We start from the raw sequence: 51487 nt of genomic DNA, 5'->3' as shown, positions 1-51487 counted from the left end.
ACGAATTAAACGAAATCTTGCACTCTTCTTCTTTATGAAGAAAGCGCATCGAGAAAGGGAAGCTTAGGCTTCCCTTTTTTATATCTAAATTATATTTGGTTATAAGTGTTCGTAGGAAATACGTTAATTTTTTAATTTAAAAACAGAATATTACCGGCTCTATTTTTCAACACCTTTGGTCGTAACACCTAACTCTCTGATCTTTGACTACTGTCACCAAATCTATATAACAAAATATTCTGAACAGGCCTATCAATGCGACTGGTAACAAGAATTATTCTTGTTTATATTGGTTGCCACAGGTTAATTTAATAGGTTTTTGAGTATGTACGTTTGTCTTTGCCATGGGGTCTCCGACAAGAAAATTAGGAAGTTGGCGATAGATGAAGGCGTAACGGATATTAAAGGAATCAAAAAATGCACAGCATTGGGTAGCCAATGTGGTAAGTGCATCAGACAGGCCAAGGATATTTTAGCGGAAACCAGTTACACGGTATTCAAACAAGCTAGCTAATTACTGTGAGCATGCAGTAATTAAGTAATTATTTACCTAGCGTTTTGACACCTTCTCATTTGCTTCTACATTTAAATGAAGCCAAAGAGGAGGTTTTTGTCATGAAAGGCGATCCAATCATCATCCAACATCTCAATAAAGTGCTCGGAAATGAGCTCATCGCTATTAATCAGTATTTTCTTCATGCTCGAATGTATAAGGACTGGGGGTTAAAGCACCTAGCAGATAAGGAATATCACGAATCTATCGATGAGATGAAACATGCCGATCATCTGATTGAGCGTATTTTGTTTCTTGAGGGCTTACCTAATCTACAAGATTTAGGCAAGTTGATGATAGGTGAAGACACTAAAGAAATGCTCGAGTGTGACTTAAAGCTTGAAATGGCCGCCATTCCAGATTTAAAAGATGCGATTGCCTATGCTGAAGACATTCGAGACTATGTGTCTCGCGATCTGTTTCAAGATATTCTTGAAGATGAAGAAGAGCATGTTGACTGGCTAGAGACGCAACTTGGCTTGATTGAAATGTCTGGCATTGAGAACTACCTCCAAGCGCAATACGTAGACGAAGAGTAATAGCGTCCAGGATTTTGCGTACTTCAATTGTAAGAAGAAAAGAGTACCTGACTCGAAAATCAGGTGCTTATCCCCGCTATCTGGTCTAATCTCTTTTATTATCGGCTTTTTAAGGATATTGCTCGCAATCTTGCCTATGAAGTTTGATTTCTATCCGATAGAATTTATGCCCCCTTACCTAAAAATAAAAAAGAGAAACGTCCATGTCTGAAGACAATCGCCAAGCAGCCACTCCAGAAGAAGAACATCGCCAAAAAGCATTGGATTACCATGCTTATCCAACCCCAGGGAAGATTGCTGTCGAATTGACAAAGCCTGCGGAAACGGCGGGTGATCTTGCCCTTGCTTACAGCCCTGGTGTTGCAGAACCAGTGCGTGAAATCGCACAAAACCCTGATAACGTGTACAAGTACACAGCGAAAGGCAACATGGTTGCTGTTATTTCTAACGGTACCGCTATTTTAGGTCTAGGTAACCTAGGTCCACTTGCATCTAAGCCAGTAATGGAAGGTAAAGCGTTACTGTTTAAGCGTTTTGCAGGTCTTGATTCTATTGATATTGAAGTTAAGCACCGCACGATCGATGAATTTGTTGATACTGTCGCAAGCATTGCAGACACCTTTGGTGGTATCAACCTTGAAGATATTAAAGCACCAGATTGCTTTGAGATTGAAAAGCGTTTAATTGAGCGTTGTGATGTACCAGTATTCCACGATGATCAGCACGGTACTGCGATTGTAACGGCGGCAGGCATGCTGAACGCGATCGAACTTCAAGGTAAGAAGCTTGAAGACTCAACGATCGTTTGTCTTGGCGCTGGCGCTGCAGCTGTTGCGTGTATGGAGCTGCTGATTAAATGTGGTGCAATGCGCGAAAAAATTTACATGCTGGATCGTAAAGGTGTGATCCACACTCGTCGTGATGATCTTAATGAATACAAGCAGCTATTCGCAAACAACACGGACAAACGCACATTAGAAGATGTAATTGAAGGCGCGGATCTGTTCCTAGGTGTATCTGGTCCAAACCTATTGCCAGCGGAAGCGTTGAAGCTGATGGCAGATAAGCCAATCGTATTTGCATGTTCGAATCCAGATCCTGAAATTAAGCCGGAACTTGCCCACGCTGTTCGTGATGATTTGATCATGGGTACTGGCCGTAGTGATTACCCGAACCAAGTAAACAACGTATTATGTTTCCCATTCATCTTCCGTGGTGCTCTTGATGTGCGCGCAAGTGAAATCAATGATGAAATGAAACTTGCAGCCGTTGAGGCGATTCGTGAGCTAGCAAAAGAGCCTGTACCTGAAACTGTATTGAAGGCCGCAGGCGTCGATAAGCTTGAGTTTGGTGCAGACTACATCATTCCAAAACCAATGGATTCACGTTTACTACCACGTGTTGCAAAAGCTGTGGCTCAGGCGGCAGTTGATTCAGGTGTTGCTCGTATCGAGATGCCTGAAAACTACATGGCAGAGTAATATATATATTAGATGTGATGTACAAAAAATGGGACGCAATCGCGTCCCATTTTTTATATCATTCTTTTGGCTCGAGATAAGAATTGCTATCTGAAGCCTCCAGTCTCGCTTTTTACTCTTCGTCAAACGACTCAAATTCGATGCCCATTTCGGTCATCAGTGCTTTTACTTCTGTGGGAATATCATCTGGACGGTCTTTACGAAGGTCTTCATCTGTTGGAAGTGGCTGACCTGTATACGCGTGCAAAAATGCTTCGCATAGTAATTCACTATTGGTTGCATGGCGTAAGTTATTGATCTGACGGCGAGTACGCTCATCAGTTAGCACTTTTAAAACTTTTAGCGGGATAGAGACGGTAATTTTTTTTACTTGTTCGCTTTTTTTGCCGTGCTCTGCATATGGGCTAATGTATTCGCCATTCCAGTCAGCCATTGCACACCTTCATTTATGTAATCGGTTAAAAATAATTTAGGTGCTGATTTTAGCTGCATTTACCGCCATAAGCAAAGACATATAGACGTCTAGAAGTGTTGACGTCTCATTTTTTGACGAGTAAAGTGAACAGAACAGCAAAGGAAGCGTGTTGATCACTTTATTTTACTCATTAGATATAGCGCATTCCTATTTAGAAGTCATTACCCGTGAAAGGATACACCCATGAGCTCTCGCAAACCTGCGACCATTGCAGTACGCACTGGTATTGAATCAGACAGCCAATATCACGCTGTCGTTCCACCTATTTATCTTTCCACTAACTATGGTTTTCCTGCTTTTGGTGAAGTACCTAAGTATGATTACACGAGATCTGGAAATCCAAACCGCGGACTGTTGGAAAGTGCGTTATCTGAACTCGAGTCTGGAAAAGGAGCGGTTGTCACGAACTGCGGTACGTCGGCATTAAATTTATGGGTGTCCGCTTTTCTTGGCCCTGATGATCTCATTATTGCTCCTCACGATTGTTATGGCGGCACCTATCGTCTTTTTAATACCCGAGCCAACAAAGGCGATTTTAAGGTTCAGTTTGTCGATCAATCAGACGAGCAAGCTTTGGATGCAGCATTAGCACAAAAACCAAAACTCATTTTGCTAGAAACCCCATCAAACCCTCTGGTTCGTGTGGTGGATATTGCTGAGACTTGTGAAAAAGCGAAGCGAGTTGGGGCATTGGTCGCGGTTGACAATACCTTTTTGACACCCGTGTACCAAAAGCCTTTGGACTTGGGCGCAGATTTCGTCATTCACTCCACAACGAAGTATATCAACGGTCATTCAGACGTGATTGGTGGCGTGATCATCACCAAAACAGAAGCGCATGCAGAAGAGCTTGCATGGTGGGGCAATTGTATTGGCGCAACGGGCACACCTTTCGATAGTTACATGACACTGCGAGGTATTCGTACGCTTGGTGCTCGTATGCGAGTGCATGAAGAGAGTTCACAGCAGGTACTGGCTTATCTCCAGAAGCAAGCGTTAGTTAAAACCATTTATCATCCAAGCCTGCCGGAGCACCCAGGTCATGACATCGCTAAAAAGCAGCAAACTGGTTTTGGCTCTATGCTGAGCTTTGAGTTTGCCGGTTCGTTTGAGCAGATAAAAGTGTTCGTTAAAGAGCTCCAACTGTTTTCATTGGCTGAGTCATTAGGTGGAGTAGAAAGCTTGATTTGTCATCCGGCATCCATGACGCATCGCGCTATGGGAGAGGAAGCACTGGCAGAAGCGGGGGTGTCACATCAACTATTGCGTTTGTCTGTCGGCTTGGAAGATGCACAAGATCTCATCACGGATTTAGAGCAAGCATTCGCTAAAGCTGCCCAACAATAGGAGACGAGAATAATGACTTTACAACGTCAGCTGCATAAGTTTGGTGGCAGTAGCTTAGCAAACCCAGAATGCTATTTACGCGTTGTGGATATTCTTAAGGAGTATTCGACGGAAAATGATCTCGTGGTCGTTTCGGCGGCAGGAAAAACCACTAACCGCTTGATTGAGTTCCTGGAAGGGTTAGAGAAAGATGGCCGAATCGCACATGAAGCACTTCAAAGCCTAAGGCAGTTCCAAACGGAGCTAATAGAAAATTTGTTGGAAAATGAAGTACAAGAAGAGCTATTAGCGTTACTGCATGATGAGTTCAGTACCTTATCTGAGCTGACAGCACCACTCACTGGCGCGCAAAAAGCCGCGGTACTAGGACATGGAGAAGTTTGGTCTGCTCGCCTATTGGCCGCGTTATTATCTCAACGTTCTATCCCCGCTGTCGCACAAGATGCACGAGCGTTTTTACGTGCGGAAGCCGGGACTCAACCTGAAGTTGATCGCGCTCGTTCATATCCTTTGATAAAAGAAGTTCTCGCGCAACACAATCATAAACGTGTGGTAATTACTGGCTTTATGGCTCAGAACGAGACGGGCGAAACCATTTTACTTGGTCGTAATGGCTCTGACTATTCTGCAACTGTCATTGGTGCTCTGGCTGAAGTGAGCACGGTCACCATTTGGAGTGACGTTGCCGGTGTCTATAGTGCCGATCCGCGTTTGGTGGCAGACGCGTGTCTGTTACCATTACTTCGATTGGATGAAGCCAGCGAACTCGCCCGTTTAGCCGCCCCAGTCCTACACAGTCGTACGCTTCAGCCTGTGGCGCAAAGTACTATGGATCTCAACCTCAAGTGTAGCTATCTGCCGGAATCGGGCTCTACTCGTATTGAGCGTGTCTTGGCGTCTGGCCGTGGCGCTAAAATTATTACCTCGCTGGATGATGTTTTATTGGTGCAGCTGTCTTTCATGCATGGGCACGACTTCGAAAAAACACAGAATGATGTATTACAAGCGTTGCAGCGAGCGCAATTGGAGCCATTGGCATTTGAGGCACAGCCCGATCAACACACGTTGCGCTTGGCGTATACCGCAGAAATTGCTGGTGGCGCACTGAAACATTTGCAAGAGCTTGCGGTTGAAGCGGAGATTAAGCTCAAGGAAGGCTACTCGCTCTTAGCGGCGGTAGGCGCTGGCGTTACGAAAAACGCCAACCATTGTTTTGGTTTTTATCAGAAGTTAAAACACTCTCCGGTTGAATTTATTTCTGAAACTGAGTCAGGGCTGAGTTTAGTCGCCGTTTTGCGTCGTACTGATACCGAAGTGTTGGTTCAAACGATTCATAGCCAGTTGTTCCAAGCACAAAAGCGCGTGGCGGTGGCTTTATGTGGCAAGGGCAACATTGGTTCTAGTTGGTTAAATTTATTTGCAACTCAAAAAGGTGAGCTCGAAAAACGTCATGGCATGAGCTTCGACCTTGTCGCGGTCGTGGATAGTCAAACCTACTGGTTCGATGAGCAAGGTATTGATGCAGCAAGTGTTGCTGAACGATTTGATGATGAAAGCCTAGCAAACGATGGGTCTTGGTTGACTCATTTAGGAGCGCTAAAAAATTACGATGAAGCCGTAGTGCTTGATGTGACAGCGAGCAAAGACTTAGCTCAGCGCTATGTAGAAATTGCGCAGCAGGGCATTCATTTGATTTCCGCTAACAAAGTGGCGGGTTCGGCTGATAGCCAGTATTACCATCAGGTTCAAGATGCATTCGCTAAAATTGGTCGTTATTGGCTGTACAACGCGACGGTTGGTGCGGGGTTACCAATAAACCATACCGTGCGAGATCTACGTGAAAGTGGGGATGAGATCGTTGCTCTATCGGGTATTTTCTCAGGGACGTTATCATGGTTATTCCAACAATTTGACGGCTCAGTACCATTTAATGATTTAGTCGACCTCGCTTGGCAGCAAGGTTTAACAGAGCCTGATCCTCGTTCTGATTTAGATGGTTCAGATGTGATGCGTAAGCTGGTTATCTTAGCTCGAGAGTCTGGTCTCGATATTGAGCCGGGCAGCGTTAAGGTTGAATCTCTGGTACCAGAAGAATTAACAGAACTTAGCATCGATGACTTCTTCGATAACGGAGGACTGTTGAGTGAAATACTGCAAGAGCGTCTGACAAAAGCACAGAGAAACGATCAAGTGCTTCGCTACGTTGCTCGTTTAGAAAAAAATGGTAAAGCGACGGTGGGAGTAGAAGCGTTATCTCGTGAACATGCGCTCGCCAACCTACTGCCGTGCGACAACATTTTTGCCATTGAAAGTAAGTGGTACAAAGATAACCCACTCGTTATTCGAGGGCCTGGCGCAGGAAGAGAAGTGACAGCTGGCGCGATTCAATCTGACCTCAACCGATTAGCCGGTTTATTCTAAAGTTGCGAGATACCTAAAACCCTGGAACCCGACCAGGGTTTTTTATTTTTCCTTCAGTGCCATACTGAAGTATCGGCTTGTGATAAGTGGTGAAATAATGTTCAAGTAATAACTTGAACTATCCTCATTATTAACTTGAGAAAAATTCATAATTACAAGGTTGACATTAAATCGTATTCAATACATTCTGTAGACATATAGACGTCTAAACGTCGATTTAAGGAATTTGTTTTCGTGGCGGAGTGCCACAGGGAGAGTAAGATGGGATACACGCACGCAGGCCATATTGACGCCTTGAACCAGAATATTGCTGAGTTGTCAGACAACATCAATGTATCATTTGAGTTTTTTCCACCAAGCAGCGCTAAGATGGAAGAGACACTCTGGAATTCAGTGCACCGTCTTAAAACGCTCCAACCTAAATTTGTTTCTGTGACTTACGGCGCTAACTCTGGCGAGCGTGACAGAACGCACTCCATCATTAAAGAAATCAAAGCAACAACCGGATTGGTTGCCGCTCCTCACCTCACTTGTATTGATGCGACTCGCGAAGAGTTGATTAATATTGCCGATGATTACTGGAATAATGGCATTGAAAATATCGTTGCTCTGCGTGGTGATATTCCTCCTGGTGGCGGTGCGCCTGACATGTATGCCTCGGATCTGGTTGAGCTGCTGAAATCACGTCACGATTTTGATATCTCAGTAGCCGCATTTCCTGAGGTTCACCCTGAAGCTAAAAGTGCGCAGTCTGACTTATTGAACCTAAAACGTAAGGTAGATGCAGGTGCAAACCGTGCAATTACTCAGTTCTTTTTTGATGTTGAGTCTTACCTTCGTTTCCGCGATCGCTGTGTGGCGGCAGGAATTGATGTGGAAATTGTTCCTGGTATTTTGCCAGTGTCGAACTTTAAGCAAGCCTCTCGCTTTGCTGCGCAGAACAATGTGAAAGTACCAGGTTGGATGAGTAAACAGTTCGAAGGCTTGGATGATGATCCGGTGACTCGTCAGCTTGTGGGAGCAAGCCAAGCTATTGATATGGTGCGCGTACTTAGTCGTGAAGGCGTTAAGGATTTCCACTTCTACACCCTAAACCGTGCAGAAATGACTTACGCTTTATGTCATACGCTAGGCGTTCGTCCTCGCGCTGCAGTAGGTGCATAAATCGGGTTTCAAAAAGACAAAAGGCTTGCCAAGTGGCAAGCCTTTTTCGTTGTATCAAAGTAAAAGGAAATTAACCAATCACTTCAAGTTCTGTTAGGACTTCTTCAGCCCACGTGATCCACGTTTCACGTAACAGTAGGTTACGACGAAGCGTTAAACGCTCTAGGCGAGCTTGTTTGTCTAAAGTTGACGGCGTTGCGTAGTAAGCCGCTTCAATTTCTTTGTAGTGAGAAACCAGTTTGCGAGACTCTTCAACCAGTTCGGCGAGTTGATCACGGAAAGGTGTTGATGGTTGAACGGCACATGCCATCAATTTCGCTGAAAATTCATCACGAACAGTCGGGTGTGCAGTTGGTTGATCAAACCATTCTCCTAAAGCGCTGCGACCAGCATCTGTGATGGAGTAAACCTTACGGTCTGGTTTGCCTTCTTGGGGTTCTAATACGCAAGTAACCAGCTCTTTCTCGGCCATTTTATTGAGTTCACGGTACACTTGTTGGTGGCTTGCTTTCCAGAAGTAACCGATGCTAGCAGAGAATTCTTTAGTGATATCGTAACCGGTTGCGTCGCGAGTGCTAAGAACAGTTAAGATTACGTGTGGTAATGACATGTCTTCAATCCAAATGGTCAATAAACTTGTAAACAAGCTACTTATACTTTCAGCTGTGCTCTTTCTGGCACTTGAGTTTTTTAATGTATAAGTAGCACCAACAATGTTGGTCCTGTCACCTTAAAGCCGTTTATCACCTAGAGAGATGGGGAGTCCCATCATGGCTGGAGCAGGTATGATTGGATTTATGAGCTCTCAGCAGGCAAGTAGTATATAAATAATAAGCATGAAGTGGAATAGTAGGACAAAATTACCCTAAAAAACTAACATAATAATCAATAGTGTTAACTTGTGGTTTTTTATTCTTTTTGTGTGGTAATTTTTGGGTTTTTTATAGTTTATTAAACTGCCTTTTGGTTGCGCAATTATCCAGCGCCAAAAAAAAGCTGAGCACTTGCTCAGCTTTTTTATTACAAATGAAGCGATTAGCCTGTGTTGCGCATGCCAGCTGCAATACCAGCAATTGTCACCATTAGCGCTTCTTCTAGGTTTGCAGATGCTTCTTCGGTTTGGCGTGTACGGTATAGCAACTCGGCTTGTAGCATGTTCAATGGCTCAACGTAGATGTTGCGCAAGCGAATCGATTCGAGTCCCCAAGGGTCATGCTGCATCAAGTTTTCGTTGTTCTCTACATTCAGTACTGCTTTGATATCTTCTTGAAGCTGAGCGCGAAGCTTTTCACCGAGTGGACGGAGTGATTCATCCACCAATCGCTCATCGTAATAGCGAGAAATATCGATATTACACTTCGAGTACACCATTTCTAGCATGCCAAGGCGAGTCGAGAAGAACGGCCATTCACGACACATCTCTTCGAGCAGCGCTTGGTGACCTTTATCGATCGAGTATTGAATCGCTTCACCCGCACCTAACCATGCTGGAAGTACCAAACGATTTTGGCTCCACGAGAAGATCCACGGGATTGCACGTAAGCTTTCCACTCCGCCCTTCGGGTTACGTTTTGCAGGACGAGAGCCAAGTGGCAACTTACCGAGCTCGAGCTCTGGTGTCGCTTGACGGAAGTAAGGCACAAAGTCAGGCTCGCCGCGAACTACGTTGCGATAAGACTCGCAGCTAACTTCTGATAGCACTTCCATTAAGTCGCGCCATTCTTGTTTTGGCTCTGGTGGTGGCAATAGGTTGGCTTCTAGAATCGCGCTCGCGTAAAGGTTAAAACTGTTTACGGCGACATCTGGAAGGCCCAGTTTAAAGCGGATCATCTCGCCCTGTTCTGTTACGCGCAAACCACCTTTCAAGCTTTTTGGTGGTTGAGACAGAAGTGCTGCGTGTGCTGGTGCGCCGCCGCGGCCTACTGTACCGCCACGACCGTGGAATAGAGTCAGTTCAACACCTTCTTCTTCCGCCACTTTTACTAACGATTCCATCGCATGGTACTGAGCCCAGCCTGCAGACATGACACCCGCATCTTTCGCTGAGTCAGAGTAACCAATCATGACCATTTGGTGGTTTTGGATAAAGCCACGGTATAGGTCGATACCCATCAGCTGTTTGATGACCGATTCTGCATTGTTCAAGTCGTCTAGTGTCTCGAATAATGGGCAAACATCCATACGATATGGGCAGCCAGCTTCTTGCAGAAGTAGGTGGACTGCTAACACATCCGATGCAGTGCGTGCCATAGAAATTACGTAGGCACCGAATGCTTCACGCGGTTGTGCTGCAATAATCTTACAGGTGTCCAAAACCTCTTTGACAGGTTCTGATGGTTCCCAATCACGAGGCAGAAGAGGACGCTTAGATGCGAGTTCGTTGGTTAGGAAAGCAATCTTATCTTGCTCGCTCCATTGTTCGTAATCACCAATGCCTAAGTAGCGGGTTAATTCAGACAATACGTCTGAATGACGCGTGCTCTCTTGGCGGATATCAAGGCGAACAAGATGAATACCAAATGCTTTTACGCGGCGCAATGTATCTAGTAGAGAGCCATTTGCGATCACACCCATGCCACATTCATTTAGCGACTGGTAACAGGCATACAGAGGTTCCCAAAGTTGCTCGACTTTTTGCAACGGAGCTTTAACGGCCAGTTTTTGACCATGGATCTTAGCATCGAGAATATCTTTGGTTTCATTCAACAGGGTGCGAAGTTGTTTCAGGATTGCACGATATGGTTCGTGCTGATCTTCGCCAGCAAGTTCACGAACTTGATCGTTTGAAACCGTCATAGACAGTTCACTGATCAACTCGTTGATGTCATTGAGATAAAGATCTGCGGCTTTCCAACGAGACAGAAGCAATACTTCACGTGTCACGCTATGAGTGACAAACGGGTTACCGTCGCGGTCGCCCCCCATCCAAGAAGAGAAGTGCACAGGGCGCGCATCAATTGGTAAACCTTCACCCAAGTAAGACTTCAGACGATCATTCATTTCACGTAAGAAGTCTGGCACCGCTTCCCATAGTGAGTTTTCAACGACTGCAAAACCCCATTTTGCTTCATCCAGCGGAGTAGGGCGCTGTTGTCGAATTACGTCTGAATGCCAGCTTTGCGCGATCAGTTGCTCTAAACGACGCTCGGTTTTCTTGCGCTCTTTAGAAGAAAGATCACTCAGTTCCAACTTTGATAAGCACTCGTTGATCTTGACCAACTTGTTGATCATCGTGCGACGCGTGATTTCCGTTGGGTGAGCCGTCAATACCAATTCAATATTCAGATCACGAACCGCTTGCGCAGTGTCCAGTTTGCTCACATCGTTTTGTACCAGTTTAGAAAACAGCGAGTTAATCGCGTCTGGTTCACAAATGTGCTCTTCACAATGGCGTGAAATCGTGTGGTATTGCTCAGCAATATTGGTGAGATTTAGAAATTGGTTAAACGCACGGGTAACGGGCGTTAGCTGCTCATCGGGTAGGTGTTTGATTTCTTCTATCAAGCTTTCCCTGTCTGCTTGATTACCTGCTTGAGCCGATTTGGATAATTTACGAATGGTTTCCACTTTCTCGAAGATTTCTTCGCCATGGGCATCGCGAATGGTGTTACCCAATAAGTGGCCTAACATGCGCACATTACTTTTGAGTGCGGCGTATTTCTCGTTCATTGTCGTCCTGCCTCGTAAAAAAACTACATCCATTGTCCTTGTTAAGACTCCAATCTAGCGAAAAGCACCAGTTATAGTCAAATAAAGCAGACTAAGTTTGCAATTATTCCGCTGTCTCCTGATTTAGAGCAAATTTACGGCAGCTGTAGAATAAGAAGTGAAAATTAATTACAAAATAACAAGTTAAAGAAGTGTTAAGGCTAGCGCTAAATTGTGAAGATAAAAAGATGCAGCTCAATCGAGCTGCACTGACTTTTGAGTTTATTCGCGTATTAACAGCAATACTTGACCATTGCCTTTGAAAGCACATCAATTGTGGGATCGATAAAATCAAATGAGAGAAACTCATCCGGTTGGTGCGCTTGGTCAATTGAACCCGGGCCAAGAACTAAGGTTGGACAGAGCTGTTGTAAGAAGGGCGCCTCAGTACAGTAGTTCACGGTTTCTGAACTAGTTTGGCAGATCTCTTCAACACCACCGATAAATGGGTGGTCATGTTGGCATTCGTAACCCGGAATTGGTTCATGTAACGGAATTATCTCCAAGCGTCCAGGCCACTTTGCTTCGACTTCTTTTAATGCTCCGCGCAGCATATTTTCTAGGCCATCCAGGCTGATCCCTGGTAGTGGGCGAACATCATAGTGCAGCTCACAGCAACCACAAATACGGTTAGCGCTGTCACCGCCGTGAATGTGTCCAAGGTTTAGGGTAGGGCTTGGAATGGCAAAACCCGGATGGTGGTATTCTTTCACCAATTTATCGCGCAGTTGCATCATGGCAAACATCACTTCATGCATGATCTCAATCGCGTTAACGCCTAAGGCAGGATCGGATGAATGGCCTGACTTACCCGTGACCCGAATTGCATTCGCCACATGACCTTTGTGGCCGCGAATAGGAATGAGGCTGGTGGGCTCACCAATAATGCAGTAATCCGGCTTAAAAGGGGCGTTTACGGTGAAATGTCGTGCACCCAACATGGTGGTTTCTTCGTCACAAGTGGCTAATACGTATAGCGGCTTGGTCTGCTTACTCCAGTCGACTTTTTTGACGGCTTCGTAAATAAAGGCAAAAAAGCCCTTCATGTCTGCCGTGCCTAAACCGTAAAAGCGGTTGTCTTTTTCAGTCAGCTTATGTGGATCAAAATTCCATCGCCCTTGATCGAATGGCACGGTATCACTATGGCCAGCAAGTAAAAGGCCGCCTTCACCCTCTCCCATACGTGCGATCATATTGTGCTTGCCTGGCTCGACTTCGATCACTTCAACGCTAAAACCCAGATCTTTAAACCAAGATGCGAGTTTTTCGATGACTTTTGCATTGCCCTGATCCCAGCTCGGATCCGTGGAGCTGATAGAAGAGGTGCTGATGAGTCCTTCATAGACCTCTAGAAAAGTTGGTAATTGCATGGATTCTTCAAATCTCCTGTTGACAGACAGACCACAAAAATGTAAAACACATATTAAATCATATTTAATGAATAAAAAATCAAAATAAAGCAAAAATTAAATATGAATAGTCATTTGAGCCTTTAAGTATATGGATGTCACACAATGCTAAAAACCACGATTATTGGAGCCAGCGGTTACACCGGCGCAGAGTTAGCGTTAATGGTTAATAAACACCCACAACTCACGCTATCAGGTTTATACGTTTCCGCCAACAGTGTTGATGCAGGAAAGAATATTGCGCAGCTGCACGGTAAGTTAGCAGGCATCATTGATATGCCGGTCTCGCCACTAACGGATCCACTGCAAATCGCTCAAGAATCGGATGTGGTGTTTTTAGCAACGGCTCATGAGGTGAGCCACGATCTAGCCCCAACTTTCTTGGAGGCCGGCTGTCAGGTATTCGATTTATCGGGGGCATTCCGCGTCCAAAGTGAAGGTTTTTACAACACCTTTTATGGCTTCGAGCATCAACATAATAACTGGCTAGATAAAGCTGCATACGGCTTAGCAGAGTGGAACCAGGAATCAATTAAAACTGCTCCCTTAGTTGCTGTAGCAGGTTGCTACCCGACTGCTTCGCAGTTAGCCATCAAACCTCTACTCGAAAATGCATTAGTGGATACCAATCAATGGCCTGTCATTAACGCGACCAGCGGTGTGTCCGGAGCTGGGCGTAAAGCTTCTATGGTGAACAGTTTCTGTGAAGTGAGCTTGCAACCTTATGGTGTATTTACTCATCGTCACCAACCAGAAATTGCTCAGCACTTAGGTTGCGATGTGATTTTTACTCCGCACCTAGGCAACTTTAAACGCGGCATTCTTGCTACGATCACCATGAAGCTAGCATCAGGCGTTACAGAGCAACAAGTCGCTCAAGCATTTGAACAAGCTTATCTAGGAAAGCCAGCCGTGCGTTTAAAAGGCGATGGCATTCCACGTATTCAGGATGTCGAAAATACCCCTTTCTGCGATATCGGCTGGAAGGTACAAGGCGAACATATCATTGTGATTTCAGCCATCGACAACCTACTCAAAGGTGCATCAAGTCAAGCGATGCAATGTCTCAATATTCATTATGGTTACCCAGAACTGACAGCGTTGCTGTAGTCGTTGAAAGAGGGAAATGCGATGACGCAAACCAATCAAGCTCCTTTAGTCATTAAGCTAGGCGGTGCAGCTCTATCTTGCACTCAAACCTTAAGCCAACTGTTTGGTGCCATTGCGGCTTACCAAAAATCGGCACAGCGACAAATCGCCATCGTTCATGGCGGTGGCTACCTAGTTGATGAGTTGATGGCAAAGCTTCAGCTTGAAACCGTAAAGAAAAACGGTTTACGCGTAACGCCTTACGATCAAATTCCGGTGATTGCAGGCGCGCTTGCAGGCACAGCGAATAAGCTACTTCAAGGCCAAGCCATCGCAGATGGACTCAATGCAGTAGGTCTTAGCCTTGCGGATGGTGGTTTGTGTCTTGTTGAAGAACTTGACCCAGAGTTGGGCGCGGTAGGTAAAGCATCACCGGGTGATTCAACGCTATTACAAGCGGTACTAAACAAAGGCGCACTGCCGATCATCAGTTCAATTGGCTTAACCACAGATGGCCAGATGATGAATGTGAATGCTGACCAAGCCGCAGTCGCGGTTGCGGGCGCATTAGATGCGGAGTTGGTCCTGCTATCAGACGTGAGTGGTGTATTAGATGGAAAAGGCCATTTGATCAAAACCCTGTCGGAACAACAAGCGAACATGTTGATCGATGGACATGTGATCACAGACGGCATGATCGTCAAAGTTAAAGCTGCTTTGGAGGCGGCCAATGATCTTGGGCGTCCTATCGAAGTCGCCACCTGGCGTTACCCAGAAAAATTAGTACAGCTATTCGCTGGTGAAAGTATTGGAACGCAATTTTTGCCTCAATAAGCATCAGCAAAAGAATTCAATATTAGGAAGTAGTAGTTGGCACTGACCGCCGAGCGCAGCGCCAGTTAAGTTTGGAGAAGAAAGATGAGCAAAGTGAACGTAAATAAAGTGGTAGTCGCATACTCAGGCGGTCTAGATACCTCAGTAATTATCCCGTGGCTAAAAGAGAACTACGATTGTGAAGTCGTTGCTTTCGTTGCCGATGTTGGTCAAGGTGCAGAAGAGCTAGAAGGTATTGAAGCGAAAGCAAAAGCTTCAGGTGCTTCTGAGTGTTACATCGCTGACTTGAAAGAAGAAATGGTCGCAGACTACATTTACCCAACGCTAAAAACCGGCGCGTACTATGAAGGTAAGTACCTGCTGGGTACATCAATGGCGCGTCCAATTATTGCTAAAGCACAGGTTGAAGTCGCACGTAAAGTGGGCGCGGACGCATTGTGTCACGGCTGTACAGGTAAAGGTAATGACCAAGTTCGTTTCGAAGGCGCATTCGCAGCACTAGCACCAGATCTACAAGTGATTGCCCCTTGGCGTGAATGGGACCTAGTGAGCCGTGAAGAATGTTTAGATTACCTAGCTGAGCGTAACATTCCTTGTTCAGCGTCTCTTACTAAGATCTACTCACGTGATGCAAATGCATGGCACATTTCCACTGAAGGTGGCGTCCTAGAAGATACGTGGAACGCACCAAACGAAGATTGCTGGGTATGGACTGTAGACCCAGAGCAAGCACCAAACGAAGCGGAATACGTCACGCTGAAAGTAGAAAAAGGTGAGGTGGTCGAAGTTGATGGCGAAGCGATGACACCATACAACGCACTGGTTTACCTAAACGGAAAAGGTGCGAAGCACGGTGTTGGTCGTATCGATATCGTTGAAAACCGTCTAGTAGGAATGAAATCTCGTGGCTGCTACGAAACACCGGGAGGCACCATCATGATGGAAGCGCTACGTGCCGTTGAACAGCTCGTGCTAGACAAATCGTCATTCGAATTCCGTGAAGAGCTGGGTCTAAAAGCGTCTCACCTTGTGTACGATGGCCGTTGGTTTACGCCACTATGTAAGTCGATCCTTGCCGCTTCAGAAGAGCTAGCGCAAGACGTGAATGGCGAAGTGGTTGTTAAGCTCTACAAAGGCCAAGCCACGGTAACGCAAAAACGTTCTGACAACAGCTTGTACTCAGAAGAGTTCGCGACTTTTGGTGAAGATGAGGTTTACGACCAAAGCCATGCGGGTGGTTTCATCCGTCTTTACTCGCTATCAAGCCGTATCCGTGCGTTGAACAGCCAGAAGAAATAATCTCTCCACATCTCGGATTGAGTAAAGACCTGCTATTGGATAGCAGGTCTTTTTTGTTGGCTTACGTCTATGAGCACAAAGATGCAAATACATTCTGTTTGAATATATATGTAAAAATATTGAATTTATACTTTATTTTTTGTCGAAATTGCCGTAACGTTGACCCATAAGAAAAAGTGAGCAAATGACCATCAAATTGGTTACTACTCATTCGAGAACGTAGAGTAAGCAATAGTCATCAGGAGAAACGCAATGGCATTATGGGGCGGAAGATTTACCCAAGCGGCAGACACTAGATTTAAAGAGTTTAACGATTCGTTGCGTTTTGACTACCGATTGGCTGAGCAAGACATCGTAGGTTCAATCGCATGGTCTAAAGCTCTGCTTTCTGTAGATGTTCTATCGGCAGAAGAACAGCAAAAGCTGGAACTTGCTTTAAACGAGCTGAAGTTAGAAGTGATGGAAGATCCTCATCAAATTCTTCGCTCAGATGCAGAAGATATCCACTCGTGGGTTGAACAGCAGCTGATTAGTAAAGTGGGAGATTTAGGTAAAAAACTCCACACTGGGCGTTCTCGTAATGACCAAGTAGCGACAGACCTAAAACTTTGGTGTCGTCAGCAAGGCCAGCAACTGTTGATTGCTTTAGATCGTCTGCAATCGCAAATGGTTCATGTTGCTAAGCAGCACCAAGGCACTGTATTGCCTGGCTATACTCATCTTCAGCGCGCTCAACCTGTCACCTTTGCTCACTGGTGTTTGGCTTATGTTGAAATGTTCGAGCGTGACTACTCTCGTCTGAATGATGCCTTACAGCGCCTCGACACTTGTCCACTTGGCTCGGGTGCTTTAGCTGGCACGGCTTATCCGATTGATCGTGAACAATTAGCTCATAACCTTGGTTTCCACCGCGCTACGCGTAATTCACTCGATTCGGTTTCGGATCGTGATCATGTGATGGAACTGATGTCGGTGGCCTCGATTTCTATGTTGCACCTTTCTCGTCTTGCAGAAGATATGATCTTCTACAACTCAGGGGAGTCTAACTTTATTGAGTTAGCGGATACGGTGACGTCTGGTTCGTCATTGATGCCACAGAAGAAAAATCCGGATGCACTTGAGTTGATCCGTGGTAAGACAGGGCGTGTCTATGGCGCATTATCTAGCATGATGATGACAGTGAAAGCCCTACCATTGGCGTACAACAAAGACATGCAAGAAGATAAAGAAGGGTTGTTTGATGCGTTAGACACATGGAATGATTGCATGGAAATGGCAGCGCTGTGTTTTGATGGCATTAAAGTGAATGGTGAGCGTACGCTTGAAGCTGCGAAGCAAGGGTATGCGAACGCGACTGAGTTAGCTGATTACTTAGTGGCGAAAGGCATCCCATTCCGTGAGGCGCACCATATTGTGGGCGTAGCGGTGGTAGGGGCAATTGACAAAGGTTGTGCGCTGGAAGAATTGTCTCTGCAAGAGCTAAAAGCCTTCTCTGAGGTGATTGAAGATGATGTGTATGACATTCTGACAATAGAGTCTTGTTTGGAAAAACGTTGTGCGCTGGGTGGCGTTTCGCCTCACCAAGTCGCTTATGCGGTAGAGCAAGCGGATAAACGTCTGAGCCAGCGTGACAGCTCGGCAGTGAAAGTGCGTCCTGCACGTTTGACGGACATTGAAACACTAGAGGGCATGGTGGCTTATTGGGCGAACCTCGGTGAGAATCTACCCCGCTCTCGTAATGAGCTCGTGAGAGATATTGGCTCCTTCGCGGTGGCTGAGCATCATGGTGAAGTGACAGGTTGCGCTTCTCTATATGTGTATGACTCAGGGTTGGCTGAAATACGCTCTCTTGGTATCGAAGCGGGCTGGCAAGGTCAAGGACAGGGCAGTGCAATCGTAAATCACTTGGTTGAGAAAGCACGTCAAATGGCGATAAAGAAGGTCTTTGTCCTCACTCGAACGCCAGAGTTCTTTATGAAGCAGAGCTTCTTACCAACATCGAAGTCGCTGTTGCCAGAAAAAGTCTTGAAAGATTGCGATCAGTGTCCACGTCAGCACGCGTGTGATGAAGTGGCGCTAGAGATCAATTTAATGGAGCAAGTGATCCAAAAATCGCATGTGGCATGAGCTGAAATTTCGGAGTGATTTTATTAGCATTCAATGACATAGTTATTTTCTGATTCACTTACATCAGTATTTGCTAAAAAAATCGAAAAAATTTGGAACCTTTGAGAGGAAGCTCGGTCTATTAAAGTACCACTGCTTTTTCTTAGAAGAATCTAAGAGAGCCCCAGAACTGATATTGGTTTTGGGGCTTTTTTCTATCTGCCACTTTACTCTTTTTTATCCGTCTCTTTTCGTCCTCGCCGACGTTGCCACGGCAAGATGACAAAACGCATCCATAAGTGCAAAAACAATAAAATATTGAAAGCGAAACCAGCAAAGATCAAAGCGATCGACTCGATGCTTTGTGGATCATCTTTGAACGCAAACCACCACACAATCCAGCACAGTACCGAAAGCACCGTTAACTGATCCAAGCATCGTTGGCAGCGCCCAAGCTTTTTCCAAAACCAATGTTCCTCGCAACGGCGACAAGTCATAGTGTTTTCCAAGGCATCAGTGTTGCTTCAGATTATATACCCAACACAAAGAGAGAAAGCGTTTTTTGTAGCAGCTTAGAGCGCAGGAACACAACCAAAAATGGAAAGTTAGCTTCGTAGAGCTTATGTGGCACGTGATTGATGTATGGTGCGCTGTCAGTCTTTAATAGGAAAAATAATCATGTCGACAGAATTGAAATTTGCGCTGAGTATCGCTGGTGGCTTTTTTACGATCGGTGTAGTCGCGATCATCATGGTAAGTCGTTACGCAATGATGGCAGTGTAGTACTTATGTAATCGCCTCAAAGTAGTCAACAGAAAGCCTCGTTAATCACGAGGCTTTCTGTTTTGTTTGGTATGTAAAGACTGGCTCGATTGAGCATGAAAGCGTTAGCAACCAGGCCCACAGTCAAGGCAATGTTTCACCATTTCTGGCCCTAAGTGTAGTTTTGCATTCAAATCACGTAGAGCGGTGCGGACACCCTCTTCGATCACTGGATGGTAGAAGGGCATATCTAGCATCTCAGAAACCGTCATTCTATTTTGGTGTGCCCAAGCCAAAAGATGCGCGAGGTGTTCTGCGTTCGGCCCCATCATCTCTGCACCTAAAAAGCGTCCAGTACCTTGCTCGCCATAGACATGTAACATCCCTTTGTTTCGTAGCATGACACGTGAACGTCCTTGATTCTCAAACGAGACTTCGCCAGTAACAAAACAACCACAGCTTCCTAAGCGAGTTTCCAGTTGTTTGAAAGTTTCACCGACCATAGCTATTTGCGGATCGGAGAATACAGCTGAAATTGGCGAACGACGCAGACCTGCACGAATATCCGGGAAGCGACCAGCATTATCACCAGCAATGCGACCTTGGTCAGCGGCTTCGTGCAGCAGTGGAACTTGGTTACTTGCATCACCCGCAATAAAAATACTCTCTACGGAGGTTTGCAATGTGTAGTGATCTGCGGTTGGTACACCGCGTTCATCTAATGCCACATTGGTGTTCTCGATCGCTAGCTTATCTACGTTTGGACGTCGTCCAGTGGCTGCTAAAACGTAATCAACAATAAAGGTTTCTAATTCACCGTCGTGGTTAATGAATTTGATTTCAACTTTATCTGCGCCTGCTGCATTCGATGATGGTATGCGCTTCATGCTTTCTACTTTTACATCGGCATCAAGATAGAACTCTTCTTTAAAAGTTTTATCTGCATAAGCCATCACTTCTGGATCTGTCAGTGGACCAACTTGACCACCAAGACCAAAGAGCTTCACTTTCACCCCTAGGCGGTGCAATGCTTGACCGAGTTCAAGACCGATCACTCCAGGGCCAAATACCGCAACGGACTCAGGCAAATCATCCCAATCAAAGACATCATCATTCATTACGAGACGGTCACCCAACTCATTCCAAGCTGCTGGATAAGCAGGACGAGAGCCCGTCGCGATCACAATCCGTTTTGCGGTGACCTGAGTATGGTCATCTATGATAAGTGTATGATCATCGGCAAACTTCGCGTAACCTGACAGCTTGTCTTCTGCGGGAATATCATCGACGCTTTCAAGCACAAAGCCAACAAAACGATCACGTTCGCGTTTTACACGATCCATGACTTCTTGTCCGTTAATGCGTATTTCACCTTGCGGATGGATCCCAAATCCAGGCGCTTTTTCGATTTGGTGGGCACTTTCTGCGGCCGCAATCAACAGCTTAGAGGGCATGCAACCGACGCGAGCACAGGTTGTTCCGTAAGGGCCGCCTTCAATCATTACTACGCTATTAGTATGAGCTTTTGCTGCTCGATAAGCGCCAAGACCAGCAGTACCACCACCAATAATCGCTACGTCGACATTAACTTGTTTCATCGTGAACTCTCGCTTTTTGTTTTTAAGCCAAGCTAGCTACATTGAGCTTGGAGAGTGAATTATTGAGCTTGGAGAGTGAATTGGGTCGTTGAATCTGTATAAGGAGTCACCTTATCGGTAGACGACTACTTATCTAGACTAGTAGAAGAAGTGAGTTAGGGTTGGCCTCCGAGCCAAAGGCACCGGAGACCGAGGGTGTAGGCTATGGACAGCTTAGCCTAGATACGCTTCTAGCTCTTCGCTACCGCCGATGTGCTTGCCACCGATAAAGACTTGTGGAACAGTCGTGCGACCAGATATAGCTCGTAGACTAACTGTCGTTGCGTCTTTACCCAGAATCACTTCTTCATATTGAAGACCGTGGTCAATCAGGTTTTGTTTCGCTTTCATACAGAAAGGGCAGCCTGGTTTAGTGAACACCGTGATGGATTCTTGCGTTTTGTAGTCAGGCGCTATGTAATTCAGCATCGTATCTGCGTCTGACACCTTGAATGGGTCGCCTGGTTCGTTTGGCTCAATGAACATTTTTTCCACTACGCCATCTTTTACTAGCATGCTGTAACGCCATGAACGTTTGCCAAAGCCGATGTCGTTTTTATTCACTAACATACCCATGCCATCGGTGAATTCACCATTACCATCCGGGATGAAGGTAATGTTTTCTGCTTCTTGGTCTTGTTTCCATGCATTCATCACGAACGTATCATTGACCGAGACACAAATAATCTCATCCACTCCGTGCTCTTTAAATACAGGGAACAACTCGTTGTAACGAGGTAGATGGCTTGATGAACAGGTTGGAGTAAATGCACCCGGTAAGCTAAATACGATAACGGTCTTACCTTTAAATAGCTCATCAGTCGTTACATTCATCCAAGAGTCACCTTGACGAACTGGAAAAGTAACTTGAGGGACTTGTTGACCTTCTTTAGATACAAACATAATGATTTCCTTTAACTATTTTAAATTATGCGTATAGAGCTTAGCGTTTTTCTTTGCTCTGTTTCGTTCTGTTGAGCCCATTATTGTAAAAATTCTTTGATAGCTCTAATCGTTTGGTGTTATGGTTTTGATAGGTATTAGCTATTGTTAAAAGAAGCGAATTGTGAGTTATGAATATTCGAGATTTTGAGTACTTAGTTGCACTTGCGGAACATAAGCACTTTCGCAAAGCGGCAGAAGCATGTTTTGTTAGCCAACCAACATTGAGTGGACAAATTCGTAAGCTAGAGGATGAACTCGGTACCACGCTTTTAGAGCGAAGCAGCCGTCGCGTTTTGTTTACCGATTCAGGGTTGCAGTTGGTGGAGCAAGCTAAGCGTATCTTAAGTGAAGTGAAAACTTTTAAAGATATGGCGAGTGGTCAGAGCGGAGCAATGACTGGGCCTATGCATATCGGTTTCATCCCGACGGTAGGTCCGTATCTACTACCCAAAATTCTGCCGCAGATAAAAGAAGCATTTCCTGAACTGGAGCTGTTCCTGCACGAAGCTCAAACACATCAGTTGGTGCGTCAATTAGAAGAAGGTAAATTGGACTGCTTGGTCTTGGCTTCGGTTGATGAAACGGCACCTTTTAAAGAAATCGAAGTGTATAACGAGCCGTTAAGTGTTGCGGTGCCATGTGATCATGAGTGGGCCTCTCTCGACCATGTTGATATGTTGGAGCTGAATGGTAAAACCGTTTTAGCGCTAGGAGACGGTCACTGTCTTCGTGATCAAGCGTTAGGTTTCTGTTTTGCTGCCGGAGCGAAAGACGATGAACGCTTTAAGGCAACCAGTTTGGAGACACTGCGGAATATGGTCGCTGCTGGTGCTGGGATTACGTTATTGCCTCAGCTTTCTATCCCCAATGAGAAGCAAAAAGATGGCGTGTGCTATGTACCAGCCGTTAACCCTACGCCTTCGCGCAATATAGTCCTTGTATATCGCCCGGGCTCACCACTGCGTGCAAGGTTTGAAGCTTTGGCGGCGAAGATTAAAGAAGTATTGGCTTCTTATCCTTCATTGAACGCCGCGGCGTAAAAGCCGACATAAAAAAGGGAGAGCGAATGCTCTCCCTTTTGCTTTAGTGATTTAGAACAGCTCTTCTGCGCCAGAGCCGGAAGAATAAATACTGTCTTCCAAACGGTCTCCAGCGTATTCGGTAGGCTCAGTGCCTTTTTCAAAGTATTCGAACATCGATGTGCTGTCTACTTTGTGCGTTAGCATGCCAGTGTTGCGATCAATACGAACACGAATGATGTTATCTGGAATATTTTTACCTTGCTCAGGTGTTTCTTCTAGTGCAACGCGCATAAAGTCAATCCAAGCGGGTTCTGCGGTTTTCGCACCCGATTCGGCACCGGAAATTTGGCCTTTGCCTAGGTTGCTATTAACCGTTGTGCGACCAAGGGCGCGTGAGTGATCATCAAAACCAACCCAAGCAATGGCAACAACACCAGGACCATAGCCGTTGTACCAAGCATCTTTGGAGTCATTCGTTGTACCCGTTTTACCACCGATATCACGACGCCCTAGTTTTTGTGCACGCCAGCCAGTACCGTTCCACCCCGTACCTTCACGCCAGTTACCACCACCCCAAATGTTGCTGTACATCATCTCACGCATCAAGAATGCGTTTTGCTCAGAGATAACTTGTGGAGCATATTGAGGTTCATCATTTTCCAGTGCGTTGTCTGTTGCCAAACCATCAATCGCGACGTCTTGTTCGCCAAACTCATCGGCATAGCGATTGTCTGGCTGAGCGCTCATTTGTGGGCAATCCTTATGACAAACGCTCTTTGGATTCGCTTTAAACAGCACTTCACCGAATGCATCTTCCACGCGTTCTACGTAGAACGGTTCGACGTAATAACCTCCGTTCGCAAATACAGAGTAGCCTTGTGCCACTTTCATTGGTGTTAAGCTACCAGCACCGAGCGCGATGGTCTCTGAACGTGGTACTTGGTTAATATCAAAACCAAAACGAGTAAGGTACTGACGAGTTTCATCAAGGCCTACTTCACGCAGTGTACGCACTGCCATCACGTTCTTTGACTGAGCTAAGCCGAGGCGAAGGCGAGTTGGACCGCCATAGGTTGGTGGTGAGTTTTTAGGTCGCCAAGCCGAACCAGAACCTGCGTCCCATTTGTTAATCGGCGCATCGTTGATCAGAGTGGCTAGGGTAAGTCCCTTGTCAATTGCTGCTGAGTAGATAAATGGTTTGATACTTGAGCCAACCTGACGCACTGACATAGTGGCACGGTTAAACTTACTATGAACAAAGTTAAAGCCACCCACTAACGACAATATCGCACCATTTTCCGGGTTCATCGCGACAAACGCGGTGTTCGCTGTTGGCACTTGGCTCAGTTTCCAGCTTTGTGTCGTGTTGTCATCTTCATTGGGTTCGCTCACTTCGCGAACCCAAACTTGTTGACCCGTCGCTAGCACATCATGCGCTGATTTTGGTGTTGAGCCTTGGCGGTTTTCGGTGATGTATTTACGCGCCCAATGCATTCCAGTCCAAGGAATGGTCTGCTCTTCATGGTTTTTAACCCAAACTTGCGCAGTTTTATCATCGACTTTTGTCACGACGGCAGGATAAAGGTCACCATAAGTTGGTTGCTTCTTAAGATGCTTTTCTATTTGCTCGCTGTTCCAAGCGGTTTCCCCTTCTTTCCAAAGCACTTTTTCCGCACCGCGGTAGCCGTGACGTTCATCGTATGACAGCAGATTATTTACCACGGATGTATTCGCGGCATCTTGCAGTTTAGAGTCCACCGTCATGTAGATATTCAAGCCAGAGGTATAGGCTTCTTCTTCACCGTACTCTTTCACGGCCCATGCACGAGCTAGTTCCGCCACATAAGGAGCGGAAAGTTCAATTTCAGCACTGTGGTAACGCGCCACGATAGGTTCGTTGCGTGCTTCGTCATACTGTTCTTGCGTGATGTATTTTTCATCAAGCATTCGCATTAACACGACGTTACGGCGTTTTGTCGCACGCTCAAGAGAGTAAATTGGGTTCATCGTTGATGGCGCTTTTGGCATCCCTGCGAGTGTCGCAAGTTCGCTTAACGTCAATTCATCAAGGCTCTTACCAAAGTAAACTTGAGCGGCCGCACCAAAACCATATGAGCGGTAACCAAGGAAGATTTTATTGACATAAAGTTCCATGATTTCTTGCTTACTCAGAAGCTGCTCAATGTGGATAGCAATGAAAATCTCTTTAATCTTACGCATGATCTTCTTCTCATTAGATAAGAAGAAGTTACGCGCTAGCTGTTGCGTAATGGTACTTGCGCCCTGCTTAGCTGAACCTGAGATCGCAACTACAACGGCTGCACGAGTGATGCCGATAGGATCGATACCTGGGTGTTCGTAAAAACGGCTATCTTCGGTTGCGATTAGCGCATGAATTAAGTCTTGAGGAATTTCATCATAAGTAACAGGAATACGACGCTTTTCACCGAACTGTGCGATCAGCTTCCCGTCTTGACTAAACACCTGCATAGGTGTTTGTAATTCAACGTCTTTTAGAGTTGCAACATCTGGCAGTTCAGGCTTCACGTACTGATAGAAGCCAAATATTGTGGTGACTCCAAGAATTATGCAAATCAATGTTAAAAATAATAAACGCTTTATGAACTTCACCGGAGAATCCCTGATTGGTTGAGGCTGTGTAACGGCAAACCCTTGTACTCTTAGGTCAAAAATTTAGCACATAGAGATATTAACTCTTATTTGGGTGCTAATAACAACCTTTGCACGAAGAAATTTCGGAGCGAGAGTAAGAGATGGATAAGCTAATCGTTACCGGCATCGATATAGGCCATAACAGCCTCAAAGCCGTAGTACTTAAACCCACAGGCAACAATTACGCTCTGTTGGGTTACCAAGAAATATTACTAAAGGAAGGTATTGTCGCTGAAAATAACACTATAAATCATCAAGAAATTGTAAAGACCCTAAAGCTGATTAAAAAAGAACTGCCTTTTGGTGCTAAAAAGGTCGCAATTTCAGTGCCTGATAATTCGGTGATCAGTAAAAAATTGCAAATAGAACAAAACCTTGAAGATAGCGAAGTTGAGTTTGCTGTGATTCAGGCATTTTCTCATCAATCGCCATTCCCTGTCGAAGAGCTGAGTTTAGACTTCGTCCGTCTTCGTGCAGAAGATGGGTTGCGTGGGACTGATAACTATCAAGTGTTTGCGACAAGAAAAGATGTGGTCGATAGTCGCGTGGATGCATTACAAAAATCCGGACTAAAACCCGTTTTAGTGGACGTGCATTCACAAAGTCTTGGTCATATCTGGAAGCTCACCGCCGATCGCTTTCCTGACAAAAATAAGTACTGCTTACTCGATATTGGCACCTCATCGAGCTCCTTTACCATGTTTACCGAACAAGGTGAGCTGTTTCACAAAGAGTTTGCTTGCGGCACACGCGGAGCAAACAGCCCTGTTCAAGATGATTTGATGTCCGATGATGCTCAGGAGAAAACAGAGCTGTTTAATCGCCAAATCGTGGAACGGGTGAAACGTCAGATGCAGCTCTACACCTCAATTAATGGCTCGCAAAATATCAAAGGTATCTGGTTATCAGGGGAAGGAGCTTCGACACCAATGCTCGCGGAAGAGTTATCTCAGCAACTGTCACTAGAGTGTGAATTGCTAAACCCGCTAGGGCTATTTGAGATGAAGGTGTCCAAACGTAAACGTCGTGCCGCGGATTGGCAGCATTTCTCTACAGCCGCAGGACTCGCGATTCGTGGCATTCATTGGCTAGGAGGTGCGCGTGCTTTATCGCATTAATTTACTTCCTTGGCGAGAGAACCAAAGAGAAGAGCACCGACGTCGTTTCATTAGCTTGGTCGCGTTAGGCATGTTGGTCGCCATTGGTATTCAATGGGGTATTGGAAAGTTTTTTGAGTACCAACAAGATCAGCAGCAGGAGCGGCTTGATTACCTTACTCACTACATTGCTGAGCTCGACCAGCGTATTGAAGCAATGAAAATCGCCGAGCAAGAGCACAGCAAAATCCTCGAACGTTTAAAAGTGGTTGAAGGGTTACAAAACGGTAGAAACAAAACGACCGAGTTTATGAACTTGATGCCAGCCGTCATTCCTGAAGGTGTATATGTCGACAAGATCAAAATGAATGATCTGGAAATTGAGATCTCGGGGATCTCTGATAGCACTCCAAAACTTGCCACGATGCTGGACAACATGGAGCGTTCGGCCAAGTTGAATGATGTAGAAATGCACTCCATCGTTCACGGAAAAGCGCGTTTTGGAAAAGAGTTCCAAACGTTCAAAGTGTCTTTCATGTTCAAAGTGCCGGAGAAGAAAGTGGAGGCCCAGCATGGTTGATTGGCAGGATCTCGAAATAGATGAAATGGCAGAGTGGCCATTGTTGCCTCAGCTTGTGGTTATCGCGCTGCTGATTTTCCTAATTCAAGGTTTTGGCTATTGGTTTTACCTTAAGCCAAAAGAAGAGCAATTGAATAACTTGGTCCAGCAGGAGCAGACGCTCAAGGTGGCATTGAAGATCAAAGCGAACAAAGTAGCAGCATTGCCTCAGCTTCAATCTCAATTGGATGAACTCACCACGCGTTACGAATTATTGCTACAACAACTGCCCGCGCAAAAAGAGTTGGCTACGATGCTCGCTTCGGTGAATGAACTCGGTATCGACAATAAGTTGACCTTTACCCGTATCGACTGGGGTGAAAAGCAATCAGAGCATTTCCTCTATCGTCTTCCTTTAAACATTGAGTTAACGGGAGATTTTCATGACATCGGCCATTTTTCTCAGGCGATAGCAACGCTACCTCGAATCATCACGTTTAAAGATGTGACTTGGCAGCGTGTCAGCCAAGAAAGTGAAACTCTGCACTTTAGGGTACGAGCCAATACCTATCAGTTTAAGCCAGAGGAGACGAACAATGACAAGTAAGCATTTGTTACTGGTACTGATGGGGTCTCTGCTACTTGGATGTCAGGCGAATGATGAGTCATTAACGGATTTTATTCGAGGGGTGGAGAGTCAGGCGCGTCGAGATGTCGAGAAACTTAAGCCTGCAGATAAGTATGTTGCCGTCACGTACGCACCTGAAGTACAGCGTGCGCCCTTTGAGTTGCCAAAAGAAGCCACCATCGCCACTCAGCCCGTTGCAAGAAAAGATTGCTGGCAACCGCCTTCAAGAAGGCGCACTGGCAAATTAGAAAAATTCCCATTAAGCCAATTACGTTTGAAAGGAGTTATGGGCATGGGTAATACGGTTTCTGGTCTCGTTCAGGCACCCAATGGAACCGTTTATAAAGTGAAGCCGGGGCAATACCTCGGACGCAACAATGGCAAAGTGACCCACGTCAGCCATTCCTATTTGTTAATTAATGAAACGTTGCCCGACGGCTTAGGGTGTTGGCAGAAGCGTAAAGTTAAGTTGGCTTTGAGATAGCCCCATTTATTTTTGATATTGAGTAATGAAAATGAGACAAGGATTAACACGTACAACAAGGATACTAACTGGGCTCTTCTCCTTATGGTTGTTTGTATTTTTAGCCCCTTTAGTGGCAGCAGAAGAAGTATCGTCTAATGCCTTAAAGAGTATCGACTTTCGCACTAATAAAGATAAAGACGCCGTTATAGTCGTTGAACTGGCGTCACCTGCCGCGATTGTTGATGTCAAACGCGTACAGGAAGGGTTAAGTATCGATTTGCTTAATACTTCGGTAAAAGACGAGCAACTGTATCTCCTAGACGTAAAAGATTTCTCGACTGTGGTTGAAAGCGTAGAGGTGTTTCGCGATACCTCAACTACGCGCTTGGTTGCGCACATTAATGAAGAATATACGCATGATTACCGTTTAACGGGGCGATTCTTGGAAATCAAAGTGGCTAAGATCAAACCCAATGAGAAAGCCCCGGATAAAAGCATTCTAGAAAAAGAAGGCAAGCTCATTTCGATTAACTTCCAAGATATTCCTGTACGTAACGTGTTACAGCTGATTGCCGACTACAACCAGTTCAACTTGGTTGTTTCAGACTCCGTAGAAGGTAACCTCACACTTCGTCTTGATGGTGTTCCGTGGCAGCAAGTGCTGGATATTATTTTGCAAGTTAAGGGGTTAGATAAGCGTGTTGATGGCAACGTGATTCTGGTTGCTCCAACAGATGAGCTTGATCTGCGCGAAAAACAGCAACTCGAAAAGCAGCAGCTAGAACAAACGATGGGAGAGCTTTCGTCTGAAATCATCAAGGTAAACTTCGCCAAAGCTTCAGACATTGCAGAGATGATCAACGGAGAAGGGAACATCAGTATGTTGTCTGAGCGAGGCAGTATGACCATTGATGAGCGGACTAACTCGTTATTGATTCGTGAGCTACCTGAAAACATTGAAGTGATTCGAGAAATTATTGAATCTTTGGATATCCCGGTGAAGCAGGTTCAAATTGAAGCGCGTATTGTGACCATTAATGAAGGCAACATGGACGAGTTGGGAATTCGCTGGGGCTTTACCTCTATTAATGGCAATAACACGGTTGGTGGCTCTATCGAAAACAACCTTGCCACGATCGGTTTATATAACGGTGGTGGTGAAGGAGAAGACGGTGGTGACGGTGATGGAGTAGGTATCGATGACTTCCTAAACGTAAACTTAGCTGCAACCAGTCCAAACGCGACCAGCATTGCTTTTCAGGTTGCAAAATTAGGCTCAGACACATTGTTAGACCTCGAGCTTTCTGCGCTGCAACAAGAGTCCAAAGCTGAGATTATCTCAAGCCCACGTTTGATCACTACCAATAAGAAGCCTGCCTATATTGAGCAGGGTACCGAGATACCTTATCTAGAGTCCTCATCAAGTGGTGCTACGACGGTAACGTTTAAAAAAGCAGTATTGAGTTTGAAGGTGACGCCACAAATTACACCGGATAACCGTCTTGTGTTGGACTTAAGCGTTACGCAAGATAGACCTGGACAAGTCGTGAAAACAGGCACTGGTGAAGCCGTTGCGATTGATACTCAGCGTATCGGGACGCAAGTGTTAGTAAATAACGGTGAAACCGTCGTTCTTGGTGGTATTTTCCAGCACAGCATTACTAACTCGGTGGACAAAGTGCCTTTGTTAGGCGATCTGCCACTATTAGGTGCGCTTTTCCGTCGAAGTTATGAAAATGTTGGCAAAAGTGAGCTGTTAATTTTCGTCACCCCTAAGGTGGTGATTCAGTAGTTCTACCTCGTGAAAAACTGATTAAATCAAAAATAAAGTTGCAATAGTGGCACCATGCTTGGATAATTTCGGGTCTTATCACGAATTATCTGTGAGGAACTGGTGCCACAAGCCTTGTAGAACAGCGATTTAGCTGTGTTTTCTTGTGGCGATCTTATTGAATCAATGTTGTAAATTACTGCTAAACATGGCTGAGAAACGTAATATTTTCCTTGTTGGCCCAATGGGCGCCGGCAAAAGTACAATTGGTAGACATCTAGCACAGCAACTGCATATGGAGTTTGTTGACTCCGATACAGTGATCGAAGAACGCACTGGTGCAGACATCTCTTGGGTTTTTGATGTAGAAGGTGAAGAAGGCTTCCGCAAGCGTGAAGAAGCGGTACTTGAAGACCTAACACAAGAGCAAGGCATCGTGCTTGCGACTGGCGGTGGCTCTGTTAAGAGCAAAGAAAACCGTAATCGTCTTTCGGCACGTGGTGTTGTTGTTTACTTAGAAACGACGATTGAAAAGCAACTTGCGCGCACAAACCGTGACAAGAAGCGTCCTCTACTTCAAACGGACAACCCTCGCGAAGTATTGGAGCAATTAGCTGAAGAACGCAATCCTCTGTATGAAGAAGTAGCGGATTACACTGTTCGCACTGACGATCAGAGTGCAAAAGTGGTAGCCAACCAGATCGTAAAAATGCTAGAAGAGAGATAAGTTTTATCTTTTTTTTAATTGGAGCAAACCGATGGAACGGATTACGGTCAACCTAGCTGAGCGTAGCTACCCAATCTCTATTGGCGCCGGGTTATTTGAGGACCCGGCGTACCTCTCTCAAGTTCTCTCAAACAAAAATGCAAAACAAAAAGTTGTTGTGATCAGTAATGTCACAGTGGCGCCTTTGTATGCTGACAAAATTTTAAAGCAGCTCGAGCAGCTCGGTTGTAGTGCATCCTTGTTAGAATTGCCTGATGGCGAACAGTACAAAAACTTGGATGTGTTTAACCAAGTGATGAACTTCCTCCTCGAGGGGAATTTCGCTCGTGATGTTGTGATCATCGCGTTAGGTGGTGGCGTTATTGGCGACCTTGTGGGCTTTGCTTCTGCCTGTTACCAGCGTGGGGTCGACTTTATTCAAATACCAACCACATTGCTATCTCAAGTGGACTCTTCGGTGGGTGGAAAAACCGCGGTTAACCATCCGTTGGGTAAGAACATGATAGGTGCGTTTTACCAACCGAAAGCCGTGATCATCGATACCAACTGTTTATCGACGTTGCCTGAGCGTGAATTCGCAGCAGGTATCGCAGAAGTCATTAAGTACGGCATCATTTACGATGCAGACTTTTTTGTATGGTTAGAAGACAATCTTGAACGCTTGTACGCGTTGGATGAAGAAGCGCTTACCTATGCCATTGCACGTTGCTGTGAAATAAAAGCGGAAGTGGTGGCTCAGGATGAGAAAGAATCGGGCATCCGCGCTCTGCTCAACTTAGGTCACACCTTTGGCCATGCGATTGAAGCTGAGCTTGGCTATGGTAATTGGCTGCATGGTGAAGCGGTTTCTGCTGGCACGGTCATGGCGGCCAAAGCTTCGCACCTGCGCGGTCTTATCTCAGCAGAGCAATTTGAGCGTATTGTTGCTATTTTGCGTCGTGCCAAACTGCCTGTTTATACTCCAGACAGTATGAGCTTCGATGACTTCCTCAAACATATGATGCGAGATAAAAAAGTCCTCTCTGGTCAATTAAGATTAGTTCTACCTACAGGCATTGGTAGTGCCGAGGTCATTGCTGATACGACACAAGACGTACTCAAACAGGCGATAGACTTCGGTCGCGATATTTAACCTTGTAATGGCGCCTTTGGGCGTCATTCTTGTAGTGTATTAAGGTTATTAGATGAGTGTTGCTCACGTTCTGGAATTAGATTCTCAAATCGAGTTGCTTGATAGGTTAGGATTGCTGACTAATTTTGGTTCCAACTTCATTGCGATTAATGGTCATGATGGTTATGGAAAATCTTGGTTAGCGCAGCGATACCTTGAAGTGGGTGCCAGTAACAAGAATCAATGTTTGTTACTTTGTCATTCTAATCAAGATGATGTGCAGCGCCGCATCCTTATTTTGAGTCAACTGGTTTCGGACGCATTGTTTAATCAGCAAGAGCCTTTACTTGATAGCCTCGAAAGACTATTGGGTGATGAGCCTTGTGATATCGCGATTGTGGTTGATGATGCGCATTTATTAAGTGAGACGCTCGTTTCTGAGCTTTGGATGCTGGTTTTAGAGGCGCATCATAAGCCGAATTGGACCATCAATGTCTTATTATTTACGCAGTCTGGGCGCTTAGAAGGATTGCTGTCACGTCTCAGTTACGGACAAGAGATAAAGCCTGTTGAGCTTGATATTGATATGTTGTCCGAAGTGGAAGCCCGTCGTTTCTTTGAATCACTTGTTGCGCGCTATGTTGATGATGAGGCGGAGAAGCGGGTTCGAGATGCATTTAAAAAAGTTGACCCAGTACCGGGTGACATCATGGCGTTAGGAGAGATGAAAGTGGAAAAAAGGATCATTATCCGCTCGATTGTCGGTTCACCGCTGAATATTGCGTTAGTGGTATTAGCATTACTGTTGCTTGCTGCTGGTGGCTATTGGTGGATGTATAATCAACCAAGCCCTGATGATAAAGCGCAGCAAATTGCTGGTAGTTTAGAGCAAACGGCTATTCCAACTTTTGAAGATTCAGGAATCAGTGCTGCGCAGTCTTCACTACAATCTGTGACTGATGACACTAGCAGTGGTCTTGATGGCTCTGGCGCGATTGATGATTCTGATTCATTACCGCCAGCAGTAACGGAAGAAGTGGCGAGCGTTGGCAGTGATGACAATCAACAGAGAGTGGTGATTGAGTCGAATGTGGTCGATGCATTGCTTGAAGGTAAAGCTGATTCAGCAGACACAAAAGCGATTGATGATATCGTAGGTACTGATAAAGCAGAAACTGCTGATGAAACTGACTCTCCTTTGATTAAAGTCGTAAAACCAAATCAAGGTATGACGCAAACTTCTGCTCAGTCAGGAGAAGACGGTGCGAAGCAGCCTGTGGTTAAGTTTTCATTTGCTCGCGAAGAATTAAAAGCACTATCACCAAGAGCCTATACACTGCAGCTTGCTGCTATGACGTCAATGGAGGATGTACAAGCCTTCCTCGATGAGCATCAGCTGAATAATCAAGTACGAATTTATCCTACCGTTCGCAATGACACCGAGTGGTATATCATCACATACCAAGATTATCCGACAATTCAAATGGCTCGCGATGCCGTTGCAAGCTTGCCTGATTCGGTTAAGTCGGTGAGTCCTTGGGCAAAATCACTCCGTCAGGTTCATCGCGAAATTGATCGCGTGAAATAAACCTGAGCTTCGCTGAAAAATATGTTACATTCCGCAGCCTTAATTTTTGGTCGATAGATAGAGCAGTAGATGAAAAAGCAACGAGCCTTTCTTAAATGGGCAGGAGGAAAATACGGACTGGTTGAAGACATCCAACGTCATTTACCGCCGGCTCGAAAGCTAGTTGAACCTTTTGTTGGCGCGGGCTCAGTTTTTCTGAATACCGACTATGACCATTACCTACTGGCAGATATCAATCCAGATCTGATCAATCTGTACAACCTACTGAAAGAACGCCCTGAAGAGTATATCTCTGAAGCGAAGCGTTGGTTTGTCGCTGAGAACAACCGTAAAGAAGCTTACTTACACATTCGCGCTGAGTTTAATAAAACCGATGACGTGATGTACCGCTCTTTAGCGTTTTTGTACATGAACCGCTTTGGTTTTAATGGTCTATGCCGTTACAACAAAAAAGGCGGTTTTAACGTTCCGTTCGGTTCATATAAAAAGCCTTACTTCCCAGAGGCGGAATTGGAGTTTTTTGCCGAAAAAGCTAAGAAAGCCACGTTCGTTTGTGAAGGTTATCCAGAAACTTTTCGCCGAGCACGTAAGGGGAGTGTGGTGTATTGCGATCCTCCTTATGCACCGCTTTCAAACACGGCAAATTTCACCTCATACGCAGGTAATGGTTTCACGTTGGATGATCAGGCTGCATTAGCCGACATTGCTGAAAGAACGGCGACTGAGCGTGGTATTCCGGTTCTGATTTCTAACCACGACACTACGTTGACGCGTCGGTTGTATCACGGTGCAGATCTCAATGTAGTAAAAGTAAAGCGCACCATTAGCCGCAATGGCAGTGGTCGTAATAAAGTCGATGAGCTGCTTGCTCTTTTTCATGCCCCTGAGATGGATCAACCAAGCTCTTAGTTCTCACACTATTAAATCTAAATAGTGGATCTCCCCACTGGCTTCGGTAGAATTGCGCGCAGATTGTTTGCTCATTACTACTGAGGTCAGGTATGAAAGATTTTCTTATTGCTCCATCCATTTTATCGGCAGATTTTGCTCGTCTCGGTGAAGATGTCGAGAAAGTACTCGCAGCGGGTGCGGATGTGGTACATTTCGACGTTATGGATAACCACTATGTACCAAACCTGACTTTTGGTGCACCTGTGTGTAAAGCACTACGCGATTACGGCATCACAGCGCCAATCGATGTTCACCTAATGGTGAAACCGGTTGACCGCATTATTCCTGATTTCGCAAAAGCGGGTGCGTCGATGATTACATTCCATGTGGAAGCTTCCGATCATGTAGACCGTACACTGCAGTTAATTAAAGAGCACGGCTGTAAGGCTGGTGTGGTACTAAACCCAGCAACGCCACTTGCGAGCCTTGAGTTCATCATGGACAAAGTCGACATGATTCTACTGATGTCGGTTAATCCTGGCTTTGGTGGTCAATCATTCATTCCTCACACACTAGATAAACTGCGTGCAGTTCGTAAGATGATCGATGAGTCTGGTCGCGATATCCGTTTAGAAATTGATGGCGGTGTGAAGGTTGACAACATTCGTGAAATCGCAGAAGCGGGCGCAGACATGTTTGTTGCAGGCTCGGCGATTTTCGGTCAGCCAGATTACAAACAAGTGATCGACCAAATGCGCACGGAACTGGCTGAAGTGAAATAAGTCCTGATATACGCGCGATAATGCCCTGATTTTACAGGCTGTCACTTTATTGGCAGCCTTTGTTATTTCTAGCGTTGGATGAAATAAAATATCCCCTGCGTTGAGCAAATAATCACTTGCCTATTTTGCGCCCTTTCTGTACTATTCGTGCTCCTTAAACTCAGTCAATTATCTTTAGTTCCTTGCTTCCTCTGGACGACTGAGCCATTTGTGGAAGCTGAATAATCCGTAAGGAGCAACCAATGCGTCATTACGAAATCGTATTCATGGTGCACCCAGATCAAAGCGAGCAAGTTGCTGGCATGATCGAGCGTTACACTGGTTCAATCACTGAAGCTGGCGGTAAAATCCACCGTCTAGAAGACTGGGGCCGTCGTCAACTGGCTTACCCAATCAACAAGCTTCACAAAGCTCACTACGTTCTTATGAACGTTGAAGCTGACCAAGCTGTAATTGATGAGCTAGAAACTGCTTTCCGTTTCAACGATGCAGTTCTACGTAACATGATCATGCGTACTAAAGCAGCGATCACTGAGCAATCTATCATGCTTAAGCAAAAAGAAGAGCGTGCTCCACGTCGTGAAGAGCGTTCTGAAGCTAAGCCTGAAGCTAAGTCAGAAGCTGCTGAGTAAGTTTTCTTATGGCCAATCGAATGGAGCTGAGCGGCACCATTGCCAAACCGCCCATTCGTAGTAAAAGCCCTGGTGGCATTGAACACTGTCGGTTTTGGCTGGAGCATCGCTCTACTATTATCGAAGCTGACTTACCTCGACAAGTTTATTGTCGTATGCCGGTAGTCGTCAGCGGGCTTGGGTCACAAGCACTAACTCAGAATTTAGTTCAAGGCAGTAACATTAAGGTAAGTGGTTTTGTCACTTATCAAACCGGCCGAAATGGCGTGGGAAAATTAGTGTTACACGCCGACAACATTACTCAAATTTAAGATCAGGAGATAGCCCATGGCTCGTTTCTTCCGTCGTCGTAAATTCTGCCGTTTCACTGCAGAAGGCGTACAAGAGATTGATTACAAAGACGTAGCAACTCTTAAAAACTACATCACTGAAGCTGGTAAAATCGTACCTAGCCGTATCACTGGTACAAGCGCTAAGTACCAGCGTCAACTAGCACGTGCTATCAAGCGTTCACGCTACCTAGCTCTACTACCGTACACTGACAAGCATCAGTAATCGGTTCATTTTATTAAGAAAGAGGATTAAGCAATGCAAGTTATTCTACTTGATAAAATTGGTAACCTAGGTGGTCTTGGCGATACTGCAAACGTTAAATCTGGCTACGCTCGTAACTTCCTTATCCCACAAGGTAAAGCAGTTATGGCAACTAAAGCTAACGTTGAAATGTTTGAAGCTCGTCGTGCTGAACTAGAAGCTAAAGTTGCTGAGCAACTAGCTGCTGCAGAAGCTCGCGCAGAGAAAGTTAACGCTCTAGAAGCTGTAGTTATCGCTTCTAAAGCTGGTGACGAAGGCAAACTATTCGGTTCTATCGGTACTCGTGACATCGCTGACGCTATCACAGCTGCAGGCGTTGAAGTTGCTAAGAGCGAAGTTCGCCTTCCTGAAGGTGCTCTACGTACAACTGGTGAGTTCGAGATCAGCGTTCAACTTCACTCTGAAGTTTTCGCAACTGTGAACCTACAAGTTGTTGCTGCTGAGTAATTCAGTATCAAGACGAAATACTAAAAAGCACCTCTTCGGAGGTGCTTTTTTTATTTCTAAAACTGGGAGAAAAAACGGGTTAAAAAGCGAAGAGTAAATTAACGGAAAATACGCTATCCGCTTTGCTTAAGCCTTCAGGCACTTTATCGTGATACTGACGAGAGTGTGCCAGTTTCAGTGCAATATCTTCAGTAATATCATTGGTCACGCTTAGCTCACTATCGGCTCGTGTATTACTTTTACCTGTTACCAACGTAATATCAGCCGCGAAACTCAGATTATCTAGTGCGTGCCAAGTCGTATTGATATTCCCTCGAAAAATGCCTTCTCGAACGATATCGGGAAAGACAATGTCGTCATCATCTATTTCGTCTAAATTTGGTTCTTGATAACGAAAACCAGGACCGACTTCTACCTCTAAAATGAAGTTTTCAGTGTAGGAAAACTGGTAACCCAAACCACCTGATAAGGTGTAGTCTTTAAAATAGGCACTGTAACGAGAATCCACCCCTTTAAAGCTGCCATACAAATACGTTTTAGGACCTAACTTGTAGTCACTCTGTAGGGCGTAGGTGGATGAGCGTTTGTCTTCTTCACCGTCTTTGTACAAGTTGTAGTACTTCCATTCACCATTAGAACGGTGTCGACCTGACGTATATTCAGCACTCAAACGAGCATTCAGGGAACGAGAGTCCGTGTTACCTGTGTGAGCTTGATAGCCGAACTCCACCTCGGTTTTTAATGGGTCGGGCACATCAATATTTTGCTCTGGCTGTACTGATTCGTCAGCATACGATGCACTAGCGCATAGTAGGCTAAAGCTAAGTAACCAGTATCGGGACACATCAACCTCGAACGTAATTAAAAAGGAGGGGCATGATACTGATACAGATATTTTGTTGGGTCAATGGTAGGTTAATTTTTATTAGAGCTGGGCGGAAGAACCAGGCTATTACTTGTGCGGTTCGCATGTTGATTTCTTAACAAGTAATTGTCGCTTCGGGGAAGCATCTCAGTTAGGTTAAGGTTATAATCGTGGGTCAATAGTAGTTATCGAGCAAAGTCATGGCGGAAAACAGAAATCGCAAACCTTCAGACAGTCAGGTCGACGCAATCAAAGTGCCACCTCACTCACTAGAAGCCGAGCAATCAGTAATTGGTGGTCTTTTACTGGACAATGAACGTTGGGACACCGTTGCCGAACGTGTTGTAAGCAGTGATTTCTATAGTCGTCCGCATCGCCTAATTTTTGAAGGTGTAAAAACCATTCTTGAAGCGGGCAAGCCTCTCGATCTTATTACTTTATCGGAATACTTGGAGCGTCACGAGCAATTAGAAGATGTGGGCGGTTTTGCTTACCTTGCAGATTTGGCGAAAAACACGCCAAGTGCCGCTAACATTAATGCGTACGCTGATATTGTTGCCGAGCGTGCGATCGTCCGTGGTTTGATCGGTGTCGCGAATGAGATTGCGGATGCGGGTTACGATCCTCAAGGTCGAAGTTCGGAAGATCTGATTGATATGGCGGAGAGTAAAGTTTTCGCCATCGCTGAGTCACGAACCAGTGAAAACGAAGGGCCACAAAATGTCGATAACATCCTCGAAAAGACGTTAGAACGTATCGAGTTGTTATATAAAACGCCGCAAGATGGTGTAACGGGTGTCGACACAGGTTTCACTGACCTCAATAAGAAAACCGCAGGTTTGCAAGGTTCTGATTTGGTGATTGTCGCGGCGCGTCCATCGATGGGTAAAACGACCTTTGCGATGAACTTGTGTGAAAATGCGGCCATGCAACAAGAGAAACCTGTGCTTATTTTCTCGCTAGAGATGCCAGCCGAGCAGTTGATGATGCGTATGTTGGCCTCTTTGTCTCGCGTTGACCAAACCAAGATCCGTACGGGTCAGTTGGATGACGAAGACTGGGCGCGTATTTCTTCTACTATGGGTATCTTGATGCAGAAGAAAAACATGTACATTGATGACAGCTCCGGTCTAACTCCGACCGAAGTGCGTTCACGCGCTCGCCGTATCGCACGTGAACATGGCGGTCTGTCGATGATCATGGTCGACTACCTTCAGCTTATGCGCGTGCCTGCACTCTCTGATAACCGTACGCTGGAAATCGCGGAGATTTCGCGCTCTCTGAAAGCGCTGGCAAAAGAGCTGAATGTGCCCGTCGTGGCGCTGTCTCAGCTTAACCGTTCCCTAGAGCAACGTTCAGATAAACGCCCAGTAAACTCGGACTTGCGTGAGTCGGGCTCTATCGAGCAGGATGCCGACTTGATCATGTTCATCTACCGTGACGAGGTGTATCACCCAGATAGCCCATACAAAGGCACGGCAGAAATCATCATTGGTAAGCAACGTAACGGCCCTATCGGCTCTGTGCGGCTCACCTTCCAAGGTCAACACTCGCGCTTTGACAACTACGCGGGTCCTGCATTCGATATTGATGATGAGTAACCCCATGAGCTATATGAAAGCGGCCAAGGCGTGCATTGATTTGTCTGCGTTGCAGCACAACTTACAGCGCGTGAAAGCGCAAGCGCCCCAAAGTAAAGTGATGGCTGTAGTGAAGGCCAATGGCTATGGTCACGGATTACGTCACGTTGCAAAACATGCCAACCATGCGGATGCCTTTGGCGTAGCTCGCATTGAAGAAGCGTTGCAACTGCGCGCTTGTGGCGTGGTAAAGCCAATTCTATTGCTAGAAGGTTTTTACTCCCCAGGTGACTTACCTGTTCTTGTGACGAACAACATCCAAACGGTGGTTCATTGTGAAGAGCAGCTTATCGCCTTGGAGCAAGCCGACCTTGAAACTCCGGTTGTCGTGTGGCTCAAGATTGATAGTGGGATGCACCGTCTTGGCGTTCGCCCTGAACAATATGATGAGTTTGTCACGCGGTTGAAAGAGTGTCCAAATGTAGCCAAGCCGTTACGTTACATGAGTCACTTTGGATGTGCAGATGAGCTGGATAGTCATATCACTCCCCAACAGATTGAGCTGTTTAAGTCGTTGACCTCTGGTTGTCAGGGGGAGCGTTCACTTGCGGCATCTGCGGGGTTGTTGGCATGGCCTCAAAGCCATTTGGATTGGGTTCGTCCGGGCATCATCATGTATGGTGTATCGCCATTTGATGACAAGACCGCACAAGATCTGGGGTATCAACCCGTGATGACACTTAAATCCCATCTTATTGCGGTACGTGAAGTTAAGAAGGGCGAAAGTGTTGGCTACGGCGGTATGTGGACCAGTAAGCGAGATACAAAAGTCGGTGTCATCGCTGTAGGGTATGGCGACGGTTACCCAAGAAGTGCCCCGAATGGCACTCCGGTTTGGGTAAATGGTCGTAAAGTACCTATCGCAGGTCGAGTTTCCATGGATATGCTGACGGTCGATTTGGGACCAGATGCAACGGATAAAGTCAGCGACGAAGCGATTCTTTGGGGGAAAGAGCTCCCAGTAGAAGAAGTGGCGGGTCACATTGGTACGATTGCGTATGAACTCGTGACTAAGCTAACGCCTCGCGTCGAGATGGAGTACTCAAAATAAACAGCGAAAGGCTAACCTAAGGTTAGCCTTTGTTTTATCTACTCACCGTTAATCGTAGCAATAACGCGGCGGCCGCCGCCAAAGTCTCGGTGCTCACCCAAGTAAATGCCCTGCCATGTTCCTAAAGCTAATCGACCATTTTGGATTGGTATTGTAACACTACTGCCAAGCAGCGATGCTTTAATGTGTGCTGGCATGTCGTCATCACCCTCATAGGTGTGCTGATAATAAGGAGCACGCTCTGGTACAAACTTGTTGAAATGCGATTCCATGTCCATACGCACGGTTGGATCAGCATTCTCATTTAAGGTCAAACTGGCGGAGGTATGCTGAATAAATAGGTGTAATAAACCTACTGAAAGCTCGTTTATTTGTGGTAATTGTTGTTCAATTTCATCAGTTATTAGGTGAAAACCGCGGCTTCTCGCTTTTAATTGCAGTGTTTTTTGTGCCCACATACGTGTTCCTTTGGAAATTTATAAATTGGCGTCTATCCTATTCCAATTAGAGCCTGTCATTAGTAAGTGATATGATTCTTGTCATCGTAAATGAATTGTTCATTTTCAGGGCAGGGAACGTGACCTAACTCAATGTGAGTGTAAATACTCTCAGTCATAATTGGCACCTGAAAAAAAATTACAAAGACTTGTTTTGTGGCAATTCGCCCAAACATCTAATTAATATTCTATTTGCTAAATCGGGGATTCCACAGTTTTCGCTAGACTGTAAGGAATGGAACCTACTGTAACATCGGGATAAAGACCATGTTGAAAAATATCAATCCAACGCAAACACAAGCTTGGAAAGCGCTAACTGCGCATTTCGAATCTGCACAAGATATGGATCTTAAAGAGTTATTTGCTCAAGACGCAGCGCGTTTCGACAAATACTCTGCACGTTTCGGCTCAGACATCCTAGTCGATTACTCAAAGAACCTCATCAATGAGGAAACTCTGAAGCACCTGTTCGCTCTTGCGAACGAGACTGAGCTGAAATCTGCAATTGAAGCGATGTTCAGTGGTGAAGCGATCAACCAAACAGAAGGTCGCGCTGTTCTTCACACTGCACTACGTAACCGCGCGAATACACCAGTAATGGTAGACGGCGAAGACGTAATGCCAGCAGTGAACGCGGTTCTAGAAAAAATGAAATCATTCACTGAACGCGTTATCGGCGGTGAGTGGAAAGGTTACACAGGTAAAGCAATTACAGATATCGTGAACATCGGTATCGGTGGTTCTGACCTTGGTCCTTACATGGTGACGGAAGCTCTAGCACCGTACAAAAATCATCTAAACCTTCACTTCGTATCTAATGTTGATGGTACTCACATCGTTGAAACGTTGAAGAAAGTTAACCCAGAAACGACGCTATTCTTGATCGCGTCTAAGACGTTCACAACGCAAGAAACCATGACTAACGCGCACACTGCTCGTGATTGGTTTTTAGAGTCAGCGGGCGATCAAGCTCACGTGGCTAAGCACTTTGCTGCGCTTTCAACGAACGCGACAGCCGTGTCTGAATTCGGTATCGATACCGCGAACATGTTCGAATTCTGGGACTGGGTTGGTGGCCGTTACTCACTATGGTCTGCAATCGGTTTATCAATCGCATTAGCGGTAGGTTACGACAACTTCGTTGAGCTGCTTGAAGGTGCTCACGAGATGGACAAGCACTTCGTATCAACAGACCTAGAAAGCAACATCCCTGTGATCCTTGCGCTTATCGGTATTTGGTACAACAACTTCCACGGTGCGGAATCAGAAGCTATCTTACCTTACGATCAGTACATGCACCGTTTCGCGGCGTACTTCCAACAAGGTAACATGGAATCAAACGGTAAATACGTTGACCGTGAAGGCAATGCCGTGACTTACCAAACGGGCCCTATTATTTGGGGTGAACCAGGTACCAACGGTCAGCACGCGTTCTACCAACTGATTCACCAAGGCACTAAGCTGATCCCATGTGACTTCATTGCACCTGCAATCAGCCACAACCCAGCTAGCGATCATCACCAAAAACTGATGTCCAACTTCTTTGCACAAACTGAAGCACTAGCGTTTGGTAAGAGTGAAGAAACAGTGAAAGAAGAGTTGGTGAAAGCAGGTAAGAACGCTGAAGAAGTGGCAGCGATTGCGCCATTCAAAGTGTTTGAAGGTAACCGTCCAACAAACTCTATCCTAGTGAAGCAAATCACGCCTCGTACGCTAGGTAACTTGATCGCAATGTACGAACACAAAATTTTCGCACAAGGTGTTATCTGGAATATCTTCAGCTTTGACCAATGGGGCGTGGAGCTAGGTAAACAACTGGCTAACCAAATCCTACCTGAGCTTGCAGACGAGTCTCAAATCAGCTCGCATGACAGCTCAACAAATGGTCTAATCAACGCATTTAAAGCGTTCAAAGCTTAATGTTTGGTTTGAATAGATAAAGAAAAGGTCAGCAAATGCTGACCTTTTTTATTGCCTGAGGCAAAAACAAAATAGGTTGGCCAGTGCCAACCTATTTTTTCTCTTTTATTCGAAGCAAATTTCGATAAAGGCATTTCCCCATTGGGAAGAGAAAGGCATGATAATAATTGAGCCTTCACACTTGTGGCGAATCGTATGGCCTCGGCCAGAAACCACTACCGGTGTTGCCATATCAAAATCAAAACCACTTTCCGCCAGAATGCGTTTCGCACCACCAGTAACCATGTTGGTGATCTCACCCACCATATCGGTGACCTCTTCATTGAGTCCATTTGGACGCTCACCAAGCATGTTCTGCATGATTTCTAGAGCTAGCGCTTCATCAAAGGTAATCGACATTGAACCACGAGTTTGTGGACCTACCATGCCAATCAGACCAGAAACGTCACCTCGTGCGATCTCATCTTTTTTGATTCGCGGTTTTTGTGGCTTCAGCTCAAGAGAAGCCATGGTTTTTAGCACGTTCATTAAAGAAGCTAAAAACGGGTTTACAAATTCAGCGCGCATAACGTTCTTCTATACTTTTTCTTTCGTCTCGGAGGAACAGGCCTGGCATTCACCATGAGTTTCAATAACTTGGTTGGTCAGTTTGAATCCATGCTTCTCGGCGTTTTCGGCTAACAAGGATATCAGCGTCTCATCTTCGAGTTCAACGACATCACCACATTTATCGCAAATTAGTAATTGGAAAAAGTGCTGCTGAGTATTGAAAGAACAACAAGTAATAAAGCTATTTGTCGATTCCACTCGGTGGATGAAGCCTTGCTCTAGGAGAAAATCTAATGCTCGATAAACAGTGGGAGGCTTAGCCTGAGGCTCACTCTCTTTTAGTTGCTCCAATAGCTCATACGCACTTGAGGCGCGGCGATTAGAACAAATGAGTTCAAATACGCGTCGGCGTTGCGGAGTCAATCGTACTCCACGCTCTGCGCAGATACTTTCAATTTGTTCAATGATTGTTGGGTTCAAACCTTTCACCATAACTATCGGACGTGCTCTATGATAAATCATTTCTATACGAAGTTCGTTTAGAAATGCTTCATTTTACCCACTATCAGAACGAAAATCATGAATTAAAGCAAGTCGGTGGTGGTGTGAAGTCGGAATAGTCATCACAGAATGAATCAACGAGTGACAGATTCGTATTACTGCTGCATATTCCTAAGCATTTGGCTAGCCGGACAACCAAATCATTCTCGCTGAAACTAGCACCTAGAGGTGCTTGGGTATACAATACCCGACTTATTTTTTGAGCGTACTGCTGCGCTCGACCTTGGCAACATAAAAACGGGTGTTTATATCATGACTCATTCTTGCAGGCTCTCCGTAGCACCAATGCTCGACTGGACCGATCGTCATTGTCGCTACTTCCATCGCTTAATGACCAAAGAAACCCTGCTGTACACTGAAATGGTGACGACAGGTGCGATCATTCATGGAAAAGGGGATTTCCTAGCTTACAACGAAGAAGAGCATCCGTTGGCGCTTCAGTTGGGTGGTTCAAACCCAGAAGACTTGGCAAAGTGTGCCAAACTGGCTCAAGAGCGTGGCTACGATGAGGTTAACCTCAATGTGGGTTGCCCGTCTGACCGTGTACAAAACGGTCGCTTTGGTGCTTGCCTAATGGCGGAACCACAGTTGGTTGCGGATTGTGTCGCTGCAATGAAGGACGTGGTTGATATTCCTGTGACAGTCAAGACTCGTATTGGTATTGATGATCAAGATTCTTACGAGTTCCTAACGGATTTTGTTTCTATTGTCTCAGAAAAGGGGGGCTGTGAGCAGTTCACTATCCACGCGCGTAAAGCTTGGTTAAGTGGTCTTAGTCCGAAAGAAAACCGTGAGATCCCACCATTGGATTACCCACGAGCTTACCAATTGAAGCAAGATTTTTCTCACTTAACCATTGCTATTAACGGTGGTGTAAAGTCACTAGAAGAAGCTAAAGAACATCTTCAGCATCTTGATGGTGTGATGATTGGTCGTGAGGCTTACCAAAGCCCATATCTACTGGCATCGGTAGATCAAGAGTTATTTGGCTCTAATGCTCCAGTGAAGAAACGCAGCGAAATTGTTGAAGAAATGTACCCATACATTGAAGCGCAATTAGCGAAAGGTGCGTACCTTGGTCATATTACCCGTCATATGTTAGGTTTATTCCAAAGCATGCCAGGTGCTCGTCAATGGCGTCGTCATATCAGTGAAAATGCGCACAAGCCGGGTTCTGGTTTAGAAGTGCTGCAAGACGCGTTAGCGAAGATTCCAAAAGAATTGAATGTGTAAAATTCACCAGTGGTTGGCTAAAATTGCCAACTAAAGAATGATAAAGCCAGAGTGCAGAAATGCCTCTGGCTTTATTTTTGAATAAAAATCATTGTGTTATCGTCATCTTGGTAAGTTGGTATGGAAACTGCTCTGTTTATTAAAAACAAATGGAGAAGTGATTATGTTGGAGCTAATCTTTATTTTAGTCTTTGCGGCGACCCTATTGGTTACCGGTATCACAATGATGACCGTATTCGCAGCAACCGGTATCGCGTTAGTTGTGATGTTTTTACTGGGAATGGTCGGAGCGGTACTCAAACTATTGCCATGGTTAATCGTGATTGCATTGGGTGTTTGGTTCTTCAAAAATTACGTTGCCCAGCCCCGCTATAAATAACGAGTGACATGATTTAGTTGATAGAGAGACGTGAGAGTATGGTATATTTCCTCTCACGTCTTCAACGTGAACATCAGCTATCTCGGAGTACACACTACATGACAAATAAAGCGACCATCGCTTTAACAGCATTATCGTTGGCAGTATCTTTTCCTGTTTTTGCAGAATATTCTGTATCGACGAAAGTCGGCGCAGAGATCTGGGCTGCTGACACTAAAGTAAATGAAGTAAGACGAGATAGCAGCACAACAGGCGCATTTTACGCGGCGATTGAGCATGATGTGAAATACGTTCCTAATGCGCGTTTTCGTTACTCGAGCATTGATGCTGATTATATGGGGTTCGATAAGCTCGATTTCACCATGTACTACCAAGTTCTGGAGCATGATTTATTGCATTTTGATGCGGGTGTTACATTCAGTAATTTAAGTGACACTAAATACATTGATGCTGGCTCAAACAAGCGTATAGAAGAGTTTGATGAGCTGATTTGGGCTTGGTACGGTTACGCAGAGATTCAAGTTCCGGACACAAATTTTGATGTGATTGGTGAGATAAACTTTGGTGACAACAAAGGTATCAAAAGCACTGATTTCATGGCCGGTGTTCAATACCATGTACCGCTCGAAAAAGCTCAACTGGCTTTTCGTGGTGGTTACCGCGTGATTGATTTGGAGTCCGAGAAATTCATGTCGGATCTAGGGAAAGAGTTTATTTTTGCTAACGGCTTTTTTGTGAGTGCAGAATACGCATTCTAAATGCAGCCAGATTAGATACTCGATTTTTTTAAAACGTCGCTTTATAAGCGGCGTTTTTTTATATCACTTCATTATATCCAATCGAATTTTCTGCCTATTTTGCTGACTTAGACCATGCTTACCTAGGAGCAATGTGAAAGTTAAAGCAGGGATAGCTATGACAATAAACGAACTAAGACATCTATTCCGTGAAAACCAGCTTGTCGAAGCGATTATTGAACCTGCAATCCAAGAGGGTGGCTGGGTTGTGGAGTTCAGACATGCGCGCGGTGGTTTTGTTTTTCTGACGGACAGTCATGGTGAAGAATGTCTTTATGAAGATTTGGATGCAGCGTCAAAATCGGCAATGGCAGTAGGCTTTCAACAAGTCCGCATTGAAGATCGATGAGCAAAAAGTAAGCCGTTCTTACTTCCAAAAAGTTATAAAACATTCACTTCTATTCTTTCTTGTTATTAAGGAGAGTGGGTACTCTATCGTCACGCAATGAATAGGGATGTCGTGATAATGTCTTTTCAAAAGAATGAGTATTCTCACAAGAATGTGTCTGAAGATAATAATGGGCAAGGAGGAACTCCTCCAATCGCAAGCCCTCTGAATGACCAACAAATTAGCTCACTCCAACAAACTGTCTCTGAGTTGTCTTCACAGCAACTTGCTTGGGTCAGTGGGTATTTTTGGGGATTAGCTCAAAATCAACCAAATACAGCGGTAACGCCAATTGCACAAGCGACGGCAGCCGTATCAGCGAAGCCTGCAGGTAAGTTGAGTATTATTTTTGCTTCCCAAACTGGCAACGCTAAAGGCGTTGCTGAAGCTCTAGAACAGGAAGCAAAAGCAGAAGGAATTGCTGTCGAACTTTTTGATGCAAGTGATTACAAAGGTAAAAACTTAGCCAAAGAAACACATGTCATTATTGTGGCATCGACGAACGGCGAAGGCGAAGCACCAGATAACGCTATAGAGCTACACGAGTTTTTGCAATCTAAGAAAGCTCCTAAGCTGTCAAACCTTCAATATGGCGTTATTGCTCTGGGTGACTCGAGCTACGAATTCTTCTGCCAAACCGGTAAAGACTTCGACGCTTACCTATCAAAGTTAGGCGCGACCCCATTTATCGATCGTCTTGATTGCGATGTGGATTATGAAGCACCAGCAGCTGAATGGCGTAAGAATGCGTTAGGTAAGGTAAAAGATACGCTTTCTTCTGGCACTGAAGCGGATGTGGTTCAACTTCCTGTGGGTCAGGCGGCGACTGCGCACTCTCCTTACAATAAACAAAACCCATACACAGCGACGTTACTGACCAGTCAAAAAATCACGGGTCGTGATTCTGGAAAGGATGTTCGTCATATAGAAATTGACTTGGAAGGTTCGGGGTTAACGTATCAGCCTGGTGATGCGCTAGGTGTGTGGTTTGAAAATAGTTCAGAACTTGCTAATGCCATTCTTGGTAAGGTCGGTTTGTCTGGGGTTGAAACCGTTGATGTTGATGGCGAAAGCTTGTCAATCCATAGTGCTCTCGTGAGTAAATATGAAATCACAACATCTAACCCTCAGCTCATTACAAAGTTTGCCGAGTTATCCGGTAGCAAGAAGCTACAAAAGCTGGTTGACGATAAAGATAAACTTCGCGAGTACTCTGCAAATACTCAAATTGTTGATGTATTGGCAGAGAAGAAAACCAAGTTAACCGCAGATGAGTTGATTAGTTTGCTTCGTCGTCTTACTCCTCGCCTTTACTCTATTGCATCAAGCCAAGAAGAGGTCGATGAAGAAGTACACCTAACGGTTGCTTTGGTTGAGTACGAACAAAACGACGAAAAACGATATGGTGGTGCGTCGAGCTTCTTAGCACAGCGTCTCGAAGAGGGAGATGAAGTTAAAGTATTTGTTGAGCATAACAACAACTTTAAACTGCCGGAAGATGATAGCACTCCAATTATCATGGTTGGTCCAGGCACAGGGATCGCACCATTCCGTAGCTTTATTCAGGAACGTGAAAACCGCGATGCTGAAGGCAAAAACTGGTTGTTCTTTGGTGATCGTACTTTCACTCAAGACTTCTTATACCAAGTTGAATGGCAAAAGTACCTCAAGTCAGGAGTACTAAGCCGATTGGATGTTGCTTTTAGTCGTGACCAAGTAGAAAAAGTTTACGTACAACATCGCATCTTAGAAAACGCAGCTCAAGTGTGGCAGTGGATCCAAAAAGGCGCTTATATCTATGTCTGCGGTGATGCCACTCGTATGGCAAAAGATGTGCACGACGCACTGGTTATCGTTGCTGAACAAGAAGGCAAGATGCCGCGTGACGATGCGGAACAATTTATTAATGACCTACGTAAAGCGAAACGTTATCAGAGGGATGTGTACTAATGACTTTTTCTACGGACAATAATAAGCAGGTTGTATTAGGTGAAGAGTTAGGGCCGCTATCTGATAACGAGCGCCTGAAGCGAGAAAGTAACTTATTACGTGGCACCATTGAGCAAGATTTACAGGACCGTATTACTGGTGGCTTTACTGCCGACAACTTCCAGTTAATTCGTTTCCACGGTATGTATCAACAAGACGATCGTGATATCCGTAATGAACGCACAAAGCAAAAACTGGAACCATTACATAATGTGATGCTTCGTGCTCGTATGCCTGGAGGCATCATCACGCCAACGCAATGGTTAGCGATCGACAAGTTCGCAACGGAGCACTCTTTATATGGAAGTATTCGTCTGACGACTCGCCAAACGTTCCAGTTTCATGGGGTATTAAAACCGAATATTAAGTTGATGCATCAAACGCTCAACAGTATTGGCATTGATTCGATTGCAACCGCGGGTGATGTAAACCGTAACGTGTTGTGTACCACTAACCCGGTCGAATCAGAACTTCATCAAGAAGCTTATGAATGGGCGAAGAAGATCAGTGAACACCTGCTTCCAAAAACACGTGCTTACGCTGAGATTTGGCTGGACGGTGAGAAAGTAGAAAGCACTGAAGAAGATGAGCCTATTCTGGGTAAAAACTATTTACCGCGTAAGTTTAAAACGACGGTGGTGATCCCACCGCAAAATGACGTAGACGTTCATGCCAATGATCTTAACTTCGTAGCAATTGCGGATAACGGCAAGTTGGTAGGCTTTAACGTTTTAGTTGGCGGCGGCCTAGCGATGACACATGGTGATACGTCAACTTATCCGCGCCGCGCTGACGACTTAGGTTTCATCCCATTAGAGAAAACGCTTGATGTTGCAGCGGCGGTGGTTACCACTCAGCGTGATTGGGGTAATCGCTCAAACCGTAAGAATGCCAAAACCAAATACACACTTGACCGTGTAGGTACTGATGTCTTTAAAGCCGAAGTCGAAAAGCGAGCAGGCATTCAGTTTGAAGCAAGCCGCCCGTACGAGTTTACTGAGCGTGGTGACCGTATTGGTTGGGTAGAAGGAATTGATGGTAAATATCATTTAGCGCTTTTCATCGAAAACGGTCGCTTATTAGACTTTCCAGGTAAACCACTTAAGACGGGTGTTGCTGAAATTGCCAAAATCCATAAAGGCGATTTCCGTATGACTGCCAACCAGAACTTAATTGTTGCGGGGGTACCTAAAAGCGAAAAAGCGAAGATCGAAAAGATCGCTCGTGAACATGGCTTGATGGATGACAATATCAGTGAGCAGCGCAAAAATTCAATGGCGTGTGTTGCCTTTCCAACGTGTCCGTTAGCAATGGCAGAGGCAGAGCGTTTTCTTCCTCAGTTTGTTACTGATGTGGAGGGGATTTTGGAAAAGCACAACCTACCAGAAAATGACAACATCATTTTGCGTGTAACTGGATGTCCAAACGGTTGTGGTCGCGCCATGTTGGCTGAAATTGGTTTAGTTGGTAAAGCGCCAGGTCGTTACAACCTACATTTAGGTGGTAACCGTGCTGGTACTCGAGTACCAAAAATGTACAAAGAGAACATCACGGATAAGCAAATCTTAGAAGAGATTGATCTGCTGGTGGCTCGATGGTCGAAAGAGCGTGAAGAAGGCGAAGCCTTCGGCGATTTCACAATTCGTGCTGGTATTATCCAAGAAGTGCTCGTATCAAAGAGGGACTTTCATGCTTGATTCTGTAGCATCCAGGCTTGAGCTTACAGAGTTATTGACATTAACAAAGACGGAGCAAATCCTCCGTCTTGCTCAAATTAATGTCGAGCTCGAAAAGCTTTCGGCACAAGATAGAGTAAAGTGGGCTTTAGAAAATCTAGAGGGCGAGTTTGCGGTTTCTTCTAGTTTTGGTATTCAAGCCGCGGTTATGCTTCATTTAGTGACTCAAGTCAAAGCGGATATCCCCGTCATTCTAACCGATACAGGATACCTGTTTGCTGAAACCTATCAATTCATTGATGAGCTGACAGATGCTCTCAACCTAAACTTAAAAGTTTATCGAGCGAAAGAAAGTGCGAATTGGCAAGAGGCTCGATATGGAAAGTTATGGGAGCAGGGTGTAGAGGGAATTGAAAAATACAACAAGCTCAATAAAGTGGAGCCAATGCGTCGAGCGCTAAAAGAGCTTAATGTTGGAACGTGGTTCTCTGGACTACGTCGAGAGCAAAGTAAATCACGAGCAGGTTTACCGATACTATCAATTCAGAACGGTGTGTTTAAGTTTTTGCCAGTAATTGACTGGACTAATAAAGACGTTCATTACTACTTAGAACAACACGGCCTTAAATACCACCCATTGTGGGATGAAGGTTACCTTTCAGTTGGTGATACTCATACCACTCGTAAATGGGAGCCGGGAATGTCAGAGGAAGAAACTCGATTCTTTGGTTTAAAACGAGAGTGTGGTTTACATGAAGATGATGGTTCAGAACAAGATGGGTCCGGCATATAACCATAGTGACCTTTAAATCGAGTTTAGAGTAAATAAAGAAAGCTGCAATAAAGCAGCTTTCTTTATTTATAGCACCTGAAAAACACGCTTTATAGAATAACTCTGTGGATAAGTTGTGCGAGTTCTTGGGGTAAAGTTGAATAAATAAAGCTTTGATCGAAAACTCATCGCTTAACCATTATTTTTGCAATTTTTGAAAAATAACGCTTGCCAATGTGAGCGCGATCTCTATAATGCCTCCTCGTCGACAGGGCAAGGGCTCACAAGGGTTTAAGCAAAGTCGGCAAGGCTGAAAAGAAAAACGAAATAATTTGAAAAAGTGTTTGACACAATAAATTATCTCGCTAGAATGGCCGCCTCTTCCGAAGTGATGTCAATCACAAAGAAGAGTT

General features: G+C 45.2%; 47 protein-coding genes. 35 read left to right on the top strand and 12 right to left on the bottom strand.

The annotated features are described in order from the left end of the window. The first annotated feature begins 325 nt into the window (after nucleotides 1-325). From LIX84_RS22225 to LIX84_RS22215, 3 genes are all read left to right on the top strand, one after another. Entirely contained in the window at nucleotides 326-514 is a 189-nt protein-coding gene (locus LIX84_RS22225) for a (2Fe-2S)-binding protein (RefSeq protein ID WP_031780493.1), read from the top strand. 101 nt (nucleotides 515-615) lie between these two features. Continuing rightward, nucleotides 616-1092 carry a bacterioferritin gene (gene bfr, locus LIX84_RS22220; RefSeq protein WP_005395745.1) on the top strand — a complete coding sequence of 159 codons (477 nt, stop codon included), beginning with the start codon at nucleotides 616-618 and terminating at the stop codon, nucleotides 1090-1092. A gap of 203 nt (nucleotides 1093-1295) precedes the next feature. Continuing rightward, nucleotides 1296-2573, top strand: a complete 1278-nt coding sequence (locus tag LIX84_RS22215) for a malic enzyme-like NAD(P)-binding protein (protein ID WP_006742766.1) — start codon at nucleotides 1296-1298, stop codon at nucleotides 2571-2573. 112 nt (nucleotides 2574-2685) lie between these two features. Here LIX84_RS22215 and metJ read toward each other — a convergent pair whose 3' ends face one another. Next, on the bottom strand, nucleotides 2686-3006 hold the full coding sequence (gene metJ / locus LIX84_RS22210; protein ID WP_005381353.1) for a met regulon transcriptional regulator MetJ: 321 nt from the start codon (nucleotides 3004-3006) through the stop codon (nucleotides 2686-2688). A 225-nt stretch (nucleotides 3007-3231) separates the two neighbouring features. On the opposite strand from metJ, the gene LIX84_RS22205 reads away from it, so the two are divergent. The 3 genes from LIX84_RS22205 (at nucleotide 3232) to metF (ending at nucleotide 7980) form a co-directional block, all read left to right on the top strand. Then, nucleotides 3232-4395, top strand: coding sequence for an O-succinylhomoserine (thiol)-lyase (locus tag LIX84_RS22205; RefSeq protein WP_226422184.1), 1164 nt, complete (start codon nucleotides 3232-3234; stop codon nucleotides 4393-4395). Between the two features lie 12 nt (nucleotides 4396-4407). Further along, nucleotides 4408-6816 carry a bifunctional aspartate kinase/homoserine dehydrogenase II gene (locus LIX84_RS22200; protein WP_226422183.1) on the top strand — a complete coding sequence of 803 codons (2409 nt, stop codon included), beginning with the start codon at nucleotides 4408-4410 and terminating at the stop codon, nucleotides 6814-6816. Between the two features lie 261 nt (nucleotides 6817-7077). Next, the gene (metF, locus tag LIX84_RS22195; protein ID WP_046874624.1) at nucleotides 7078-7980 is read left to right on the top strand and encodes a methylenetetrahydrofolate reductase; all 903 of its coding nucleotides are present in this window, start codon (nucleotides 7078-7080) and stop codon (nucleotides 7978-7980) included. Between the two features lie 70 nt (nucleotides 7981-8050). Here the strand turns inward: metF and LIX84_RS22190 are convergent, their stop codons facing one another. The 3 genes from LIX84_RS22190 to argE all read right to left on the bottom strand — a co-directional run bounded on the left by LIX84_RS22190 (nucleotide 8051) and on the right by argE (nucleotide 13058). Continuing rightward, entirely contained in the window at nucleotides 8051-8590 is a 540-nt protein-coding gene (locus tag LIX84_RS22190; RefSeq protein WP_005395734.1) for a PadR family transcriptional regulator, read from the bottom strand. A gap of 425 nt (nucleotides 8591-9015) precedes the next feature. Continuing rightward, a complete protein-coding gene (gene ppc, locus LIX84_RS22185; protein WP_226422182.1) occupies nucleotides 9016-11649 on the bottom strand; it encodes a phosphoenolpyruvate carboxylase in 2634 nt (877 codons plus the stop codon). Nucleotides 11650-11921: 272 nt separating this feature from the next. Further along, nucleotides 11922-13058 carry an acetylornithine deacetylase gene (gene argE, locus LIX84_RS22180; RefSeq protein ID WP_053807711.1) on the bottom strand — a complete coding sequence of 379 codons (1137 nt, stop codon included), beginning with the start codon at nucleotides 13056-13058 and terminating at the stop codon, nucleotides 11922-11924. Between the two features lie 144 nt (nucleotides 13059-13202). On the opposite strand from argE, the gene argC reads away from it, so the two are divergent. From argC to argH, 4 genes are all read left to right on the top strand, one after another. Further along, nucleotides 13203-14207, top strand: coding sequence for an N-acetyl-gamma-glutamyl-phosphate reductase (gene argC, locus LIX84_RS22175; protein WP_006742772.1), 1005 nt, complete (start codon nucleotides 13203-13205; stop codon nucleotides 14205-14207). A 21-nt stretch (nucleotides 14208-14228) separates the two neighbouring features. Continuing rightward, a complete protein-coding gene (gene argB / locus LIX84_RS22170; RefSeq protein ID WP_226422181.1) occupies nucleotides 14229-15020 on the top strand; it encodes an acetylglutamate kinase in 792 nt (263 codons plus the stop codon). Between the two features lie 84 nt (nucleotides 15021-15104). Beyond that, nucleotides 15105-16319 carry an argininosuccinate synthase gene (locus LIX84_RS22165; RefSeq protein WP_226422180.1) on the top strand — a complete coding sequence of 405 codons (1215 nt, stop codon included), beginning with the start codon at nucleotides 15105-15107 and terminating at the stop codon, nucleotides 16317-16319. Between the two features lie 252 nt (nucleotides 16320-16571). Beyond that, nucleotides 16572-18446 (top strand): argininosuccinate lyase, encoded by a 1875-nt coding sequence (gene argH, locus LIX84_RS22160; protein ID WP_046874629.1) that lies wholly within the window; start codon nucleotides 16572-16574, stop codon nucleotides 18444-18446. A gap of 206 nt (nucleotides 18447-18652) precedes the next feature. Here the strand turns inward: argH and LIX84_RS22155 are convergent, their stop codons facing one another. The 3 genes from LIX84_RS22155 to LIX84_RS22145 all read right to left on the bottom strand — a co-directional run bounded on the left by LIX84_RS22155 (nucleotide 18653) and on the right by LIX84_RS22145 (nucleotide 21727). Beyond that, on the bottom strand, nucleotides 18653-18922 hold the full coding sequence (locus LIX84_RS22155) for a DUF3624 domain-containing protein (RefSeq protein ID WP_012841349.1): 270 nt from the start codon (nucleotides 18920-18922) through the stop codon (nucleotides 18653-18655). Nucleotides 18923-19312: 390 nt separating this feature from the next. Continuing rightward, nucleotides 19313-20785, bottom strand: a complete 1473-nt coding sequence (locus LIX84_RS22150; RefSeq protein ID WP_226422179.1) for a dihydrolipoyl dehydrogenase — start codon at nucleotides 20783-20785, stop codon at nucleotides 19313-19315. Between the two features lie 213 nt (nucleotides 20786-20998). Then, nucleotides 20999-21727, bottom strand: coding sequence for a redoxin family protein (locus LIX84_RS22145; RefSeq protein ID WP_226422178.1), 729 nt, complete (start codon nucleotides 21725-21727; stop codon nucleotides 20999-21001). Between the two features lie 170 nt (nucleotides 21728-21897). Here LIX84_RS22145 and oxyR point away from each other — a divergent pair, with 170 nt between their 5' ends. Beyond that, a complete protein-coding gene (gene oxyR / locus LIX84_RS22140; RefSeq protein WP_005395720.1) occupies nucleotides 21898-22809 on the top strand; it encodes a DNA-binding transcriptional regulator OxyR in 912 nt (303 codons plus the stop codon). A gap of 51 nt (nucleotides 22810-22860) precedes the next feature. Here the strand turns inward: oxyR and LIX84_RS22135 are convergent, their stop codons facing one another. Then, nucleotides 22861-25422 (bottom strand): penicillin-binding protein 1A, encoded by a 2562-nt coding sequence (locus tag LIX84_RS22135; protein WP_226422177.1) that lies wholly within the window; start codon nucleotides 25420-25422, stop codon nucleotides 22861-22863. A gap of 143 nt (nucleotides 25423-25565) precedes the next feature. Here LIX84_RS22135 and pilM point away from each other — a divergent pair, with 143 nt between their 5' ends. From pilM to rplI, 14 genes are all read left to right on the top strand, one after another. Then, nucleotides 25566-26582 (top strand): type IV pilus biogenesis protein PilM, encoded by a 1017-nt coding sequence (gene pilM / locus LIX84_RS22130; protein WP_226422176.1) that lies wholly within the window; start codon nucleotides 25566-25568, stop codon nucleotides 26580-26582. Beyond that, the gene (locus LIX84_RS22125; protein WP_046874634.1) at nucleotides 26566-27141 is read left to right on the top strand and encodes a PilN domain-containing protein; all 576 of its coding nucleotides are present in this window, start codon (nucleotides 26566-26568) and stop codon (nucleotides 27139-27141) included. The genes pilM and LIX84_RS22125 overlap by 17 nt, the downstream gene beginning before the upstream one ends. Next, complete coding sequence (locus LIX84_RS22120; RefSeq protein ID WP_012841351.1) at nucleotides 27134-27727, top strand: type 4a pilus biogenesis protein PilO; 594 nt, start codon at nucleotides 27134-27136, stop codon at nucleotides 27725-27727. Before LIX84_RS22125 ends, LIX84_RS22120 begins: the two co-directional genes overlap by 8 nt. After that, nucleotides 27717-28232: a pilus assembly protein PilP gene (locus tag LIX84_RS22115; protein WP_005395715.1), complete on the top strand. Its 516-nt coding sequence runs from the start codon at nucleotides 27717-27719 to the stop codon at nucleotides 28230-28232. The genes LIX84_RS22120 and LIX84_RS22115 overlap by 11 nt, the downstream gene beginning before the upstream one ends. Before the next feature lie 31 nt (nucleotides 28233-28263). Beyond that, nucleotides 28264-30006, top strand: a complete 1743-nt coding sequence (locus LIX84_RS22110; RefSeq protein ID WP_080955983.1) for a type IV pilus secretin PilQ — start codon at nucleotides 28264-28266, stop codon at nucleotides 30004-30006. Between the two features lie 187 nt (nucleotides 30007-30193). Continuing rightward, the gene (gene aroK, locus LIX84_RS22105) at nucleotides 30194-30712 is read left to right on the top strand and encodes a shikimate kinase AroK (RefSeq protein ID WP_005381319.1); all 519 of its coding nucleotides are present in this window, start codon (nucleotides 30194-30196) and stop codon (nucleotides 30710-30712) included. 31 nt (nucleotides 30713-30743) lie between these two features. After that, the gene (gene aroB / locus LIX84_RS22100; RefSeq protein ID WP_226422175.1) at nucleotides 30744-31844 is read left to right on the top strand and encodes a 3-dehydroquinate synthase; all 1101 of its coding nucleotides are present in this window, start codon (nucleotides 30744-30746) and stop codon (nucleotides 31842-31844) included. A 52-nt stretch (nucleotides 31845-31896) separates the two neighbouring features. Beyond that, complete coding sequence (locus LIX84_RS22095) at nucleotides 31897-33411, top strand: SPOR domain-containing protein (RefSeq protein ID WP_226422174.1); 1515 nt, start codon at nucleotides 31897-31899, stop codon at nucleotides 33409-33411. A 69-nt stretch (nucleotides 33412-33480) separates the two neighbouring features. Further along, nucleotides 33481-34320, top strand: a complete 840-nt coding sequence (locus LIX84_RS22090; RefSeq protein WP_005395710.1) for a Dam family site-specific DNA-(adenine-N6)-methyltransferase — start codon at nucleotides 33481-33483, stop codon at nucleotides 34318-34320. 92 nt (nucleotides 34321-34412) lie between these two features. Beyond that, on the top strand, nucleotides 34413-35084 hold the full coding sequence (rpe, locus tag LIX84_RS22085) for a ribulose-phosphate 3-epimerase (RefSeq protein WP_226422173.1): 672 nt from the start codon (nucleotides 34413-34415) through the stop codon (nucleotides 35082-35084). A 242-nt stretch (nucleotides 35085-35326) separates the two neighbouring features. Further along, entirely contained in the window at nucleotides 35327-35716 is a 390-nt protein-coding gene (gene rpsF / locus LIX84_RS22080; RefSeq protein WP_005381299.1) for a 30S ribosomal protein S6, read from the top strand. A gap of 8 nt (nucleotides 35717-35724) precedes the next feature. Further along, a complete protein-coding gene (gene priB, locus LIX84_RS22075; RefSeq protein ID WP_005381298.1) occupies nucleotides 35725-36027 on the top strand; it encodes a primosomal replication protein N in 303 nt (100 codons plus the stop codon). 16 nt (nucleotides 36028-36043) lie between these two features. After that, nucleotides 36044-36271, top strand: coding sequence for a 30S ribosomal protein S18 (gene rpsR / locus LIX84_RS22070; protein ID WP_000090472.1), 228 nt, complete (start codon nucleotides 36044-36046; stop codon nucleotides 36269-36271). Between the two features lie 33 nt (nucleotides 36272-36304). Beyond that, nucleotides 36305-36757 (top strand): 50S ribosomal protein L9, encoded by a 453-nt coding sequence (rplI, locus tag LIX84_RS22065; protein ID WP_005381278.1) that lies wholly within the window; start codon nucleotides 36305-36307, stop codon nucleotides 36755-36757. Nucleotides 36758-36836: 79 nt separating this feature from the next. Here the strand turns inward: rplI and LIX84_RS22060 are convergent, their stop codons facing one another. After that, nucleotides 36837-37601, bottom strand: coding sequence for a DUF481 domain-containing protein (locus tag LIX84_RS22060; protein WP_006743223.1), 765 nt, complete (start codon nucleotides 37599-37601; stop codon nucleotides 36837-36839). 221 nt (nucleotides 37602-37822) lie between these two features. Here LIX84_RS22060 and LIX84_RS22055 point away from each other — a divergent pair, with 221 nt between their 5' ends. Together LIX84_RS22055 and alr are read left to right on the top strand one after the other, a co-directional pair. Next, nucleotides 37823-39223 carry a replicative DNA helicase gene (locus LIX84_RS22055; RefSeq protein WP_005395704.1) on the top strand — a complete coding sequence of 467 codons (1401 nt, stop codon included), beginning with the start codon at nucleotides 37823-37825 and terminating at the stop codon, nucleotides 39221-39223. A gap of 13 nt (nucleotides 39224-39236) precedes the next feature. Then, nucleotides 39237-40313, top strand: a complete 1077-nt coding sequence (alr, locus tag LIX84_RS22050; protein ID WP_041853013.1) for an alanine racemase — start codon at nucleotides 39237-39239, stop codon at nucleotides 40311-40313. Nucleotides 40314-40351: 38 nt separating this feature from the next. Here the strand turns inward: alr and LIX84_RS22045 are convergent, their stop codons facing one another. Next, the gene (locus LIX84_RS22045) at nucleotides 40352-40771 is read right to left on the bottom strand and encodes a secondary thiamine-phosphate synthase enzyme YjbQ (protein WP_226422172.1); all 420 of its coding nucleotides are present in this window, start codon (nucleotides 40769-40771) and stop codon (nucleotides 40352-40354) included. 306 nt (nucleotides 40772-41077) lie between these two features. On the opposite strand from LIX84_RS22045, the gene pgi reads away from it, so the two are divergent. Beyond that, nucleotides 41078-42730, top strand: coding sequence for a glucose-6-phosphate isomerase (pgi, locus tag LIX84_RS22040; protein WP_226422171.1), 1653 nt, complete (start codon nucleotides 41078-41080; stop codon nucleotides 42728-42730). Nucleotides 42731-42835: 105 nt separating this feature from the next. Here pgi and LIX84_RS22035 read toward each other — a convergent pair whose 3' ends face one another. Together LIX84_RS22035 and zur are read right to left on the bottom strand one after the other, a co-directional pair. Continuing rightward, a complete protein-coding gene (locus LIX84_RS22035; RefSeq protein ID WP_005381269.1) occupies nucleotides 42836-43297 on the bottom strand; it encodes a chemotaxis protein CheX in 462 nt (153 codons plus the stop codon). 9 nt (nucleotides 43298-43306) lie between these two features. Beyond that, nucleotides 43307-43771 (bottom strand): zinc uptake transcriptional repressor Zur, encoded by a 465-nt coding sequence (zur, locus tag LIX84_RS22030; RefSeq protein ID WP_005381268.1) that lies wholly within the window; start codon nucleotides 43769-43771, stop codon nucleotides 43307-43309. 321 nt (nucleotides 43772-44092) lie between these two features. Here zur and dusA point away from each other — a divergent pair, with 321 nt between their 5' ends. The 7 genes from dusA to LIX84_RS21995 all read left to right on the top strand — a co-directional run bounded on the left by dusA (nucleotide 44093) and on the right by LIX84_RS21995 (nucleotide 51095). Beyond that, nucleotides 44093-45073, top strand: a complete 981-nt coding sequence (gene dusA, locus LIX84_RS22025; RefSeq protein ID WP_053807698.1) for a tRNA dihydrouridine(20/20a) synthase DusA — start codon at nucleotides 44093-44095, stop codon at nucleotides 45071-45073. Between the two features lie 163 nt (nucleotides 45074-45236). After that, nucleotides 45237-45452, top strand: coding sequence for an envelope stress response protein PspG (gene pspG / locus LIX84_RS22020; RefSeq protein ID WP_005398086.1), 216 nt, complete (start codon nucleotides 45237-45239; stop codon nucleotides 45450-45452). A gap of 98 nt (nucleotides 45453-45550) precedes the next feature. Continuing rightward, the gene (locus LIX84_RS22015) at nucleotides 45551-46210 is read left to right on the top strand and encodes a TIGR04219 family outer membrane beta-barrel protein (RefSeq protein ID WP_164667082.1); all 660 of its coding nucleotides are present in this window, start codon (nucleotides 45551-45553) and stop codon (nucleotides 46208-46210) included. Nucleotides 46211-46367: 157 nt separating this feature from the next. Beyond that, on the top strand, nucleotides 46368-46598 hold the full coding sequence (locus LIX84_RS22010; RefSeq protein ID WP_005455817.1) for a hypothetical protein: 231 nt from the start codon (nucleotides 46368-46370) through the stop codon (nucleotides 46596-46598). A 117-nt stretch (nucleotides 46599-46715) separates the two neighbouring features. Beyond that, nucleotides 46716-48587 carry an assimilatory sulfite reductase (NADPH) flavoprotein subunit gene (locus LIX84_RS22005; RefSeq protein ID WP_226422170.1) on the top strand — a complete coding sequence of 624 codons (1872 nt, stop codon included), beginning with the start codon at nucleotides 46716-46718 and terminating at the stop codon, nucleotides 48585-48587. Further along, nucleotides 48587-50323, top strand: a complete 1737-nt coding sequence (gene cysI / locus LIX84_RS22000) for an assimilatory sulfite reductase (NADPH) hemoprotein subunit (RefSeq protein WP_006743229.1) — start codon at nucleotides 48587-48589, stop codon at nucleotides 50321-50323. Before LIX84_RS22005 ends, cysI begins: the two co-directional genes overlap by 1 nt. Beyond that, entirely contained in the window at nucleotides 50316-51095 is a 780-nt protein-coding gene (locus LIX84_RS21995; protein WP_006743230.1) for a phosphoadenylyl-sulfate reductase, read from the top strand. The genes cysI and LIX84_RS21995 overlap by 8 nt, the downstream gene beginning before the upstream one ends. Nucleotides 51096-51487 lie beyond the last annotated feature (392 nt).

The sequence above is a fragment of the Vibrio sp. E14 genome (assembly GCF_020515785.1).
GTDB lineage: Bacteria > Pseudomonadota > Gammaproteobacteria > Enterobacterales > Vibrionaceae > Vibrio > Vibrio diabolicus.
The sequence above is the reverse complement of the archived record's forward strand: the minus strand, read 5'-3'. Positions and strand labels throughout refer to the sequence as shown.

Bases quoted from the DNA above. Each gene is read 5' to 3' on its own strand.
- LIX84_RS22055 (WP_005395704.1), top strand. From the start codon at position 37,823: ATGGCGGAAAACAGAAATCGCAAACCTTCAGACAGTCAGGTCGACGCA.
- LIX84_RS22190 (WP_005395734.1), bottom strand. From the start codon at position 8,590: ATGTCATTACCACACGTAATCTTAACTGTTCTTAGCACTCGCGACGCA.
- argH (WP_046874629.1), top strand. From the start codon at position 16,572: ATGGCATTATGGGGCGGAAGATTTACCCAAGCGGCAGACACTAGATTT.
- pgi (WP_226422171.1), top strand. From the start codon at position 41,078: ATGTTGAAAAATATCAATCCAACGCAAACACAAGCTTGGAAAGCGCTA.
- LIX84_RS22090 (WP_005395710.1), top strand. From the start codon at position 33,481: ATGAAAAAGCAACGAGCCTTTCTTAAATGGGCAGGAGGAAAATACGGA.
- cysI (WP_006743229.1), top strand. From the start codon at position 48,587: ATGACTTTTTCTACGGACAATAATAAGCAGGTTGTATTAGGTGAAGAG.
- LIX84_RS21995 (WP_006743230.1), top strand. From the start codon at position 50,316: ATGCTTGATTCTGTAGCATCCAGGCTTGAGCTTACAGAGTTATTGACA.
- LIX84_RS22150 (WP_226422179.1), bottom strand. From the start codon at position 20,785: ATGAAACAAGTTAATGTCGACGTAGCGATTATTGGTGGTGGTACTGCT.
- alr (WP_041853013.1), top strand. From the start codon at position 39,237: ATGAAAGCGGCCAAGGCGTGCATTGATTTGTCTGCGTTGCAGCACAAC.
- argB (WP_226422181.1), top strand. From the start codon at position 14,229: ATGACGCAAACCAATCAAGCTCCTTTAGTCATTAAGCTAGGCGGTGCA.
- dusA (WP_053807698.1), top strand. From the start codon at position 44,093: ATGACTCATTCTTGCAGGCTCTCCGTAGCACCAATGCTCGACTGGACC.
- metF (WP_046874624.1), top strand. From the start codon at position 7,078: ATGGGATACACGCACGCAGGCCATATTGACGCCTTGAACCAGAATATT.
- aroB (WP_226422175.1), top strand. From the start codon at position 30,744: ATGGAACGGATTACGGTCAACCTAGCTGAGCGTAGCTACCCAATCTCT.
- zur (WP_005381268.1), bottom strand. From the start codon at position 43,771: ATGGTGAAAGGTTTGAACCCAACAATCATTGAACAAATTGAAAGTATC.
- LIX84_RS22095 (WP_226422174.1), top strand. From the start codon at position 31,897: ATGAGTGTTGCTCACGTTCTGGAATTAGATTCTCAAATCGAGTTGCTT.
- LIX84_RS22120 (WP_012841351.1), top strand. From the start codon at position 27,134: ATGGTTGATTGGCAGGATCTCGAAATAGATGAAATGGCAGAGTGGCCA.
- LIX84_RS22035 (WP_005381269.1), bottom strand. From the start codon at position 43,297: ATGCGCGCTGAATTTGTAAACCCGTTTTTAGCTTCTTTAATGAACGTG.
- rpsR (WP_000090472.1), top strand. From the start codon at position 36,044: ATGGCTCGTTTCTTCCGTCGTCGTAAATTCTGCCGTTTCACTGCAGAA.
- LIX84_RS22110 (WP_080955983.1), top strand. From the start codon at position 28,264: ATGAGACAAGGATTAACACGTACAACAAGGATACTAACTGGGCTCTTC.
- oxyR (WP_005395720.1), top strand. From the start codon at position 21,898: ATGAATATTCGAGATTTTGAGTACTTAGTTGCACTTGCGGAACATAAG.
- aroK (WP_005381319.1), top strand. From the start codon at position 30,194: ATGGCTGAGAAACGTAATATTTTCCTTGTTGGCCCAATGGGCGCCGGC.
- argE (WP_053807711.1), bottom strand. From the start codon at position 13,058: ATGCAATTACCAACTTTTCTAGAGGTCTATGAAGGACTCATCAGCACC.
- pspG (WP_005398086.1), top strand. From the start codon at position 45,237: ATGTTGGAGCTAATCTTTATTTTAGTCTTTGCGGCGACCCTATTGGTT.
- bfr (WP_005395745.1), top strand. From the start codon at position 616: ATGAAAGGCGATCCAATCATCATCCAACATCTCAATAAAGTGCTCGGA.
- LIX84_RS22205 (WP_226422184.1), top strand. From the start codon at position 3,232: ATGAGCTCTCGCAAACCTGCGACCATTGCAGTACGCACTGGTATTGAA.
- argC (WP_006742772.1), top strand. From the start codon at position 13,203: ATGCTAAAAACCACGATTATTGGAGCCAGCGGTTACACCGGCGCAGAG.
- LIX84_RS22010 (WP_005455817.1), top strand. From the start codon at position 46,368: ATGACAATAAACGAACTAAGACATCTATTCCGTGAAAACCAGCTTGTC.
- LIX84_RS22155 (WP_012841349.1), bottom strand. From the start codon at position 18,922: ATGACTTGTCGCCGTTGCGAGGAACATTGGTTTTGGAAAAAGCTTGGG.
- priB (WP_005381298.1), top strand. From the start codon at position 35,725: ATGGCCAATCGAATGGAGCTGAGCGGCACCATTGCCAAACCGCCCATT.
- rpsF (WP_005381299.1), top strand. From the start codon at position 35,327: ATGCGTCATTACGAAATCGTATTCATGGTGCACCCAGATCAAAGCGAG.
- rpe (WP_226422173.1), top strand. From the start codon at position 34,413: ATGAAAGATTTTCTTATTGCTCCATCCATTTTATCGGCAGATTTTGCT.
- pilM (WP_226422176.1), top strand. From the start codon at position 25,566: ATGGATAAGCTAATCGTTACCGGCATCGATATAGGCCATAACAGCCTC.
- LIX84_RS22165 (WP_226422180.1), top strand. From the start codon at position 15,105: ATGAGCAAAGTGAACGTAAATAAAGTGGTAGTCGCATACTCAGGCGGT.
- LIX84_RS22215 (WP_006742766.1), top strand. From the start codon at position 1,296: ATGTCTGAAGACAATCGCCAAGCAGCCACTCCAGAAGAAGAACATCGC.
- LIX84_RS22225 (WP_031780493.1), top strand. From the start codon at position 326: ATGTACGTTTGTCTTTGCCATGGGGTCTCCGACAAGAAAATTAGGAAG.
- LIX84_RS22015 (WP_164667082.1), top strand. From the start codon at position 45,551: ATGACAAATAAAGCGACCATCGCTTTAACAGCATTATCGTTGGCAGTA.
- LIX84_RS22200 (WP_226422183.1), top strand. From the start codon at position 4,408: ATGACTTTACAACGTCAGCTGCATAAGTTTGGTGGCAGTAGCTTAGCA.
- LIX84_RS22145 (WP_226422178.1), bottom strand. From the start codon at position 21,727: ATGTTTGTATCTAAAGAAGGTCAACAAGTCCCTCAAGTTACTTTTCCA.
- metJ (WP_005381353.1), bottom strand. From the start codon at position 3,006: ATGGCTGACTGGAATGGCGAATACATTAGCCCATATGCAGAGCACGGC.
- rplI (WP_005381278.1), top strand. From the start codon at position 36,305: ATGCAAGTTATTCTACTTGATAAAATTGGTAACCTAGGTGGTCTTGGC.
- LIX84_RS22045 (WP_226422172.1), bottom strand. From the start codon at position 40,771: ATGTGGGCACAAAAAACACTGCAATTAAAAGCGAGAAGCCGCGGTTTT.
- ppc (WP_226422182.1), bottom strand. From the start codon at position 11,649: ATGAACGAGAAATACGCCGCACTCAAAAGTAATGTGCGCATGTTAGGC.
- LIX84_RS22005 (WP_226422170.1), top strand. From the start codon at position 46,716: ATGTCTTTTCAAAAGAATGAGTATTCTCACAAGAATGTGTCTGAAGAT.
- LIX84_RS22115 (WP_005395715.1), top strand. From the start codon at position 27,717: ATGACAAGTAAGCATTTGTTACTGGTACTGATGGGGTCTCTGCTACTT.